General features: G+C 69.5%; 50 protein-coding genes, 2 tRNA genes and 3 pseudogenes (1 of these 55 cut by a window edge). 26 read left to right on the forward strand and 29 right to left on the reverse strand.

The genetic code is table 11. The features are described 5' to 3' along the window. Positions 1-568: 568 nt before the first annotated feature. Genes ACWCQ6_RS17375 through ACWCQ6_RS17390 form a run of 4 tightly spaced genes read right to left on the reverse strand, consistent with a single transcriptional unit; the run spans position 569 to position 3,648 of the window. Positions 569-1,423, reverse strand: coding sequence for a phosphotransferase (locus ACWCQ6_RS17375; protein WP_451090017.1), 855 nt, complete (start codon positions 1,421-1,423; stop codon positions 569-571). Beyond that, entirely contained in the window at positions 1,404-2,312 is a 909-nt protein-coding gene (locus ACWCQ6_RS17380) for an aldo/keto reductase (RefSeq protein ID WP_451090019.1), read from the reverse strand. The genes ACWCQ6_RS17375 and ACWCQ6_RS17380 overlap by 20 nt, the downstream gene beginning before the upstream one ends. Further along, entirely contained in the window at positions 2,309-3,496 is a 1,188-nt protein-coding gene (locus ACWCQ6_RS17385; protein WP_451090021.1) for a JmjC domain-containing protein, read from the reverse strand. Before ACWCQ6_RS17385 ends, ACWCQ6_RS17380 begins: the two co-directional genes overlap by 4 nt. A 14-nt stretch (positions 3,497-3,510) precedes the next feature. Further along, positions 3,511-3,648 carry a hypothetical protein gene (locus ACWCQ6_RS17390; protein ID WP_451090023.1) on the reverse strand — a complete coding sequence of 46 codons (138 nt, stop codon included), beginning with the start codon at positions 3,646-3,648 and terminating at the stop codon, positions 3,511-3,513. Positions 3,649-4,272: 624 nt separating this feature from the next. On the opposite strand from ACWCQ6_RS17390, the gene ACWCQ6_RS17395 reads away from it, so the two are divergent. The 3 genes from ACWCQ6_RS17395 to ACWCQ6_RS17405 all read left to right on the forward strand — a co-directional run bounded on the left by ACWCQ6_RS17395 (position 4,273) and on the right by ACWCQ6_RS17405 (position 8,257). Further along, the gene (locus ACWCQ6_RS17395; protein ID WP_451090025.1) at positions 4,273-5,526 is read left to right on the forward strand and encodes a helix-turn-helix transcriptional regulator; all 1,254 of its coding nucleotides are present in this window, start codon (positions 4,273-4,275) and stop codon (positions 5,524-5,526) included. Between the two features lie 14 nt (positions 5,527-5,540). Next, positions 5,541-5,906: a hypothetical protein gene (locus ACWCQ6_RS17400; protein WP_451090027.1), complete on the forward strand. Its 366-nt coding sequence runs from the start codon at positions 5,541-5,543 to the stop codon at positions 5,904-5,906. A 761-nt stretch (positions 5,907-6,667) separates the two neighbouring features. Then, positions 6,668-8,257 carry an ABC transporter substrate-binding protein gene (locus ACWCQ6_RS17405; protein WP_451090029.1) on the forward strand — a complete coding sequence of 530 codons (1,590 nt, stop codon included), beginning with the start codon at positions 6,668-6,670 and terminating at the stop codon, positions 8,255-8,257. Between the two features lie 37 nt (positions 8,258-8,294). Here ACWCQ6_RS17405 and ACWCQ6_RS17410 read toward each other — a convergent pair whose 3' ends face one another. Beyond that, positions 8,295-9,170 (reverse strand): bifunctional DNA primase/polymerase, encoded by an 876-nt coding sequence (locus tag ACWCQ6_RS17410; RefSeq protein WP_451090031.1) that lies wholly within the window; start codon positions 9,168-9,170, stop codon positions 8,295-8,297. Positions 9,171-9,501: 331 nt separating this feature from the next. On the opposite strand from ACWCQ6_RS17410, the gene ACWCQ6_RS17415 reads away from it, so the two are divergent. The 8 genes and pseudogenes from ACWCQ6_RS17415 to ACWCQ6_RS17450 all read left to right on the forward strand — a co-directional run. Continuing rightward, complete coding sequence (locus ACWCQ6_RS17415) at positions 9,502-9,813, forward strand: hypothetical protein (RefSeq protein ID WP_451090033.1); 312 nt, start codon at positions 9,502-9,504, stop codon at positions 9,811-9,813. A 218-nt stretch (positions 9,814-10,031) separates the two neighbouring features. After that, positions 10,032-11,243: an acyl-CoA dehydrogenase family protein gene (locus ACWCQ6_RS17420; RefSeq protein WP_451090035.1), complete on the forward strand. Its 1,212-nt coding sequence runs from the start codon at positions 10,032-10,034 to the stop codon at positions 11,241-11,243. A gap of 23 nt (positions 11,244-11,266) precedes the next feature. Next, on the forward strand, positions 11,267-12,235 hold the full coding sequence (locus ACWCQ6_RS17425) for a bifunctional MaoC family dehydratase N-terminal/OB-fold nucleic acid binding domain-containing protein (RefSeq protein WP_451090131.1): 969 nt from the start codon (positions 11,267-11,269) through the stop codon (positions 12,233-12,235). 1 nt (position 12,236) lies between these two features. Then, positions 12,237-13,271 (forward strand): acyl-CoA dehydrogenase family protein, encoded by a 1,035-nt coding sequence (locus tag ACWCQ6_RS17430; RefSeq protein ID WP_451090037.1) that lies wholly within the window; start codon positions 12,237-12,239, stop codon positions 13,269-13,271. Between the two features lie 2 nt (positions 13,272-13,273). Continuing rightward, complete coding sequence (locus tag ACWCQ6_RS17435; RefSeq protein WP_451090133.1) at positions 13,274-13,669, forward strand: MaoC family dehydratase; 396 nt, start codon at positions 13,274-13,276, stop codon at positions 13,667-13,669. Next, positions 13,666-14,832, forward strand: coding sequence for a lipid-transfer protein (locus ACWCQ6_RS17440; RefSeq protein ID WP_451090039.1), 1,167 nt, complete (start codon positions 13,666-13,668; stop codon positions 14,830-14,832). The genes ACWCQ6_RS17435 and ACWCQ6_RS17440 overlap by 4 nt, the downstream gene beginning before the upstream one ends. Before the next feature lie 182 nt (positions 14,833-15,014). Continuing rightward, positions 15,015-15,686: a SigE family RNA polymerase sigma factor gene (locus ACWCQ6_RS17445; protein WP_451090041.1), complete on the forward strand. Its 672-nt coding sequence runs from the start codon at positions 15,015-15,017 to the stop codon at positions 15,684-15,686. A 116-nt stretch (positions 15,687-15,802) separates the two neighbouring features. Further along, positions 15,803-15,973, forward strand: a pseudogene (locus tag ACWCQ6_RS17450) (AMP-binding enzyme); the annotation flags it as partial. 98 nt (positions 15,974-16,071) lie between these two features. Here the strand turns inward: ACWCQ6_RS17450 and ACWCQ6_RS17455 are convergent. Together ACWCQ6_RS17455 and ACWCQ6_RS17460 are read right to left on the reverse strand one after the other, a co-directional pair. After that, positions 16,072-19,908: a PAS domain-containing protein gene (locus tag ACWCQ6_RS17455; RefSeq protein ID WP_451090043.1), complete on the reverse strand. Its 3,837-nt coding sequence runs from the start codon at positions 19,906-19,908 to the stop codon at positions 16,072-16,074. Positions 19,909-20,088: 180 nt separating this feature from the next. Next, complete coding sequence (locus ACWCQ6_RS17460) at positions 20,089-20,538, reverse strand: SSI family serine proteinase inhibitor (RefSeq protein WP_451090045.1); 450 nt, start codon at positions 20,536-20,538, stop codon at positions 20,089-20,091. 227 nt (positions 20,539-20,765) lie between these two features. Here ACWCQ6_RS17460 and ACWCQ6_RS17465 point away from each other — a divergent pair. Both ACWCQ6_RS17465 and ACWCQ6_RS17470 read left to right on the forward strand, forming a co-directional pair. Continuing rightward, positions 20,766-20,856, forward strand: a tRNA-Ser gene (locus ACWCQ6_RS17465). A gap of 775 nt (positions 20,857-21,631) precedes the next feature. Further along, positions 21,632-21,704: transfer RNA gene (locus ACWCQ6_RS17470), tRNA-Arg, on the forward strand. A gap of 102 nt (positions 21,705-21,806) precedes the next feature. Here ACWCQ6_RS17470 and ACWCQ6_RS17475 read toward each other — a convergent pair. From ACWCQ6_RS17475 to ACWCQ6_RS17505, 7 genes are all read right to left on the reverse strand, one after another. Then, on the reverse strand, positions 21,807-23,090 hold the full coding sequence (locus tag ACWCQ6_RS17475; protein ID WP_451090047.1) for a site-specific integrase: 1,284 nt from the start codon (positions 23,088-23,090) through the stop codon (positions 21,807-21,809). Further along, positions 23,090-23,272, reverse strand: a complete 183-nt coding sequence (locus tag ACWCQ6_RS17480; RefSeq protein ID WP_381052822.1) for a helix-turn-helix domain-containing protein — start codon at positions 23,270-23,272, stop codon at positions 23,090-23,092. Before ACWCQ6_RS17480 ends, ACWCQ6_RS17475 begins: the two co-directional genes overlap by 1 nt. Continuing rightward, a complete protein-coding gene (locus tag ACWCQ6_RS17485) occupies positions 23,269-24,726 on the reverse strand; it encodes a replication initiator (protein WP_451090050.1) in 1,458 nt (485 codons plus the stop codon). Before ACWCQ6_RS17485 ends, ACWCQ6_RS17480 begins: the two co-directional genes overlap by 4 nt. Before the next feature lie 124 nt (positions 24,727-24,850). After that, the gene (locus tag ACWCQ6_RS17490; RefSeq protein ID WP_451090052.1) at positions 24,851-25,612 is read right to left on the reverse strand and encodes a DUF2637 domain-containing protein; all 762 of its coding nucleotides are present in this window, start codon (positions 25,610-25,612) and stop codon (positions 24,851-24,853) included. Positions 25,613-25,660: 48 nt separating this feature from the next. Beyond that, the gene (locus ACWCQ6_RS17495) at positions 25,661-25,834 is read right to left on the reverse strand and encodes a hypothetical protein (RefSeq protein ID WP_451090054.1); all 174 of its coding nucleotides are present in this window, start codon (positions 25,832-25,834) and stop codon (positions 25,661-25,663) included. Between the two features lie 13 nt (positions 25,835-25,847). Beyond that, positions 25,848-27,260 carry an FtsK/SpoIIIE domain-containing protein gene (locus ACWCQ6_RS17500; RefSeq protein WP_451090056.1) on the reverse strand — a complete coding sequence of 471 codons (1,413 nt, stop codon included), beginning with the start codon at positions 27,258-27,260 and terminating at the stop codon, positions 25,848-25,850. A 162-nt stretch (positions 27,261-27,422) separates the two neighbouring features. After that, the gene (locus ACWCQ6_RS17505; RefSeq protein ID WP_164356621.1) at positions 27,423-27,809 is read right to left on the reverse strand and encodes a hypothetical protein; all 387 of its coding nucleotides are present in this window, start codon (positions 27,807-27,809) and stop codon (positions 27,423-27,425) included. A 159-nt stretch (positions 27,810-27,968) separates the two neighbouring features. On the opposite strand from ACWCQ6_RS17505, the gene ACWCQ6_RS17510 reads away from it, so the two are divergent. Then, positions 27,969-28,412, forward strand: coding sequence for a GntR family transcriptional regulator (locus ACWCQ6_RS17510; protein ID WP_451090058.1), 444 nt, complete (start codon positions 27,969-27,971; stop codon positions 28,410-28,412). A 1,150-nt stretch (positions 28,413-29,562) separates the two neighbouring features. Here the strand turns inward: ACWCQ6_RS17510 and ACWCQ6_RS17515 are convergent. From ACWCQ6_RS17515 to ACWCQ6_RS17540, 6 genes are all read right to left on the reverse strand, one after another. Beyond that, positions 29,563-30,429 carry a GNAT family N-acetyltransferase gene (locus tag ACWCQ6_RS17515; protein WP_451090060.1) on the reverse strand — a complete coding sequence of 289 codons (867 nt, stop codon included), beginning with the start codon at positions 30,427-30,429 and terminating at the stop codon, positions 29,563-29,565. Positions 30,430-30,517: 88 nt separating this feature from the next. Beyond that, positions 30,518-30,682, reverse strand: a complete 165-nt coding sequence (locus tag ACWCQ6_RS17520) for a hypothetical protein (RefSeq protein WP_162952559.1) — start codon at positions 30,680-30,682, stop codon at positions 30,518-30,520. After that, positions 30,679-31,803, reverse strand: a complete 1,125-nt coding sequence (locus ACWCQ6_RS17525) for a radical SAM protein (RefSeq protein WP_451090062.1) — start codon at positions 31,801-31,803, stop codon at positions 30,679-30,681. The genes ACWCQ6_RS17520 and ACWCQ6_RS17525 overlap by 4 nt, the downstream gene beginning before the upstream one ends. Continuing rightward, complete coding sequence (locus tag ACWCQ6_RS17530) at positions 31,788-32,009, reverse strand: hypothetical protein (protein WP_451090064.1); 222 nt, start codon at positions 32,007-32,009, stop codon at positions 31,788-31,790. The genes ACWCQ6_RS17525 and ACWCQ6_RS17530 overlap by 16 nt, the downstream gene beginning before the upstream one ends. Further along, complete coding sequence (locus ACWCQ6_RS17535) at positions 31,997-32,326, reverse strand: hypothetical protein (RefSeq protein WP_451090066.1); 330 nt, start codon at positions 32,324-32,326, stop codon at positions 31,997-31,999. Before ACWCQ6_RS17535 ends, ACWCQ6_RS17530 begins: the two co-directional genes overlap by 13 nt. After that, complete coding sequence (locus tag ACWCQ6_RS17540; RefSeq protein WP_184931167.1) at positions 32,326-32,526, reverse strand: hypothetical protein; 201 nt, start codon at positions 32,524-32,526, stop codon at positions 32,326-32,328. Before ACWCQ6_RS17540 ends, ACWCQ6_RS17535 begins: the two co-directional genes overlap by 1 nt. Before the next feature lie 123 nt (positions 32,527-32,649). Here ACWCQ6_RS17540 and ACWCQ6_RS17545 point away from each other — a divergent pair, with 123 nt between their 5' ends. Beyond that, positions 32,650-33,996, forward strand: coding sequence for a hypothetical protein (locus tag ACWCQ6_RS17545; RefSeq protein WP_451090068.1), 1,347 nt, complete (start codon positions 32,650-32,652; stop codon positions 33,994-33,996). On the opposite strand, the gene ACWCQ6_RS17550 is transcribed toward ACWCQ6_RS17545, so the two are convergent. Then, the gene (locus ACWCQ6_RS17550; protein WP_329199248.1) at positions 33,974-34,507 is read right to left on the reverse strand and encodes an NUDIX hydrolase; all 534 of its coding nucleotides are present in this window, start codon (positions 34,505-34,507) and stop codon (positions 33,974-33,976) included. The two genes, ACWCQ6_RS17545 and ACWCQ6_RS17550, sit on opposite strands and share 23 nt — an antisense overlap. Before the next feature lie 143 nt (positions 34,508-34,650). Between ACWCQ6_RS17550 and ACWCQ6_RS17555 the strand changes: the two are divergent. After that, a pseudogene (locus ACWCQ6_RS17555) lies at positions 34,651-34,866 on the forward strand (IS30 family transposase); the annotation flags it as partial. 91 nt (positions 34,867-34,957) lie between these two features. On the opposite strand, the gene ACWCQ6_RS17560 reads toward ACWCQ6_RS17555, so the two are convergent. Then, a complete protein-coding gene (locus ACWCQ6_RS17560; RefSeq protein ID WP_398538917.1) occupies positions 34,958-35,092 on the reverse strand; it encodes a hypothetical protein in 135 nt (44 codons plus the stop codon). A 44-nt stretch (positions 35,093-35,136) separates the two neighbouring features. Next, positions 35,137-35,432 (reverse strand): annotated as a pseudogene (locus ACWCQ6_RS17565) (NUDIX hydrolase); the annotation flags it as partial. Between the two features lie 375 nt (positions 35,433-35,807). On the opposite strand from ACWCQ6_RS17565, the gene ACWCQ6_RS17570 reads away from it, so the two are divergent. The 7 genes from ACWCQ6_RS17570 to ACWCQ6_RS17600 all read left to right on the forward strand — a co-directional run bounded on the left by ACWCQ6_RS17570 (position 35,808) and on the right by ACWCQ6_RS17600 (position 46,434). Next, positions 35,808-38,219, forward strand: coding sequence for an N-6 DNA methylase (locus ACWCQ6_RS17570; protein WP_451090071.1), 2,412 nt, complete (start codon positions 35,808-35,810; stop codon positions 38,217-38,219). A gap of 301 nt (positions 38,220-38,520) precedes the next feature. Beyond that, positions 38,521-39,435: a restriction endonuclease subunit S gene (locus tag ACWCQ6_RS17575; RefSeq protein ID WP_451090073.1), complete on the forward strand. Its 915-nt coding sequence runs from the start codon at positions 38,521-38,523 to the stop codon at positions 39,433-39,435. Continuing rightward, positions 39,432-42,731 (forward strand): type I restriction endonuclease subunit R, encoded by a 3,300-nt coding sequence (locus ACWCQ6_RS17580; protein ID WP_451090075.1) that lies wholly within the window; start codon positions 39,432-39,434, stop codon positions 42,729-42,731. The genes ACWCQ6_RS17575 and ACWCQ6_RS17580 overlap by 4 nt, the downstream gene beginning before the upstream one ends. Next, positions 42,728-43,438, forward strand: a complete 711-nt coding sequence (locus tag ACWCQ6_RS17585; protein WP_451090076.1) for a M48 family metallopeptidase — start codon at positions 42,728-42,730, stop codon at positions 43,436-43,438. The genes ACWCQ6_RS17580 and ACWCQ6_RS17585 overlap by 4 nt, the downstream gene beginning before the upstream one ends. Before the next feature lie 371 nt (positions 43,439-43,809). After that, the gene (locus ACWCQ6_RS17590) at positions 43,810-44,694 is read left to right on the forward strand and encodes a DUF2797 domain-containing protein (RefSeq protein ID WP_451090078.1); all 885 of its coding nucleotides are present in this window, start codon (positions 43,810-43,812) and stop codon (positions 44,692-44,694) included. 38 nt (positions 44,695-44,732) lie between these two features. Beyond that, the gene (locus tag ACWCQ6_RS17595) at positions 44,733-45,611 is read left to right on the forward strand and encodes an amidohydrolase family protein (protein WP_451090080.1); all 879 of its coding nucleotides are present in this window, start codon (positions 44,733-44,735) and stop codon (positions 45,609-45,611) included. A gap of 82 nt (positions 45,612-45,693) precedes the next feature. Further along, the gene (locus tag ACWCQ6_RS17600) at positions 45,694-46,434 is read left to right on the forward strand and encodes a response regulator transcription factor (protein ID WP_451090082.1); all 741 of its coding nucleotides are present in this window, start codon (positions 45,694-45,696) and stop codon (positions 46,432-46,434) included. 250 nt (positions 46,435-46,684) lie between these two features. On the opposite strand, the gene ACWCQ6_RS17605 is transcribed toward ACWCQ6_RS17600, so the two are convergent. Then, on the reverse strand, positions 46,685-47,554 hold the full coding sequence (locus ACWCQ6_RS17605; protein WP_451090084.1) for an endonuclease/exonuclease/phosphatase family protein: 870 nt from the start codon (positions 47,552-47,554) through the stop codon (positions 46,685-46,687). A 138-nt stretch (positions 47,555-47,692) separates the two neighbouring features. Between ACWCQ6_RS17605 and ACWCQ6_RS17610 the strand changes: the two genes are divergently transcribed. Together ACWCQ6_RS17610 and ACWCQ6_RS17615 are read left to right on the forward strand one after the other, a co-directional pair. Then, a complete protein-coding gene (locus ACWCQ6_RS17610; RefSeq protein ID WP_451090086.1) occupies positions 47,693-49,222 on the forward strand; it encodes an MFS transporter in 1,530 nt (509 codons plus the stop codon). A gap of 100 nt (positions 49,223-49,322) precedes the next feature. Next, a complete protein-coding gene (locus tag ACWCQ6_RS17615) occupies positions 49,323-50,081 on the forward strand; it encodes a TetR/AcrR family transcriptional regulator (protein ID WP_451090088.1) in 759 nt (252 codons plus the stop codon). Between the two features lie 66 nt (positions 50,082-50,147). Here the strand turns inward: ACWCQ6_RS17615 and ACWCQ6_RS17620 are convergent, their stop codons facing one another. From ACWCQ6_RS17620 to ACWCQ6_RS17635, 4 genes are all read right to left on the reverse strand, one after another. Then, positions 50,148-50,618: a PPOX class F420-dependent oxidoreductase gene (locus ACWCQ6_RS17620; RefSeq protein WP_451090090.1), complete on the reverse strand. Its 471-nt coding sequence runs from the start codon at positions 50,616-50,618 to the stop codon at positions 50,148-50,150. A 9-nt stretch (positions 50,619-50,627) separates the two neighbouring features. Continuing rightward, complete coding sequence (locus ACWCQ6_RS17625) at positions 50,628-51,443, reverse strand: YceI family protein (RefSeq protein WP_451090092.1); 816 nt, start codon at positions 51,441-51,443, stop codon at positions 50,628-50,630. Between the two features lie 151 nt (positions 51,444-51,594). Beyond that, positions 51,595-54,117 carry an MFS transporter gene (locus ACWCQ6_RS17630; protein ID WP_451090094.1) on the reverse strand — a complete coding sequence of 841 codons (2,523 nt, stop codon included), beginning with the start codon at positions 54,115-54,117 and terminating at the stop codon, positions 51,595-51,597. A 23-nt stretch (positions 54,118-54,140) separates the two neighbouring features. Further along, on the reverse strand, positions 54,141-54,662 hold the full coding sequence (locus ACWCQ6_RS17635; RefSeq protein WP_451090096.1) for a MarR family winged helix-turn-helix transcriptional regulator: 522 nt from the start codon (positions 54,660-54,662) through the stop codon (positions 54,141-54,143). 511 nt (positions 54,663-55,173) lie between these two features. On the opposite strand from ACWCQ6_RS17635, the gene ACWCQ6_RS17640 reads away from it, so the two are divergent. After that, positions 55,174-55,383, forward strand: a complete 210-nt coding sequence (locus ACWCQ6_RS17640; RefSeq protein WP_451090098.1) for a hypothetical protein — start codon at positions 55,174-55,176, stop codon at positions 55,381-55,383. 39 nt (positions 55,384-55,422) lie between these two features. Here the strand turns inward: ACWCQ6_RS17640 and ACWCQ6_RS17645 are convergent, their stop codons facing one another. After that, positions 55,423-55,624 carry the final stretch of a hypothetical protein gene (locus ACWCQ6_RS17645; RefSeq protein ID WP_451090100.1) on the reverse strand. The gene runs 587 nt beyond the window's last position, so the window shows 202 of its 789 coding nt (coding positions 588-789); the start codon falls outside the window, past its right edge; the stop codon is at positions 55,423-55,425.

Here is a 55,624-nt window from a genome sequence, read left to right on the forward strand (position 1 = left end):
GGGTGGGTGTTGTCGGAGTCATGCGGCCTGGATACCCCAGCGGCCCCCGGAAACGCACCCTTCGCTCGAGCCCCAGGCCGCCGCTGGCTCCATGTCTCCGCCACCGCCCGCGGCGGCCCCCGCCCGCTCGCGCCGCAAAAGCCCGAGAAGCGGGCAGCCAGACCTGTGAAGAACCCTGCCAGCCGCCCCACGGCGAGCACGGCCAGCAGGAGCGGGGTACATGCCAAGTCCGCACCGGTCACCGCGGATTGTCGTTCAACCAGCTGTGGCTGGGGCGACCGGCCTCCACGGCTTTACCCACCTGTTCGGGCCGGGGCCCGCGTCGGGCAAGCTCACGGGGCCACTCGTTCAAATTCCGGGCAGGGGCAAAGCCTGCCCGAGTTGCCGGGCCAGCGTACGGCCCCTTGAACATGCCCGACCCCAACCCGAACAGGACACCGGCCAAAGCCGCTCCGGCCGACCGCGTGGCAACCCGCGCCCACATGATCTAACGGCCGAAGAACGGGCGGCAGTTGGCATGTGAAGACCCCGGCGCGCAGGGCCGGTGCCGGGGTCAGGAGGAGAGTAGTCAGGCCAGGATCTCCGCCGGGGCCGCGACCGGAGGGCGAACCCCGGTCAGCTCTTCCGCACGGGCCAGAAGGAGGGGCGCGAGTTTGGGGTAGAACCCCCGTGCCACGGCCTGGAGCATCTCGGCGAGGGCCGCCAGTTCGCCGATGCGGCCGGCAGGGGTGTCGAGGACGGTCGCGAACTGGCTGCGTACGCGGGCGGCCACGAGGGGCACCCGGAGGCTGTACGCGTGGAGGAGTCCGGGGTCGTAGCCGACAGGTACCCGGCCCCAGCGCTCCCAGTCCAGGATGGTCAGCGGTGTCACGGTGAGGTTTCCCCAGTGGAGGTCTCCGTGTCCGGTGACGCGCTCGACTGTGGTGGGTGCGGGGATGCCGAGGAACTGAGGGAAGGCCCGCGCCATCCACTCGTCCCGCACGGTTTCCCTGGCCCCGTCTGCTTCCGCCAGGCGGTCGAGAGCACGGCGCAGGATTCCCCACCACTGTTCGGGCAGGGCGGGGTTGCGGACCAGGTCCGGGCTCCGGGGCGCCACGACCGGATGCGACACCAGGTCGAGGACCTCGGCTTCGAAGGCGTACTCGCCGTCGATCCAGTCGTGGGTTCCGTGGACAGCCGGGCGGGGTACGTCTCGCGGGAGCGTGAGGTCGGCGCCGACGATCCCTTCCCCGCGCCGCCGACCGGCGTTTTTCACTGGTCGGCGGCTGACGCGCAGCCAGTAGTCCCCCGACCGCCGGCCCAGGGTGAGGCCCGCGAAGCCCCACGTCTGCGGGCCAGTGCAGGTCAGAGCGACCGCTTCGGCTGCCCGTCGGTGCGCGGCCATCATCAGGGCCCGGGTGGCCTCATCCGGTGGCGAGTTCATCGGTCACTCTCCTGAGTTGTTCGCGGGTCAGGGGCGAGGCGAGGGCCTTGGCGGCATCGTCCCAGTGGTCGCGGCTGCTGATGGAAGCCAGTAGGACGTCCAGGGCCGGACAGGAGGCTGCAGCCAGCAGGCCGGCCGCGGCGGGCGACAGCCCGGGGCGGATCAGATCCACCAGTTCGGGTGTCATGGCGTCGAGGAGTTCGCCGCCGTGCAGGGGCGCCGATCCGAAGGTCGTCATCCCGGCGTCCTGCGCCTGGACCAGGGGGCCGCCGCCGTTGAGCGTCTGCGTGATCGGAGTATCCATGATCAAGCTCACGGGCATCTGGACGCCGATCAGGTGGTGTCCCTCGGAGCCCGCCGCTTCCCGGGCGAGAGCCACCAACTCGGTGATCATGAAAGCGCCTTCGCGCAGGCCCGACCAGGTGGCTACGCCGTAGCCACCGATTCGGCGGAGCTCGACGAGCCCTTCCAGGACCGCGAATACCTCCCTCAGGTGCTGGCGCATCAGCACGCGGTTCGCTCCGTGAGCGGCCCGCTCGGGATTGTGGACGAAGACCAGGTCCACGCGGCCGAGCTGGGCCACGGCGTCTTCCACCTGATGGCAGACGAACCGGGGGTCGAGGCTGTGGCCTGCGGCGGCGTCCGCTTCGGTGAGGACGCCGAGCGCCACGGCGGTCCGGGCCTGGCTTCGGGTGAAGAACCCCACCTTGGTGGCCGTACGGGCCGTTCCCGGGTGTTCCCGCAGCACCGGTCCGAGGAGGTGTTGCGCCGTCCCGCCCGCGTAGTTCGGGGCGGTGTCGATCCAGGACGTTCGGGACCGCAGAGCGATGCGGGCCGACTCGCTCACGTTCCGGACCCGGTAGGTCCCCAGGGCCAGGGCCGCCGTCATAGGCCGGTCCCGACGACGGCGACGGCCTGGCCCTCGATGAGTGCCGAGACGAGGGCGGCCACGTCCTTCACTTCGAGCCCGGCGGAGTCGGCGAGGTCGCCCAGTGTGGCGGGCCGACCGAGCAGCAGCTCGCGCAGGGCCGGTGCGGCGGATGCGGCGAAGTCCCAGGCGGTACCGGCTGCGGAGAAGGTGACCGCGCCTTCTCTGCCGCTCTCCACCATGCGGCTCCTCGGTGCGGTCAGCCGTACGGCGATCTCCCGGCAGGCGGGGATCCCGGCCACGTACGGGAGAGAGGGGACCGCGTGCCCGTGGTGCGTGGTGTCGATCGACTCCGCCCACCGCTCCACCAGGCGGGCGTCCGCCAGCTCATCCAGCAGCGCCCGGCGCAGCGCGGCGAGGAATTGGGTCTGATCGGCCGGGGAGGCGAACCGCGGAACGTCCTGGCGCAGCGGGAGAGCCGCGCGGAGCTGGTCCACCACCCAGTGGAGGAGGTCCGCACCTGTGTGTGAGACGAGGCCGAAGGTCAGGTGCAAGGACTCCGTTCCCTGGTCGGCGGTGACCGCGTGCCACCAGCCGCGCGGCAGGTAGAGCACGTCACCGGGCGCGAGGACGATGTCCGCCACGGGGTCGCCCTCGGGCTTCTCCGGCGACTCGACGTCACGGAAGGTCGGGGCCTCACGGGTCGTGCCGTACAGCCGCCAGCGCTTGGAGCCGTGCACCTGGACCACGACCACGTCGTGGTCGTCCCAGTGGAGCCCGAAGCCCTCCCGTTCCGTCCACGACGCGTACGCGTTGACCTGTACGGGGGTGCCGAGGAACCGTTCCAGGCCCTCGGCCGCCATCCCGACGGGCGGGTGGATCTTCTCGACGGAGTCCAGGACCAGCGAGGCGCCGTCTTTGAGCTGGGAGTGCAGTTCGGCCGGCTGGATACGGGACCAGGTCACCGCGCGCCGGGTCGTCGTCGGGACCGCGTAGCGGTGGACGGGGACCATCTCGCCGTCCACCGACAGCCGCAGCCGGGGAGGCTCCAGGCGCTGGGTGGCGATGATCAGGTTCAGGTCGTCCCAGGATAAGAGACCGGCAGTGTCGGCGGCGCCGGGGAAGAGGGCGTAGGAGCGGTTGTACGTCTGGGCGAGGAACGCGTCCCCGCCCAGACGCCCCGCCCACGAAGCAGCACTAAGCATCGTGGGCGGCCCGATCAGTCGTTGCCGTCGGAACGGCCGCCGCTGACGTCGGACTCCTGCTCGGTACGGATGCGAGCGGCGACGATCTTCCGCTTCGCGACGAGCAGGCCGCCCCCGTCGGGGGCCACGGAACCGGTGTTCTCTTCCACCATCGAACTTCCCTCTCTCCTTGGGGAACTCCCGCCGGAAACCCCGGCGGGAAGAATGGGGTTGGGCAAGGCGCCGAGCGGCTACAAGGTGACGTAAATGCCTGCGGCATACAGGCCCAGCGAGCCGACGATCAGAGCCACAGACAGAAGGCCGGCGAACCGGCCGAACCGGTGGAGCACCCACCGCCTTAAGGCGTCCACTACGCGGTCCCCGGCTCGGCAACCGGTGGGCGAAGCACACGGGCCGATACCGATGGACCGACACAGAGCGGGCACTCGCACGGCGGGTACCGCCCGGGGTCGGAGAGGATGACGAACGGGTCGCCCTCCCGCACCTGGGTCGTCCGCGACCACGAGCGGCCGGAGTCGCGGGAGACGCGCAGCGACATGAGGATCCGAGGTTCAGCACCGAGGTCCGGCGCGTGCGTGACCTGCCCGAGTCCCCGCTTCGCCGCATCATTCCGCGTCGCCATGTCCACGTCCCTCCGACGCTCCAAGCCCAAGTCGTCCGCAACAACACCCAGGAAACAGCGCCGAGTCAGGGGTCTCCACGGCATCGATGCGGCAGTCTTGACGCATATCCGTGTACGGGCACCGGAGGGGCCGAAGCCGTGGGAGGGGGTCGTCATGGGACTGGCAGAACGACGCAGGACCCTGGGCTACAGTCAGGAGAAATTGGCCCAGTTACTCGGCGTGGACCGCACAACGGTCGGACGCTGGGAAAGCGGCAGGATCGCTCCTCAGCCGCCCCAGCGACGGGGCTTGGCCACCGCCCTCGAAGTCAGCCTCCAAGAGCTGGACGTCCTCCTGACACCGCCACGAGCCGCAGGCCAGGAGGCCGCCGGGCACCAGTCCAGTGACCCCCCGAGCGCGGGAGACCCCGACGAAATGATCCGCCGCGAATTCCTCCGCATACTGACTGTCAGCGGGGCTTTGACTGCCTTGCCGGTCGAGGAGGCCGAGGCCCTCACCGAGGGCGTCCGTCGGGGAGTGCCGGCCGACTTCGCACGTATGAACAGCCATCTCTGGCAGGTCTACCAACTCGCCCGTTCCAAGGGCTCCGTCTATCCCGTCATCCGGGACCAGCTGACGACACTGAACGAGGCCCTGGCGGGCAACCGTGGGAGCGCACGCCCTCTGCTCAACGCGGCGGCTGACCTGTTCCAGTTGGCCGGCGAGGTGGCGTTCGACGGCAACCGGTATTCCGACGCAGCCGCTTCGTACTCGCTCGCGGCGTCGGTCAGTAAGGACGCCGAGGCGTACGACCTGTGGGCATGCGCGCTTGTTCGGCATGCCTACGTGGACATGTCCGAGCAGCGCTATCGCCAGGCCGTGCAGATGCTCGGCGCGGCCGAGCGCCTGGCCGGCCGGGGGGACAACAACCTCTCGACTCGGCACTGGGTCGCTTCCGTTCAAGCTGAGGCATACGCCGGCCTCGGCGACCTGGACGCGTGCGAGCGCGCTATGGACCAAGCGGAGACCGTCCACGACCTCACCGCGGACAGCGTCAACGGCGGATGGCTCCGGTTCGACGGCGCGCGTCTGGCCGAGGAACGGGGATCGCGCTACGTACAGCTCGGCCGTCTCGACCTGGCGGAGAACGCTTTGAAGGACGCCCTGGACCAGACTGCCCTGGCACCCGGGCAGTCGTACCGGCGACGCGGAGCAGTGCTCACCGACCTGGCCGTCATCGGCGCGAAGCGGCGGGACGCCGAACAGGTCGTGGCGTACGGCAGGGAGGCCATCGGCCTGGCCCGAGCCTCCGCATCCGGGTACGTCGCCCGTAGACTCCAAGCCCTGTGCGACGAGTTCGGTCCCTTGAGCCGCGACCACCGCGTGGCAGAGCTGGGAGTCGAGATCGCCGCTCTGAGCACGCCGTGACGAGAGAGGTAGGCATGTCGCAGACCGAGGGTGCACGACTGTTCCGGGAAGCCTGGATCGCGGGAGTCCACCAGCACTTCCCCGGCGAGCCGAAGGCTGGCTACGTCACACCATGGGACACCACCCCGCAGTGGGAACGCGAGGCAGCGGGCTCCGTTTACGAGCAGGTCCGTCACTTCGTCGAGATCAGCGGCGGCACCACGGCACGGCTTTCCCGCGAGCAAAAGAGCCGCTTCGTCGCGACGTGCTGGACGGCCCAGATGTTCAAGCACTTCGAGGACCCGAAGCCCGGCTACGTGGCCGACTGGCCCGACCTGCCCTCTTGGCAGCAGGAGACCGATGCCGACATCTTCGAGGCCATCGAGAAGTCGCTGAACTGACGACACCGGAACGTTTTTGGGTGGTGTGTCGACAGGTCTGGGGACTGTGTGGTCGAGACGAGCCGGTGGTGGACCAGGTGTGGACCATCTGCCGCCGCGGGAGGCCCCGAGGGAGGGGAACGGGCAGGTCAGGCATACCAAGGGCCTTTCCGGCAGCACTCTCTTGAAAACCGTCGTGGCGCGAGTCACCGTGGGTTCAAATCCCACACCCACCGCAGATGAACGGCCCTCGTCCGGAAGAAGACCGGTCGAGGGCCGTTTTGCTGCGCGCTGCCCGTGGAGGGGTGCCGCTGTGGTACGTGCGGTTCCGGACGGACTGCGGGAGATCGCGGGACCCGTGGAGGTGTGACCGAAGTCCCGTTTATCCAGGGCGCATGCGCTGACCAGGGAGGCAGGAGCGACAGCCGGTGCGGCCGGTCGGTCGGCACGGTTCGATACCAGCCATTTACGCCGGTGGCATCCGCCGGCGGTGACGATTTTTGTCGTAGGAGGTGGCGCCACGTAGCGCTGCCTCCTACTAGATTGTCAAAGCACCACGAGACCGATCATGCTTTGTGCTCCATCGTCCATCAACTGCCGTTTGGCAGTCAGTCACTACGAAGAACCCTGGTGAACACCATGTCCAGGCAAGCTGTCGGACCGCACCACCGCGCACGACCAGGCTGACAGTGCTGGACGGCCGCGACGTTCGCAGTTGATCATGACCTGATCCGGTTGTCCGGGAACCTCGTGTTCCCGGCCGAGAGTATGAGGCACGTTCTGTGAAGGTTCGTACGAGGCGGTCGGCCACCTTGATCTCCGGGGGACTGGCGACGGTGCTGTTGGCGGGTTGCGGCTCCGAAGATCAGATCTGGCCGTTCGAGAGCAAGGACAAGATTGTCGTCGGCATGTCCGACGGCATCCTGGCGACGGATCCGGCCGCGGGGTACGACCCGGGCTCCTGGCTGCTGTTCAACAACGTCTTCCAGTCGCTGCTGAGTTTCCCGCCCGGGAGTTCCATACCGGTGCCGGAGGCCGCCGAGGAGTGCGGTTTCTCGGACGGCAGCAAGACCTACACCTGCACCCTGCGCGACGGGCTGAAGTTCAGCAACGGCAACAGCCTCACCTCGGCGGATGTCAAGTACTCCTTCGACCGGGCGATCAAGATCAACGACCCGGCGGGCCCCGCGCCGCTGCTCTCCAGCATCTCGTCGATCAGCACCCCGGACGACAAGACCGTCGTATTCCGGCTCAAGGTGCCCGACGCGACATTTCCGAGCAAGATCGCATCGGGTGCCGGATCCATCGTGGACCGCCGGGTGTATCCCAAGGACAGTCTGCTCAAGGGTGGCAAAACGGTTGGCTCAGGTCCTTACAAACTGGACTCCATAGACAAGTCGGAGGCCGACTTCTCGGTCTATTCCGGCTATCACGGCACCGCCGAGGTGAAGAACTCCGGCGTGACGATGAAGCTCTTCCAGGGCGATCAGAAGGCCCTCAAGACCGCACTGGAGGAGGGCGATGTCGATATCGCGTACCGCGGTCTCACCGCCAAGACGATAGCCGCCCTGGACACCTCGCCCAGCGCCGAGAAGGACGGCCTCGACGTCGTCCAGGGCAGCAGCGCGGAAGTCCAGCACCTGGTCTTCAACGTTTCCGACCCGGTGGTCGGCAAGCTCGCCGTGCGCAAGGCCATGGCCTATCTCGTCGACCGGTACGCCCTGGTCAGCGAGGTCTACCAGTCCACGGCGACACCGCTCTACTCGATCGTCCCGGTCGGCATCACCGGGCACGGCAACTCCTTCTTCAACACGTACGGGGACAGCCCGCAGCCGCAGAAGGCGAAGGACGTCCTGAGGGAGTCCGGCATCACCGACAAGGTGCGCATCACCCTCTGGTCCACGCCGAGCCGTTACGGCCCCGCCACCGACGACGAACTCCAGACCATCGCCGATCAGTTGAACGAGAGCGGGCTCTTCGACGCCAGCATGAGGTCGGTCCCCTTCAACGAGTACGAGAAGGGCATCGCCGAGGGCAAGTACGGCGTCTATGTGAAGGGATGGATACCGGACTATCCCGACCCCGACAACTTCACCCAGCCGTTCTTCGGCAAGGGCAATGTCCTGTCGAACAATTACGAGAACCACGACATCACGAAGCGGATCATCCCGCAGACCTCGTCCATGACCGACCGCTCGAACACCCGGACTCCGTTCATCAAGCTCCAGGACATCGTGGCGCATCAGCTGCCGCTCCTGCCGCTCTGGCAGGGCAAGCAGTACGCGGTCGCCAAGGACAACGTCCGGGGTCTGCAGAACTGTCTGGACACGTCGACCGTCTTCCGGTTCTGGGAACTCAGCACCGCTGACTGAGGGCCGGCCCTCAGGGACTTGATCCGCCGGACATGCCTCAGGGCTCGTCCGGCGCGGCCGAGGTGAGGCGGGCCGCCGATGCGATCGTGGCCTGGGCCTCGTGTTCGGTGAGCCCGGTGCGGACGGCGGCCCTGGTGAGGGCGTCGGCCAGGGCGTCGCCGCAGCCGTGTTCGTAGGCGCGGCAGGCCGCCCAGAAGAGCCGGGCATTGCGCTCGCCCTCGCGTGCCGCGAGAACGAAGCTGACCAGACCGCGGCCCTGGTCGGGCCGGTCCGCGCCGGGCGGGCGGCGCTCGGGAGGCGTGAGCAGGCGCAGGAGCGCGAGGGGGCAGGGCGCCGGAGGCAGGTCGGCGGTGCCCGGGGCGACCCGGTAGCGGCCGTGCGTGGTGACCGAACCGGGGCCCACCAGGTAGCCGCCGGTGCCCCGGATGTCGATGCCGGGTGCGAGCCGGCTCACGGAGTTCGGTACGGGTACGCCGGGCGGGCCGGTCAGCCAGATGTGCCGCCCGCCGCTGGGGGTGAGGACCACGACGGTCGGCGGGATCGTGAACAGGTGGTGCAGGGCCAGCCGCCGGAGCGAAGCGGCGGAGTCGCTGCCGTCGGCGGTGTCGACGTCCAGATCGATGCCGATGAGATGGTGCGGGGGCCGCCCGCAGGCGATGCCGTAGCCGGTGGCCCAGGGGGCGGCGGCGAAGAGAGCCCGTACGGCGGCCGGGTCGGTGGTGGCGTCGTGGACGCCGTGCCCCGGGAGGCCGCACGCGCCCCGGCAGGTGGACCGGTGGTCGTCGTTCCGGTGCGGAGAGGGCAGCGCGGGAAGCTTGCGGGCGGTCAGCGGGATGACGGGGAGCCCGCGCTCGGCGGCGGAGAGCGCATGGGCGAGGGCCAGGGCGGCGGTCCGCCGGTCGGGGATGGCCATGGTTCTATTTTCGTTCAGGTGTTCGAGAAAGGGAAGGGGGCATGGCACCGGCGGGCCGGCGCCGGAATGCTTCTTCCCTCGGGGGTACGGGCTCGGGCGGCCGGGCGGCCGGGCGGTTCCGGGCGGGGCGCGTACGGGGGGTGAGCTGGGGCGTTCGGGGAGCGCAAAGGTTTATCGGAGTTTCCTCACACCTGCGGGGGAATCGGGTCGTACGGGTGGTTTGCCGGGGATCCGCTGGGCAGCCCTGGATTCGCGACGTCGTGACCAATACCGGGGCGGTCGGCCGGCTGCCCCGGGAGAAGCCGTACTTCCGGTTCCTGGAGGAATTGACATGGCAAGCATCCGTACCGCTCGTGCCCTCGCCGCTGTTGCCGCACTGCCCCTCGCCGCCGCGCTCTTCGGAGGTGTGGCCCAGGCCGACAACGGCTCGTTCGCGAACGACGGATCGAACGCGGCCGTTGCGACGGTCGGCGGCAGCGGCGTCGGCGGTGACAACACCGGCAACTCGTCCACGTCCCAGCAGCAGGCCGTCGGCTCCGGAGCGTCGAACCAGAGCAATTCCGCGCAGGTGAGCGGTTCGGCGTTCACCGTGATCGACCAGCACAGCGACAACGTCGCGGTGAATTTCACCAACCTCTGGTGAGCCGTGGCCGGCCATGGGCCGGTCGGGGGGTCGGGTCAGGGCCGGTCGCAGCAGCGGTCCGCGCGAGGGCATTCGGTGCCCTCGCGCGGACCGTTTCGCTTTGCGGGAAGTGCGGAGTACGGGCCATGGCCGGGTGTCGCCCACCTTGACAGGACTCCGTATCTGACGGACAGTCAGAAATCCTGATCCGTAAGCCCCGTGTCCGGGAGGCAGCCGCCGTGCACCTCGCCCAGACGGAACGTCAGCGACAGCTGCGCGCCGAACTCCGCACGTACTTCCGCGAGGTGGTGCCCGGGAGGGAGGCGGGAACGGCCCCGGGGGACGGGGATCCGGCCGGGCAGCGGCGAGTCCTGCGCCGGATCGGCGCCGACGGCATGCTCGGGCTCGGCTGGCCCGTCGAGTACGGCGGCCAGGGACGCGGTGCCGACGAGCAGTTCATCTTCTTCGACGAGGCGTACCGGGCGGGCGCACCCGTCTCGATGGTCACGCTCAACACTGTCGGCCCGACGCTGATGAAGTACGGGACCGACGAGCAGAAGGCGTACTTCCTGCCCAGGATCCTCAGCGGCGAGATCGTCTTCGCCATCGGATACAGCGAGCCCGAAGCCGGCACGGACCTCGCCTCGATGCGCACCAGGGCGGTGCGGGAGAGCGAGGACGCCCGTGGTCCGGACGGCGCCGGGGGCGGCGGCCACTGGGTGATCGACGGGCAGAAGATCTTCACCAGCAACGCCCAGAACGCGGACTGGATCTGGCTCGCCTGCCGTACGGACCCGGACGCGCCCAAGCACCGGGGCATCTCGATCGTCCTCGTCCCGACCGACGCCCCCGGCTTCTCGTGGACGCCGATCGAGACCGTGGGCGGGCTCACCACGACAGCCACGTACTACGACGGGATCCGGGTGCCCGCCACCAACCTGGTGGGTCCGGAGAACGGCGGCTGGGGGCTGATCACCAACCAGCTCAACCACGAACGGGTGGCGCTCGCGGCAATCGGGATGCAGGCAGAGGACTTCTACGAGGCGGCCCTCGCCCACGCCCGCACCCCCGATCCCGTGACGGGCGGCCGTCCGGCCGACGAGCCGTGGGTGCGTGCCCGGCTGGCCGAGGCGCATGCCCGGCTGGCTGCGACACGCCTGCTCAACTGGCGTCTGGTGGGGGACGTCGGGGCGGGTTCGCCGGCCCCGGGCGAGGCGAGCGGCGTGAAGTTCGCGGGGACCGAGAGCGCCGTCGAGGTGTACCGGATGTGCCAGGAGATCACCGGGGAGGCGGGCATGGTCCGGGGAGGTTCGCCCGGCTGCTTCGGGGACGGCGAGCTGGAGCGGATGAACCGGGCGGCACAGATCAACACCTTCGGGGGCGGGGTCAGCGAGGTGCAGCGGGAGATCGTCGCGACGATGCGGCTCGGCATGAGGAGGGGCAGGCGGTGACGGTCGTGCGGGAGGGGCGGAAAGTGTCCGAGGGGCGGCAGGCGTCCGGGGGACAGCAGGTGCCCGAGGAACCGGACGAGCTGCACGGGCGGCTCAAGGCGTTCGAGGGGCGGGCGGCCGCCACCGCGGGCACCGGCAAGGACCCGGTCAACGAGCCGATGATCAGGCACTGGTGCGAGGCGATGGGAGACACGAACCCGGCGTACTCGGGGCCGGACGCGGTCGCTCCGCCGACGATGCTCCAGGCGTGGACGATGGGCGGCCTGTCGGGGCACACCGACCGCTCCGCGGCGTACGACGAACTCTTCGGCCTGCTCGACGGCGCGGGCTACACCTCGGTGGTCGCCACCGACTGCGAGCAGGAGTACCTGCGGCCGCTGCGGCCCGGGGACCGGATCACGTTCGATGCGGTCATCGAATCGGTCTCGGAGCGCAAGACCACCAAGCTGGGCACGGGCTATTTCGTCACCACCCGCATGGACGTCCGGGCGGACGGGGAACCCGCCGGGACGCACCGCTTCCGGATCCTCAAGTACACCTCGGCGGCGCCGAAGCGGGCGGCGCGCGGCGGCGGCCGGAACCTGCGCCCGAGGCCGGTGATCAACCGGGACAACGCCGGGTTCTGGCAGGGCGTCGCCGAGCACCGGCTGCTGATCCAGCGCTGCGGCGACTGCGCCACGCTGCGCTTCCCCTGGCTGCCCGGCTGCAACGCGTGCGGCTGCCAGGAGTGGGACACGGTCGAGGCGAGCGGCGAGGGCACCGTCTTCAGCCATGTGGTGATGCACCACCCGCCCTTCCCCGCCTTCGGCGCCGACGGCGCGGGCGGGCCGTATGCGGTGGCGCTGATCGAGCTGGCGGAGAGGGTGCGGATGGTCAGCAATGTGGTCGGCATGCCGTACGACAAGGTGCGGGTGGGAATGCCGGTGCGGCTGGAATTCCTGCGTACGGACGAAGAGTTGGAGCTTCCGGTCTTCCGGGGAGGCGAGGGCTGAGATGGATTTCGCACCCACCGAGGAGCAGGCCGCGGCACAGGGGCTCGCGGCGCGGATCTTCGGCGATCTGTCGACGCCCGAACGGCTGGCCGTGGCCGGCACCGGGACGGATGCCGAGCTGTGGAAGGAGCTCTGCGCGGCCGGGCTGACCGCGGCCGTCGAGGAGACCGGGCTGCTCGGCCTGGTGCTCCTGCTGGAGGAGCAGGGGCGCACGACGGCGCAGGTGCCGTTCGCGGCGAGCTGTGTGTACGGGCTGCTGGCCGTCGCCGGGCACGGCACGGTCGAACAGCGGGCGCGACTGCTGCCGCCGCTGAGGGACGGCACCGCCGTCGCCACCGGGGCCTTCCCGGCCCGCGGCGGGATACGGGCCGATGACGCCGGGCGGCTGAGCGGAGGTGTGCCGTACGTGCCGTGGCTGCGGGACGCGGACCTCGTCCTTGTCCCGGACCGGGAGCGGCGGCTGTGGATCGTCCGGACCGCCGGCCCCGGTGTGCTGACCGAGCCGGTGGAGACCACGGCGCCGTGGTCGGCGGCGCGGCTGGTCCTGGACGGGGCGTCCGGGGAGCGGCTCGGCGGCGCCGCGGCGTACGAGGCGGTCCTGGCCGCGGGCCGGACGGCGTTCGCCGGACTCCAGGCCGGGGTGTGCGCCGGCTCGCTGGCCCGCGCCGTCACCCACGCGAACACCCGCGAGCAGTTCGGGCGCCCGCTCTCCACCAAGCAGGGCGTCCTGCTGCGTGCCGCCGACGCCCATATGGACACCGAGGCGATCCGGGTCACCGCGTACGAGGCGGCCTGGCGCCATGACGCGGGGCTGCCGTACGGGTCCCAGGCGCTGACCGCGGCCTGGTGGGCGTCGGAGGCGGGGAAGCGGGTGGTGCACACCGGACAGCATCTGCACGGCGGCACCGGCGCGGACCTCGACCACCCCGTGCACCGCCACTTCCTCTGGGGACGGCAGCTCGACTCCTATCTGGGCTGCGGCGGCGAAGTGCTTCAGGAACTCGGTGAGTCACTGGTGAAGGAGGGCACGGAGTGAAGGTGAAGGCCGGTGACGAACTGGCGCCACTGGAGATCGAGGTGACCCGCACCCTGATCGTGGCGGGCGCGATCGCCTCCCGCGACTACCAGGACGTGCACCACGACGCGGCACTCGCCCGGGAGAAGGGCTCCCCGGACATCTTCATGAACATCCTGACGACCAACGGCCTGGTCGGCAGGTACGTCACCGACCGCCTCGGCCCCTCGGCCGTGCTCCGCAAGGTCGCCATCAGGCTGGGCACGCCCAACTACCCCGGGGACACCATGGTCCTGAGCGGCACGGTCACCGCCGTCGGGGACGACGGGACGGCCGAGGTGGAGATCGTCGGGGCCAACGGCCTCGGCCGGCATGTCACCGGCACGGTGGCCGTGGGCGTCTCGCAGGGGGCGGCATGAGTGTGCGCAGGGCCGATTCGCTCGGTGGCAGGGCGGCGGTCGTGGGGATCGGCGCGACCGAGTTCTCCAAGGACTCCGGGCGCAGCGAACTGAAGCTGGCCGTCGAGGCGGTGCGGGCCGCCCTCGACGACGCCGGGCTGACCCCCGCCGACGTGGACGGCCTGGTCACCTTCACCATGGACACCAGCCCGGAGATCACCGTCGCCCAGGCCGCCGGCATCGGTGAGCTGTCGTTCTTCTCGCGCGTCCATTACGGCGGCGGGGCGGCCTGCGCCACCGTCCAGCAGGCGGCCCTGGCCGTGGCGGCCGGGGTGGCCGACGTCGTGGTCTGCTACCGCGCGTTCAACGAGCGCTCCGGGCGCAGATTCGGCTCCGGCGTGCAGCAGCGGGAGCCCACCGCCGAAGGCACGGCGCTCGGCTGGAACCTGCCCTTCGGACTGCTCACCCCGGCCTCCTGGGTCGCCATGGCCGCCCAGCGCTATCTGCACGCCTACGGGCTGACGCCGGACGCCTTCGGCCATGTCGCGGTCACCGACCGGCGCCATGCCGCCCGGAACCCCGCCGCGTACTTCTACGGGAAGCCGATCACCCTGGCCGACCACGCGGCGTCGCGGTGGATCGTCGAACCCCTGCGGCTGCTGGACTGCTGCCAGGAGACCGACGGCGGACAGGCGATCGTCGTCACGAGCGCCGAGCGGGCCCGGGACCTGCGGCGGCCGCCTGCGGTGATCGTGGCCGCCGCGCAGGGCGCCGGGCGGGCGCAGGAGCAGATGACGAGTTTCTACCGCGACGACCTGACCGGCCTGCCGGAGACGGGGGTGGTCGCCCGGCAGCTCTGGCGCAGCTCCGGTCTCTCCCCCTCCGACATCGACGTGGGGATCCTCTACGACCACTTCACCCCGTTCGTCCTGATGCAGCTGGAGGAGTTCGGCTTCTGCGCGCCCGGCGAGGCGGCCGGCTTCGTCGAGGCGGACGCGCTGCCCCTGAACACTCACGGGGGCCAGCTGGGGGAGGCGTATCTGCATGGGATGAACGGCATCGCGGAGGCGGTCCGGCAGATCCGCGGCTCGTCGGTGAACCAGGTGCCAGGGGCGGCCAGGACCCTGGTCACGGCGGGCACCGGCGTCCCCACCTCGGGCCTGATCCTCGGTACGGACGGCTGAGCGCGCCCGGCCGGGAGCGGCGTCCCCGGCCGGGCGCGAGGTCAGGGGGCGCCCCTGAGCCCCGAGGGCGAGGACTCCACCTACAGGAGGTGGAGCAGCCCCTACCCCTACACCCTGAGGCGGACGCGGTTTCGGGACCTGGGGCCGATCCCCGGAGCTGTGCCCGCTTCTAGCGTGGAGCCATGACCACGCCAGTCTGCACGGGCAGCTCCGGGGGAGCCGCCAGCACCGGACACGCGCCGCACGCGCCGCACCCGGGACAGATGTCGCACACCCTGCACACCACAGGGCACGGATCACCCGGCCAGCACGGAGCGTACGGCGCACGCCCCGCGTACGCCTCGCGGACTCCGTACGCCGCATATACGTCGTTCTCCTCCTTCGTCAGGGCGAGAGGGCCGGTGCTGCTGCGCGCCGCGCGCTCGCTCACCGCCAACCCGAGCGACGCCGAGGACCTGCTGCAGACCGCGCTCACCAAGACCTACGTCGCCTGGGAGCGGATCGAGGACCACCGGGCGCTCGACGGCTATGTCCGCCGGGCCCTGCTGAACACCCGGACCTCGCAGTGGCGCAAGCGCAAGGTCGACGAGTTCGCCTGCGACGAGCTGCCCGAGCAGGAGGCCGTCCCCGGTCCCGACCCGGCCGAGCAGCAGTCGCTGCACGACGCGATGTGGCGTGCCGTGCTGAAGCTGCCGGACCGCCAGCGGGCGATGGTCGTCCTGCGCTACTACGAGGACCTGAGCGAGGCCCAGACGGCCGAGGTGCTCGGGGTCTCCGTCGGCACGGTGAAGAGCGCGGTGTCGCGGGCGCTCGGCAAGCTCAGGGAGGACCCGGAGCTCGCTCCGGTGCGGTGACCACCGGCGGTGCCGCCGTGGCGACCAGGCGTGATTTTGCCGACCGACACCGATTCGTACTCCCGGAACCAGTCACATACCAGCCGGTATGTGAGCAGAATCGGCGCAACCCTGCTGCAGCGGTCGTCGCCGTCCCGGACGAGAAGTGCGGCGAGCGCCCGCCGGCGACCGTGGTCCGCAAGGGCGGCGCGAGCGTCGGCTACGAGGAGCTGAAGGACTTCCTCGCCACGTCCGGCATCGCCAAGTGGCAGCTGCCGGAGCGCTGGACGGTCATTCCGGCCGTTCCGGACCCGCTCCGGTCCGAGGCCGGTGGAGACCACGAGGGCGGTACGGGAGTCGTCCCGTACCGCCCTCGTCGTTGCCGCGTCCCGGTTCGTCCCGTGTCTCAGTTCGTACCGATCTTCGCGAGCAGATCGACGATGCGCGACTGGACCTCTTCGCTCGTGGACCGCTCGGCCAGGAAGAGCACGGTCTCGCCCGAGCTGAGCTTCGGCAGCTCCGACCCGTTCATGTCGGCGGAGGTGTAGACGACCAACGGGGTCCGGTTCAACTGACCGTTCGCACGCAGCCAGTCGACGATCCCGGCCCGGCGGCGGCGCACCTGCATCAGGTCCATCACCACCAGATTGGGCCGCATCCGGGTGGCGAGCGACACCGCCTCGCTGTCGGTGGAAGCCCGCGCCACCTGCATGCCGCGGCGTTCCAGGGTCTCCGTCAGCGCCAGCGCGATCTCCTCGTGCTCCTCGATCAGCAGTACCCGGGGCGGATGCTGCTCGCTGTCGCGCGGGGCGAGCGCCTTGAGGAGCACGGCGGGGTCGGCACCGTACGCCGCCTCCCGCGAGGCCTGCCCGAGCCCGGCCGTCACCAGCACCGGAACCTCGGCCGCCACCGCCGCCTGACGCAGCGACTGCAGGGCCTTGCGGGTGATCGGGCCGGTCAGCGGATCGACGAAGAGCGCGGCCGGGAACGCCGCGATCTGGGCGTCCACCTCCTCGCGCGAGTGCACGATCACCGGCCGGTAGCCGCGGTCGCTCAGCGCCTGCTGGGTGGAGACGTCCGGCGCGGGCCAGACGAGCAGCCGGCGCGGGTTGTCCAGCGGCTCCGGGGGCAGCTCGTCGTCGACCGGCTGCGGCGACGGACGGTTGGCGACCTCGACCGCGCCACCCGGACCGTCCAGCGGCTCCGGCCCCTCGGCGCCCTCGTCGGGCGCCCCTATCGCGTACGCGCGTCCCTCGGCCTCCGGCGCGGAGCGCCGCTGCCCCGACCCCTGGCCCGGGATCTGGGCCGGGGCGGACGGGGACGGCGTGGCCTGAGGGGTGCGCTCGTCCTCCGGCGGCGAGGCGAGCTTGCGGCGCCGCCCGGCACCGCCGAGCGTCTGGTTCTGCTGGTGCGCGAGGTGCTGCGCGAAGGGCACGCCCTGCCCGAGCGTCCGCACGCTGAACGCGCGCCCCTGCGTCGAGTCCGAGGAACCGCCGGGCATCGGCGCCTCCTCCGGCAGCGGCTGCCGACGCGTGTCCGCCACGGGGGAGACGTCCTGCGGGTGGCCTTCCGCGCTCTCCGGGGAGCCCGGGACGGCCGCGGTGCCGGTGGCGTGCGTGGTCGGTCCGGCCGTGGGCCGGTCCGTACCGTCGCCGGGCAGTTCCTCGGCCCGCTCGCCCGGGACGGCGGGCGCCTCGGGCCCACCGGGCTGCTCGGGCGCCTCGGAGTGCCGGGCCCGGCGACGGCCGGTCGGCAGGGGATGTGCCTGGGGCGGTGTGTGGTCCTCGCCCGGCGCGATGCGTACGGCGTCATGGCGGCCCGGCAGCGAGGCGTCCGCCTCGGCCGCCGCGTCGGACGCCGGGGACCGGTCGGCCTCCGCGGGCGGGAGCGCGAAGGCGCTACGGGGCCCTGCGGGCTCGGCCGGGGCGGTCCGCTCCTGCGTGGCCGCCAGCGCCCGCCGGGCCCGCCGCCCGGCCGGCTGGGCCGCCTGCGCGGGTCCGGAGCCGTCTGTGGGCTGCGGGCCCCCCTCGGAGCCGGTGGCGGGAGCCGGCAGGGCCAGCTGGTTCTCGGCGCCCTGACGCGCACGGTGTCCACCCGCGGGCACCGGCACCGGCATCTGTCCCTCCGGCGGAACGCCCTGCGGCGGCACGGTCTGGCCGAGCTGCGGCCTGCCACTGCCGCCCTGCGCGCCCTCGGCCGCCGTCACCACGGCCCCCTCGGACGCCGCTGCGGCCGCGGGCAGCGCCAAGGCCTGCCCGGCGCCCTGTCCCTGCGCCTGCGCGGGGAGCTGGACGCCGGCCTCGGCCGGACTCGGCCGCCCTCGCCTGCGTCCCGAACCGCCCTGAGTGTCCTGCGCCCCCGGCACCGCTCGTTCGTCCTGCGCACCGGGCTCACGGCGCGCCCGCCGCCGACCGGTCGGCGCGCCCGCCGCCGTGTCACCGGACCCGTCAGCCGCCCCGGAGCCGCCCACCGGGCTCTCCAGGAACGCATCCGTGGACGCCCGGCGCGCCCGCCGCCGCCCGCCGCCCGGCTGCTGCCCGGCCGTCTCGGGCCCGGGAGCGGGCTGCGCACCGGACTCCGGCTCCGGCTCGGACGCGGGCGCCGTCACCGTGCCCGAACCCGCGCCCAACGGCACTTCGAGCACATACGCGCTGCTGCTCGTCCCCGGCACCTCGTGCGTCTGGAGCACGCCGCCGTGCGCCCGCACGATCCCGCGCACGATCGGCTCGTGCACCGGGTCTCCCCCGGAGAACGGTCCGCGCACCTCGATCCGTACGACCTCGCCGCGCTGCGCCGCCGCGACGACCACGGTGGAGTCGACATGCCCGCCGCCGGGCGCCACCCGGGCCTTGCCGGTCGAGTCGACCCCGGCGACGTCCGCGACCAGATGGGCGAGCGCGGTCACCAGCCGGGCCGCGTCCACCTCGGCCTCGATCGGCGGCGCGTGCACGGCGAACTGGGCGCGCCCGGGACCGATCAGCTCGACGGCCGCGTCGATACCGGCCGTCACGACCGAGTCCAGCAGCACGTTCGCCTTGACCAGCTTCTCGGAGCCGGCGTCCAGGCGCTGGTAGCCGAGCACGTTGTCGACGAGGGTGGTCATCCGGGCGTAGCCCGCGGCCAGGTGGTGCAGGATCTGGTTCGCCTCGGGCCACAGCTGCCCGGCCGGGTCGGCGGCGAGCGTGGAGAGTTCGCTGCGCAGCTCCTCCAGCGGGCCGCGCAGCGATTCGCCGAGCACGGCGGTGAGCTGGGTGTGCCGGGCGGTCAGCGCCGCCAGGAGGTCGGCCTGCGCCTCCAGCTCGGCCGCGTACCGCTCGGTCCGGTCGGCCAGTTCTGTGCTGTGCCGTTCCGTCAGTTCGGCGAGCTCGGCGGTGTGGCCCTCGGTCAGTTCGGCGACCTCGACCCGGTGCTGCGCACCGAGCTCCTCGTACGGCCTGCGGTCGGTGAACGTCATGACGGCGCCCACCAGCTGGTCGCCGTCCCGGACCGGTGCGGTGGTCAGATCGACCGGTACCTGCGCGCCGCTCTTCGACCACAGCACCTGACCGCGCACCCGGTGCTTGCGCCCGGACCTGAGGGTGTCGGCGAGCGGCGACTCCTCGTACGGGAACGGCTCGCCCGCCGCCCGCGAGTGCAGGATCAGCGGATGCAGCTCCTGGCCGCCCAGATCGCTGGCGCGGAAGCCGAGGATCTGCGCGGCCGCGGGGTTGACCAGAACGACCCGGCCCTCGGTGTCCGTACCGACCACGCCTTCGGCCGCGGCCCGCAGGATCATCTCGGTCTGCCGCTGGGAGCGGGCCAGTTCGGCCTCGGTGTCCACGGTGCCCGACAGATCCCGTACGACGAGCATCAGCAGCTCGTCGCCCGTGTAGCTGCCGCTGTAGGAGCTCTGGAAATCGTTGTACGCAGCCTGCCCGTCCTCCAGGCCGGCGCTGGTGACCTCGACGGGGTACTCGGTGCCGTCGGTCCGCCGCGCGGTCATCCGGGTCGGCTTCGTACGGCCGCGGTTGTCGCCGGCCTCGGGGCGGCGCATCGACCCCGGGATGAGCTTGGAGTCGAACTCGGGCAACAGGTCGAGGAGCCCGCGACCGACGAGCGCGGTGCCCGGCGTCTCGAACATTTCGAGGGCGATGGTGTTGGCGTTGACGACCGTGCCGTTGCAGTTGACGAGCAGCAGCCCGTCGGGGAGTGCATCGAGTATGGCTGCGAGGCGAGCAGCGCCCCGGGATGGCCTGCTGCTCACGACGACGCTTCCTCCCTGATTACCGCACCTTGCCGACAGCGGGCCCCATCTTGCCCTCCGGGCCGCGGCCTGTCACTGGAGGAGTCTAAAGGCAGCGAAGGAACAAGGGGCTGCGGATGAGGGGGAGCTCTCACCAAGGTTCTGTGCATACGGCGTACGACTCCGTCCGGGCCGGCCAGGTCAGCCGACGTTCGGCAGCACCGGCTGCTGGTTGTTCCAGCGGGAGATCTCGCAGCCGTTGGTCCGGCTGAAGACCGTGTCGACGCGCCGTCCCTGCCAGGTCCCGGTGACCCGGGCGGTGGCCGGGCCCCCGAACTGCTGGGTGCACAGCGCGTCCTCGGGCACCGGGGCGAACGGGTCCGCGCCCTCGCCCGCCAGCTCGTCCAGCCGGCCGCAGGCCTGTTCCGCCATCGGGTGACTGCCCCCCGCCGGTCCGCACCGCAATTCGAAGATTCCGTCGGCCGCGGGGGTCTCCGAGCCCGAGACCGTGATCGTCAGCCGGGTGGGGGTGTCGTCCTGCAGCACGGGCCTCGGCAGCGGGAGGGGTCCGGTGGCCGCGGTCGCGGCGGGTGCGGCGGCGGACAGCGCGGCGAGGGACGCGACGGCGGTGAGGGCGAGTCGGCGCAGCATGCGGGCTCCTGTGCTCGTGCACTCGGCGGAGTGGCGGTGGAACGGACGGAAGGACGGGAGGGCGACGCCTCCTCATCACTAACGCTCCGCACGCCGCGACGTTGCGCAACCGCAGACGCTTTGCCCTCGCGCCCGCCTGCCTAGTACCGTAGGCGTCGATTGGTGACGCACCGCTCAACTGTGTCATCATCTGCACGCACCACTCGCGCTCGCGCGGGGTGTGCACTGGAGGCGTCGCCTAGTCCGGTCTATGGCGCCGCACTGCTAATGCGGTTTGGGTCTTAAAGCCCATCGAGGGTTCAAATCCCTCCGCCTCCGCTCTCCGACCAGGGAGTTCAGCCCGTCTCGGCTGAACTCCCTGAGTCGTTTCCAGGGCCGTTTCGGTGACCGGGGCGGGCTGCTCGAAGCTGCCGTTGGCCAGGGCAGCCCGGAGCGGAGCAGCGGGTGTGGACAAGGTTCTTCCCTTCAGGTCGACGCCACTGGAACGCGCCGCCGTCCGGCCGCGCATCTGCGCGCCGCGGCGGAGCCAGGACACCCCGTAGCGCAGTGCATCCAGGTGATCGCGTAAAGCGATGAGCCGGGTGGTTCGGCCAACCCCGTACGGGAGGTTTGCGGAACGCGCCTGCGGACGACTCCCGCCGCACGGTCACCCGTGCCGCCGCCGGTGCGCCGCGTCCGTCGCACACGCCTCCCGGTTCTCACCAGCCCGCCCCGTCATGGCCAAAAGCCCCCGCTGCGTCTCCCGCGCCCACCCCTGCTCAGGGTGAATCGGTCACCATCGGAGTTGACGCTCCCGGCGCCGCGGCGGCGACCGCGTGAACGTCCGTGGAGATGAGGGCCGCTGGCGCGCGTCCCGGGCCTCGCCCGTCGGCGCATCGTCGTTCCCGCCCGCAGGCGCGGGGCTTCGGCCGCATCCGGACCCGAGCCGTCCGGCGGCCGTCCCGCACCGGCGCGGCGACACTCCCACCCAACCGCCGATCATGGTGTTTCCACAGGTCGGGGCGGGTTTGGTTAATGGATTTCGCGCTACGGCGCAGGTCATGTAATGTTGTTCTCGCAACGCCGACCGGGGAGAAAAACCCGGGAAGCACAAGCACTCGTAGCTTAACGGATAGAGCATCTGACTACGGATCAGAAGGTTGCAGGTTCGAATCCTGCCGAGTGCACAACAGGCAAGAGGCCCCCAGGAGAAATCCTGAGGGCCTCTGTCGTATGTCGTGACGGCAGTGATTGACGGCAACCGCGCCGAAGAGCCGATGCCGGATCGATTAGACGGCTACGAGGACACCGGCCGCGCCGTCGTCATCGTCCGGCCCGTTGCCGTCACCCCTCAGCGCGTCCCCGACGCGGTCGAAGGCGGAGCGCTGGGAGTCCAGCCGCACGAAGGTGTAGATGTCCATGGTCACGCGGATCGAGCTATGGCCCAGAACTTCCATGATCATGCGGGCGTCGGCGCCCTGTTCGTGGAGCAGGGACGCGCACGTGTGGCGCAGGTCGTGGAAGCGGACCTTGCGGACGCCGGCACGGGCGGACAGGGCTTCGAAGGACCGGTTCAGGTTGCGGGGCTCTATGGGTGTCCCGTTCTTCGTGGTGAAGACGAGGCCCTTCCCCGTCCCCTTCCAGTTGTGACCCGCAGCCTTCTGGTCGGCGATCTGCTGGGCGCGCTGGGCACGGAACGCGGTCACGCATTCGGCCGGCAGCGCCACGCGCCGGGCCGAGCGCTGAGTCTTCGGTGCGACGATCAGCAACTCGCCGCCCACGCGCTGAAGAGCCTGCCGGACGGTCAGAACCCCCTCGTGGAGATCCACGTCCGACCAGCGCAGGCCCAGCAGCTCGCCCCGCCGGAGGCCGATGCGAACCGCCAGCTCGTACGCGGCCCAGAGCCGGTTCTCCCGGGCCGCCGTCAGGAGCCGACGCCCTTCCGCGGCGGTGAGCGGTTCGATCTCGCGCTTGGTGCCCATGCTCAGCTCTACGTTCCGGGCCACGTTGCGGGGCAGCTCGTCCTCCCGTACGGCGTGCTGGAGAGCGGCACGCAGGATTACCAGCAGGAAGCGGACGGTCCGGTCCGAGGGGAGCTTCTTGCAGCACTTGCCGAGGGCGCAGCAGCGTCGCTTGTGCTCCGGCCGCTTCTTGTCCTTCCCCTGTGCGCAGCACTGGCAGGTGGCTGCCGTCTTCACGAGGAAGGCGCGGATGTCACGGGCGGCGAGCCGGACCAGCTTCTTCTTGCCGAACTCCGGGGTGACGTAGTTCCGGACGAGGGATTCGTAGTTGACGTAGGTCGTCGGGCGGACCTTGGTCCTGGCGACGCTCGCCAGCCAGTACGCCAGGTACTCGGCGATCGTCATCTTGTTGGTGGCCACCGGAAGGCCGCTGAGCGAGTCGGCCTTGAGCTTGGTCAGCTTCTCGTGCGCCTCGTCCCAGCTCTTGCCGTAGACGCTGCGCCGCTTGTAGGTGCCGTCCGTCGTCAGGACGTACGCGCTGCCCTCCCAGCGGCCGTCCTTGCGCTGGTAGATGGTGCCCTCGTTGTTGGCGTTCTTCTTCGGCTTGGCCATCAGGCGGCTTCCTGTTCGGTGCGGAGGGATACGTAGGCGTCCAGCGCGGCTTCGCTGATGCGGCGACAGCGGCCGATCTTGAAAGAGGCGAGTTCGCGGGAGCGGATCAGGTCGTGGACCTTCCAGCGGCTGATGCCGAGGTGCTCGGCGACCTGGTCCACGGTGAGCACGGCGGTCGTCATGCAGGCTCCAGCCCTTCGTGCTTGAGGCGTTGGGCCTGGCTGATGTCGTGGCGGGTCTGGTTGGCGAGGAGTTCTTCGCCGGGGCGGTAGCCGGAGGCGAGGTAGGCCCACGAGGACTCCGTGACGAGCACGGTGTCCGGGCCGGGGGCGGGGCGGTCGGCGCGGACACGGGCAACGTCGGCCTGGGCGAGGCGCCAGGCGCGGCGGACGTCGCGCAGGGCGCCGAGGGTGGTGGAGTAGGCGCGGGACTTGGTGGAGAAGTGGCCGCGGAAGCCGAGCATGTGGGCCCACTTGCAGAGCTTGAGGTCCGCGAACTCGGGCAGGCCGCCGAGGTCCCAGGCGGTGCGGATCATCTGCCGCACGTGCTGGTGGACGGGCAGGTCCCGCAGGGGTTCGGCCTGGCGGGTGCCTTCGCAGTCGGGGCACAACTCCCGGATTCGGCCGCCGACCGTGCCACGGCCGGAGCAGGTCCGGCAGACCAGCGAACGGTCAACCGTTCCGGAGTCCTCGGCACTCTTGGTGGCGTACTTGGCGATGTAGCCCGCCACCGCCTTGTCAGTCAGTTCGCCGTCGCCGAGCGCGGTGATCTCGTCCACCTTGAACCTCTTGCCCCAGCCGATTTCGCGGTCCCCCACGGTGTCGGAGACAACGGTCAGGGTGGTCCGCTTCAGCGCGGGCTTGATCGCGCGGAGGAGGTGGTCTGCGCTGGCCCAGGCCGGCGGGGGGCTGGTGTGGCCGTCAGGGCCGTCGAAGCGGATGACGGCGTGGAAGTGGACCAGGCCGCGCTGCTGGTACTCGGCGACCTTCGCGAAGGAGATCCGCAGGGCCGCGTTCATGTCCTTCTGCGTGATGCCGAAGTTTGCGGCGAGGGTGCGGCGGAGGTTGAGGGCGAAGCGTGCCCAAAGAGCGCTTGCGTGGGCGTTCCAGAGCACGGCGCCGGTGTAGTCGTACGTCTTCGGGCTCAGAGGGGTGCCGAGTTCGGGGGCGCTGTCGGGGTGTCGGGTACCGCAGCGGCAGGGCTGGGGCTTGCCGTCCTTGGTGGTGGTTCGGTTGTGGACGGGGCCGAAGGAGGGGGCGGTGAGGGTCAGGAAGACCCTGGGGTGCGTGCGGATGGTTTCGGGGACGTTCTTGCCGCCGGAGAGTCCGGCGCGGACGAGGTGGTAGGTGTCGGCGGCGTAGAGGCGGGAGCAGGTGGGGCAACGGGAGGCGCGGCGGTTGCCGCAGGTGGTCAGGAGCCGTCCGGTGGGTTCGTCGCTGGTGGAGTACGAGCGGATCGTCTCGCCGGTGGTGTGGTCGCGGGTGGTGGTGTGGCCGACGAGGTTGATCGGTCGGGTGCAGCCGCGCAGGCGGGTGATCTGCTCGCGGGTGCGGTCGAAGTCGCCGCGGTTGGCCAGTTCGATCAGGTCCCGGACAGCGGGGCTGATCACGTGCCGCAGGTCGAGGTCGCGGGGCATCGGCAGGGATCCTTTCCGCTGATGGAGGCCCCGGGCAGCACCGAGTCGGAACCAGGTGCTGCCCGAGGGCATGACGGGTCAGGCCCAGGAGGCCAAGAGGAGATGCCGGAAGGCCGGCGGAGGGTCAGGCCGTCAGTGCCGCGTATGCGGCGGTGGCCAAGGGGAGGCTGACGCCGAGACGGGCCTTGAGTTGCGGCAGAGTGATGGGCTGGCTGGTAGCAGCGCGGTGGGCGTCGGCAATCTCGCGGGCGGCGTCCAGCAGAGCCGGGGCCACCTTGACGGCCGGATGCGGCACAGCGACAGGAGCGGGGGCCGGGGGCGCCGCAGGTTCGGACACGGAAACCGGTTCAGGAGCAGGCTCCGGGATGAGGGCGGCTCCGACATCGGCTGGAGCGTCCTCCGGTACGGACTCCGGGTTCGATGCCGGGTCGGCCACGGGAGCCGGGGTCGGGAGCACAGTCGGTGTGGTGGCGGGGTCCGCGGTGGTGACGGCGTGGAAGTGGCGCAGCAGCGCGGGGCCGACGGCACCCCAGCCGAGGAGGAGCAGCGGGGCCACGGCGTCTACGCAGGCGCGGCCGTAGTGCCCGGCGATGACGGGTTCGGCGATGTTGAGGGCGAGGGTGAAGAAGCCGGAGGTGTGCATCAGCCGGTTCGCGCCCTTGAGGTCTTCGGCGGCCACGCCGCGCAGGGACAGGTACCGCAGGGCGACCAGGAGGCCGAGGACGGACAGGTCCACCATCGGCGCGATCAGGGGCGCGACCGGGTCGGGGACACCCAGGCGCAGGGCCAGGCTCCAGACGTTGCCGAAGGAGAACACGAAGGCCAGCAGGGCGATGACTGCCATGACCACGGTCACGGTGCGCTGAGTGATCCGGTCTTCTGACATGAAGGGATTCACCTCCTTCCAGGGGGAGTTGGGGCCGAGGCCGACGGGTCAGCTTGCGCGGACGAGTTCGGCCCTGCGGGCGACGTTCGGACCGAGGTAGGTCTCCAGGACCTGGCGTTCGTGGGTGTTGGCGATGCGGTAGGCGGCGATGCCTATCCGCGCGGCGCGGTCAAGGTCCCCGGTAGTGATGGCCTCGCGCATGTGTCGGATGTAGATCCGCATGGAGGGGCGCATCTCAGGCCGCCTCCGCCGGGGGCTCGGGGTCCTCCTTGTTGAGGTCCACGCCCGTGCGGTGGATCAGGTCTTCCAGGAGCTTGGCCGGGTGGCGAACGAGGTGGGTGGTCTGTTCGGCGACGCGGGCGGCGTCCCGGTCGGCGACGTAGGGGGTGCGGATGCGAACGAAGCCGGGGCGGCCGTGCTGGGACATGACCGCGACACCGACGTAGGCGGGGTCCTGGAGGTTGACCGGGCTGGCGTCGGGCCACTCGCGGATGTTGTCACCGAGCGCGGCCACGGCGGCGTCGCCGGTCTTCTGCGCGAATGACAGCCCGACCGGGCACACGTCGCGGATGAAGGTGGGGATCGCGTCTCCGGTGGTCTTCTGCGTGGTCAGCAGGGTCAGGAAGCCGACCGAGCGGCCCTTCTTCACCAGGTCCTCCACCAGGCGGGCGTTCTCCGCCGCGAGCGCGGCCAGCTTCTTGGTAGCCGGGTCGGAGCCCTTGTAGTCGCGGAAGTAGGTGTGGGCCTCGTCGATGACGATGACGATGAGCGGCCAGTCCTCCGAGGGACCGACGTGCCACATGTTCTTCACGCCCAACACGCGGCGGATGGACGCGGAGCGGACGCGGCGCAGCTGTACGAGTTCCTTCAGCTTCCTGTTCGCCTCCTCCAGATCGTCCCCGCAGAACTCGAACGCGCGCTGCACGAGGTCGGCGTAGTCGCCCTCGTAGGCGTGGGAGACCTTTCCGTCGAAGAAGACGAACTGGATGGCCGGTGAGGGCGCCCAGTCACACACCAGCCGGTTCACGCATGACGTCTTCCCGAAGCCCGGCAATCCGCCCATGGCCACCCCGGGGACCTCCTTCAGGGGCACGACCACGGGCAAGCCGAACTCGTCCACCCCGAGCGCCCACACCGCGTACTCCTCCGGCGGGCGGCCGTTGGGCACATGAACGCTCGGCGTGATCAGCGGATCCACCCGCACCCCGCGCAGCGTGACCTGTCCGGGCTTGTCACCCGGCAACACGGACACGCGGGCCATGCGCCAGGCGTCCGCCAGATAGGGAGCGGCCTTCTGGAACTCCGCCAGACCCACCTTCGGCAGGCAGGTTGCCCCAGCCATCACCCCGAAGGCGTCCGGGGTGACCTTCAGAGCCGGGACCAGGACGCGGGGCTTGGGTTCCTTGCCGTCCGAGGTCGCGAGCGAGGCCAGGGCGGTCGGCATCTTGTCCGTGACCGACAGCCCGCACATCCGCGCCAGCCGCTTCCAGCCCCAACGGATCCGTATCGCCTGCCGGATGCTGATCCGCTCCATCGGCGACGCCCGCAGGTAGCGGATCACCCAGACCACGGCCAACAGGGTGAGCAGTCCGAGCCCGAGCCACACCGCTGCACGGAGCCAGCCGAAGGCTTCGTTGAGTTCGTTCACCGGTCTTCCTTCGTTCCGTTCGAGAGATCGCGCCGCACCTGGCGCGTGGGGAAGGCAAAGGCAGGGGGCGCAGGGCCCCCAGGACGGCGGCAGCCTCGTCGATGAAGATCATGAGCGGACGGCTACCATCCGGGGTCTCACCCCGGCACGCGGGGAGCGACGTCACGCCGCAGCACCCTCGGGCCCGGTCGTCTCTTGCGGCATAGCAGGGGCGTCGACCAGCTCCAGTGCCGCGCAGCGGTAGGCCACGCCCTCCTGGAGCTGGTCGTTGAAGATCCGCGCCCACGGGCTCGCGAAGAGGTCCACCGGGCGGACGAACCGGCCCGGGTGCAGACCGTTGGGCAGACCGGTCTGCGGAACGGTCACCTTCAGTGCCTCAGCGCGCTCGCCCTCCATCACGAAGAGCGTCAGGGTGCACAGCGGCGCACCGGTCTCGAAGTCCACCGCGCGGATGCCGTTCTCCTGGTCCTTCCACTTCGGCACTGCCGGTGTGCCGGTCATGACGTTCGTGGTGGGGAGCACGTGCACACGGATAACGGTCCTGGCCATGGCGCATAAGCCCTTTCAGTCGGGTTCGTGACCAGTGATCCGGCCACACCCAGAGGTAACCACAACGCCTGGGTGTACTGCAACACCCAGGCGTTAGAGGAGTCCTGCTATCCATGCGTTCCGTAGGTATGACAGAGGCTGCGGCCGTATCCTGCGGGCATGACGCTGCCCCTCGAAGACGACTCCCGCCCGCCCTACGTCCAGGTGGCCGACTATCTGCGGCGCCAGATCCAGAGCGGCGAGCTAGGGCCTGGCGACAAGGTGCCGTCCTCGCGGGAGCTGCAAGAGAAGTTCGGGCTCGCCAGCGCCACAGTGCAGAACGCGTTCCGGCTACTCAAGAGCGAAGGGTTGATCTACAGCGTCCAAGGGCGAGGCAGCTTCATTCGCCGCCCCGCCCTTGAGTCCGACGCGGCCGCGGAGGGGGCAAGGGGAACCTCCCTGGCCGGCGACGCCGCCGGTTCAACCGCCGATGCGCGGTACGTCCGCCTTTCTCAAGAGGTTGCAGACCTTCGACGTGACGTCGCTTCCATGCGTGAAACGCTTGTTGAAGCGCTTGAGCTCATTCAGTGGCTGAAGGATCAAACGCTTGGCGAAGACGCTTAATCTCGCGCGTCACCTGTTGCATGAGCGCGGCGAGGTCGGCCACTTCGGCCGCGAGGAGTGTCACGTTCGCGTCCAGCGCTGATATCTCCGACTCGTTCACTGTTCCCCGTCCATCGCCGCGCCGTTCATTCGGTCCGTCCCGCAGAACCCCTCGATGGCCCGCCCTGGTGAAGCGCGCGTGCACCATCCGGCACCTTCCCCGGAAGCCTGCTGCGATCGGGCATCTCGCCACAACCCCGCGACCCGCCGGGCGGGAGAGGCTGTCAAAATCCCTTGGCGCGTCCCGTCATGTGGGCGGCAGTACCGCAGAGCAGTTCCGCCTCCCGGGAAGCCGTCAGCCACTGTGAGGGTCTCGCAACCGGATCCCGCGTGACCATGCATATATGTGGCGTGGGTCACATTTCTCATTCTCTGTGTACGTAGGCCCCGGAACCGCCGGCACGAGCCGCACGCAATCAGCGAAAGCGGACACCCCATCAGAACGCGCATTCCCGCACCTCTCCAGCGGCCCCGCTCGGCTGCATTCCTGTGGACAACTTCCAGCAGAAACATCAAACGGCCGGGAGCCTGTGGATAGATTCCGGCGATCTCGCGATCAGACCAGGGTGAAACATGACAAAACAGCCCACTTCCTGCCGGCCGAAGCAGCCGAAGGGGCGAGCTGTCCAAAGTTTCTTTACTGGATCAAGGCGGCCCGCTGGCGCGGGCCGCGCGGCGCGGCGGCCTGAGGCCGCCGCTGGCTCCATGTCTCCGCCACCGCCCGCGACGGCCCCACCCGCTCGCGCCGCAAAAGCCCGAGAAGCGGGCAGTCAGACCCGTGAAGAACCCCGACAACTGCCCCACGGCGAGCACTGCCAGAGGGAGCGGGACGCTTGCCAAGTCCGTACCGGCCACCGCGGATTGCCGGTCAACCAGTCGTGACCCGGCGATCGGCCTCCCGCCCATCAGGCGAGGTTGGCGGCAGCGCTCAGGCTGCAACGTGGCCGAGACCGTGACGCACTGGGGAAGCGTGGCCGGGGCCGGTGGGTGGTTGCTGGAGGCACACGTGGCGGGTGCTTGTTCGGCGCACCCACCGTCGTGGCTGACTTTCTGTGGCTGAGGTCGCCAACGGCACGGGTCAGCCGACCAGAGAAGGTGGCGCGGTCCGGAGCTATGCGGACATGGCGTAGGTGAAGCCGAGGGAGGTGAGTCCTTCGGCCTGGCACAGCCGGTCGGAGGGTCCGCCGATCTCGGTCTGGAGGAGTTGGTAGGCGGCGCCGTGGGACTGGCCCCAGTGCATGGCTGCCCGCCACAGGACGCGTCCCAGGCCCTGGCCTCGGGCCTCGGGGAGGACGGCAAAGTACTGGGGCATGAGTTGGGGGCATCCAATGGCGTCGGGCTGGATCTCCATGGGGCCGATCGCGCCCACGATGCGGCCCTCGACGGCGGCGGCGAGAACCGGGCCGCACCGGCCGGCCTGCATTTGGGCGTGGAGGAAGGCCAGGCCATCGCCCGCCATGGCCTCGGCGAACGGGGCGAAGGTCTCCTGCACGGCGGCCGACCAGGCGGTGACGGACCGGACCGGGCCGTCCGGGGCGGGGCAGGGGCGGACGGTGAAGTCCTTCAGCTGGATGCGGGTGCCACGCGGGTGTGCGGTCTCGGGACCGAGAGGGCGTACGACCCGGGCGCCCGCCACGTCGTGCGTGGAGGCGAGCTTCGCGGCCAGCTCGGCGGCCTCATCCACGACGGTGTCGCGAAGCCCGTAGGCGAAGACCTTCACAGTGCCGCGTCCACGCCGACTCAGGGTGGGGATGAGAGTGTGCTCGGGCTGGTGAACCACGTCCTCGCGGAGGACTTTCTCGTCCTTCTCGCCGCCCCAGCGCCGGTCCTTGTCGTAGGGCAGGAAGTCACCCGTGTCGGCCGCTCGCAGGATGTCCTCGAACACGCTGACGGTCAGGGCATCGGGGTGGATGGGACCGAGAGTCGGCACGATCGGCACTGTTAGTTGGGGCTGGAGCCAGTCCCAGCGGAAGAACATGAGCGGCACCCTAGCGATGGGACGGGCAGGGCTCAGGCCCCGACGCGAGTACGCCGGGGCCTGAACAGAGTTGACCGGATCGTGTCGGTCAGTGGGGGTTGTCGTCACCGGCGTCGCAGGAGCACTCCGCGCTCTCCACGATCACGTCGAGGTCCTGGACGGCGGTGATCGACGCGGTCGCGACGGGCGGGGCGGCGCGGCGGGCCGAGGCCGGCGGGCCGGGGAGGATGGTCACCGGTACGGGCGGGGTCATGAGGCGTTCTCCTTGTCTCCGTGCTGGCAGTAGCTGTGCAGCGGCGCCTTGGCCTCCTGGTAGTGCTTGGCCAGGGGGCGGCAGACCCGGCAGGTGCCGGACAGGGCGCAGCCCTCGCACCCACCGGTGCGAAGCATGAGGCGGTCGGCGATGGCGCCGAGCCGAGTGAGGCCGTCGATGCCTTCAGCCAACAGGTCGATCTGATCGTCGCGGCCGACCTTGCAGATCGAGACCTTGGCGTGCGGGTCGGCGTGGAAGAAGGTGTGTCCCGCGTTGCAGCCGGCGAACGGCTTGCGCTGCCGCAGGTGGGCAGCGGACTGGGCGAGCAGCGGCTCACCGCCGCCGTAGATCGTGGGCGTCATGTTCGTGTACGCGTGGTTCTCGACGTTCCACTCCTCGGCGAGGGCGGCCATCTCGCCAGCCTCGGAGGCGTTGTCCTCGGTCACCACGACGTTGATCCGCAGCGGCAGCCCCGCCTCGCGCGCGGCGTCCATGCCGCGCCGGAACGCCTTCCACGCGCCACGGCGCTGGGTGAGTGTGTCGAAGGACTCCTCGCTCGCCCCGTACATGCTGACCACCAGCCGGTACGGCGGGCAGTCGCGGAAGAGCTTCAGGAGGTCCGGCCGCCAGAGCAGTGAGCCGTTCGTGGAGATGGTGAGCATCATCCCGGCCTGCCAGGCGTACCGGTAGGCGCCCTGGAAGTGAGGATCCATGGTGGGCTCGCCGCCGGTAATCTGGAGCCAGAGGACGCCAGCCTCATGCATGATGTCCAGCAGTTGCACCTTGTCCTCCCAGCCGAGGCCGGAGAACGGGCGCTCGCCGAGGTAGCAGTGCTTGCAGCCGAAGTTACAGCCGAGGTTGATCTCCCAGGAGGCCCGGCAGTAGCCGTACGGGGACGGCTCGCGCACCAGCACGGTGCCCTGCGCGGTCTGGCCACCCAGGTCCAGACCCCACACGTCGGAGGCGGTCTGCACCGCCCAGGTGGGAAGCGACTCACCGTCGGCGGCGGCCTGGCGCAGGCCCTCGAAGTGGTCGGCGGAGATTCGGGCGCCGGCCCTTGCTCCCGGCTTGAGGAGAAGGTGTCCGTCGAGGAACGGGGAAGCGATCAGAGCGTGGGCCATCGGTGGCCCTCCTTCCGGATCACGGAGCGGGACAGCACACGGGACTCCTGGCGGTCGGCGTGGCAGTAGATCTCGCCCAGGCCGTTGCAGGTGCCGCAGGTCTTGCCGGACGAGTTGGCGCCGCTGCCACCGCAGTCCCCGCACTGTTCGTTGCGAGGCGAGCGAGGGCGCCGGGGCTTGTGCGGGCTCGCGATCAGCCGGGGCACGAGACCTCCTCCAGGGCGTCCTCCCAGGTGTGCTGTTTGGCGTGGTCGGCGAACAGACAGCAGCCTTCGCCGTCGGGCCCCGGGGCGGTCACCGGGCAGTCCGGCAGTACGACGAGTTCCGCCTTGTCCGTCCCGTGCCAGCGGAGCCACAGCGCAGTCCCGTATGCGCCGGCATCGGTGAGGAGACCGAAGTGCTCACCCCCGTCGTGCGCGGACAGCTGGCACTGCACGGCCCTGTCGATGTACGGGGCGGTCGACTTCTCCCGCGCTTCGCGTGCCAGGTCGAGGGGCACCCGGCGCCAGTGCGCGCACCGCATCACGACACCATCCGGAAGGACGCGACGGCGTTCCGGGCCTGCTGCGAGCACCGGGGGCAGACGCACGGCGGGTAGCGGCCCGGGTTCTCCGGGACCACCGGGTCCTCGCCCACGCGTACCTCCGTGAGAGGCCCCCACGTCTGGCCGGAGTCGCGGGAGACCCGCAAAGTCATCCGTACGTCGTCCTGTCCGTTCGCCATGTCCAGGAGCATCGCGATTCGTGGGACCGGCCAGAAAGGCCAAGCGGATTACCCAACTTGGGTAACATCACCCTCGGTTGACCAAGTGCAGCGATCCGTAGTCCTCATGCCGGAGCGTGCCCGATGCCCGAGCCATCTCGCTCGAAGGAACTCCCGGTCGGCCTGCTCACGGACCCAGTGATGATCGAGGCATGCCAGGCCAGAGACTTCGGCCGCATCTTTCAGCTGGTCAAGGCACGAGCAGGCATCTATCCGTCGATGGTCGCGCGTCGCTGCGACCTGACCCCGAGCCGCGTGGGCGAGGTGATCGCCGGACGGCGGCAGCTGCTGCACATGGACGTGATCGAACGGATCTCAGACGGACTGCGCATCCCCGGGCACATGCTCGGACTTGCTCGACGCTCCTGGGAGACGCCGCCCAGCCTGACGGTCACGCCCCGCGAACCGGCCGAGGTGCCAGCCTCAGCCGTCGAACCGCTTGTCGCTGGACTGCCCGGGGCGGACGTCGACAGCATCCTCGCCCTGGCGGCCGAGCGGGATCTCAGCGCGTCGACGCTGGACGCGTTGCACTCGTCGATCGCGGACTACTGGCGCCGGGACGACGAGCACGGCGGCGAGACCTTACGGCCGGCGGTCGTCGGACAGCTCCGCTACGTCGTCGATCTCCTCAAGGAGCAGCGTCCGGCTCCTCTTCGGGACGGCCTACACAGCATCGCGGCCGAGCTGGCCCGGCTCACCGGGTGGACCTACTTCGATGCCCGCCAGTACAACCAGGCGCGCGCCTACTTCACCGAATCCCTCGGTCTGGCCAAGGCCATCGACGATCGCCAGTTCATGGCCAACGTCCTCGCCTGCATGAGCCTCCAGGCCACCTACCAGGACAAGCCCGGCGACGCCCTCGCACTGGTCACGGCTGCCCAGGACCAGGCCCGAACGGCCGCGGGGACGACACCGCGCGTGCTGGCCATGCTCGCGATGCGCGAAGCCTTCGCCCACGCCACCCTCGGCAACCACGGCGCGACCCACACCGCGATCTCGGAAGCCCACACCCACTTCGGACGGATCGGCACCGGCGATCCGGACCCGGCCTGGGTCGCCTACTTCGACGAACCGAAGCTGATCGTGGACACCGGCATCGCGCACGGCCGCCTGGGCGAAGCCGCCCTCGCCGAACCCCTCATCGCGGACGCCCTCCGCCGAGAACACCAGACGAACCACCGAGGCCGCGCCTTCCACGCCTTCTGGCTCGCCCGCACCCAACTCCAGCGCGGCAAACTCGACGAGGCGTGCCACACGGCCATGGACGCCCTGGCCCCGGCGGCGGCCGTCAGCTCGCAACGAGTCGCCGGCCACCTCCGGGAGTTCTACGAGCAGCTGGAGCCCTTCCGCCGGGAACCGGCCGCGGTGGCGTTCGAGTCCCGGCTCCGGGAAGTGCTGCCCCGCCAGATCAGCGGATTGCCTCGTCCATGAGCACGTAGAGCAGCCCGACCAGGGAGCCACTGCTGACGATCTCGCGACGGTCGATCATGCCCCGGACATCGGCCAGCGGGACCCACTCGATCCGGTCCGACTCGTTCTTCTCGGTCGGCGGGCCCTCGTACGTTGCCCCGTCGGCCCGGAAGACGTGGTGTTGAGAGTCGGTGATGCCGTTCGCCGGCTCGGCGTAGATCAGCGACTTGATCGGGCCGGGGCGCCAGCCGGTCTCCTCCAGCACCTCACGGGCCGCTGCATCAGCCGGCGTCTCGCCTTCTTCGACCAGGCCCATGGGCAGCTCCCATGCCCAGGCGTCGGTGATGAAGCGGTGCCGCCACATCATCAGAACCTCGCGCCGCTCGTTGACCACGGCGGCCACGGCCAGGTGCCGGAGCTTGACGACGTGGTGCTCCCAGCGATTCCCGTCCGGCGTCTCGACGTCGGTGAGCCACAGGTTCACCCAGCTGTTCTCGTAGATCGGACGTTCCCCGTGGATCTTCCACTGCATCGCTGCGGCCCCTCTCGATCGACCTCCAGGGTCTCAGACCGAGCCAGCGGGGGACGTACGTTCAGGCCTTTTCGCGTCAACTTGACGAGATGAAGCTGCACTTGGACCACAGTGCGCGAGGAGTGAGCCGCCTCCAGGGCTTCTACTTCTGCGACCCGGCCAGCCCCTGGCAGCGCGGTTCCAACGAGAACACGAACGGCCTGCTGCGGCAGTACTTCCCCAAGGGCACCGACCTCGCGGTCCACACCCGTGACCATCTGGCCGCCGTCGCCGCCGAACTCAACGGCCGCCCACGCAAAACGCTCGACTGGGAAACCCCAGCCGAGCGCCTCGCTAAGTTCCTGGCCACAGCCAGTTGATCATCTGTGTTGCAACGACCCCTGGAATCCGCCCATCGTCCAGGGGGCCTCTGGCATCAGCGGATGACATCAACGTCCACGGCCGAGCCGATCAGGCGGCGGAATCTTCCTCGGCCTGCTGTCCCTCGTCCGGGTCGATGTCGTCCAGCCCCAGGGCGTCGCTCATCCGATCCGCAGCCGCCCGCAGGGTCGTCTGCATGACGTGGGCGTAGGTGTCGAGGGTCATAGTGATCGTGCTGTGCCCGAGCGTCTCCACGATGACTCGGGCGTGCCGGGGCGCCAGCCCGTTTCCTCCAGGACCTCACGGGCCGCAGCCTCCTCCGGAGTCTCGCCTTCTTCGACCAGGCCCATGGGCAGCTCCCACGCCCACGAGTCTGTGATGAAGCGGTGCCGCCACATCATCAGGACCTCTTGGCGGTCGTGGATCACGGCGGCCACGGCCAGGTGCCGCAGGCGAACAACGTGGTATTCTCACCTGCGCCGTCAGGCTGCTGGACGTCGACCAGACACAGACTCACCCACTTGTTCGGGTAGATCTGACGCTCACCGTGCGTCTTCCACTCCAGTCACCTTGACGAGATGTCCGTCGGGATCGGCCGCTTGCATCGCGACTCCCTGCTCTCACCCGCTCCGTGGTCTCGGCGGACTCCGCACGGTTGCGGGAAGCGTCCCCAGCCGTTCATGTCAGTACGGCTCCCCACCAACACGCTTTCCAACGGTGTTGGTGGGGTCTTGGGCTGCGTGCAGGGGCGTTCACTTGCGGTTCGCCCTGGACAGCACCTCGCGGACCGCAAGGGTGTCGGCGCCGAGCCGCCATGGGCCCAAGGAAGCGGCGGTGTTCTATCGGCTCTCACAGCTAAGGTTGCAGGATACAGCTCCCCCGGAACCGACTCGGTCTCCGGGACGAGGGCTGACGCACGCCAGGAAGGACGAGCTGCCGGATGCCACGCTTGACTTTGCCGCAGCTGGAGCGGCACCTGTTCGCCGCTGCCGATGTGCTGCGGGGCTCCATGGAGGCCTCGGCCTACAAGGAGTACATCTTCGGGATGCTGTTCCTGAAATATGCCTCCGACCAGTTCGAGGCCGAGCGGCGGCAGGTCATCTCCGAGCAGCGGGAACGGGGGCGCTCTCAGGCCGAGGCGGAGCAGCGGGCCGAGGCGCCCTCGTTCTATCGGACGTTCTACGTTCCGCAGCGGGCTCGCTGGGACCAGATCCGCGATCACCTCCATAAGTCGGTCGGCAGCGGCCTGAACAAGGCCCTGGAGGAGTTGGAGCACAGCAACCGATCGCTCGACGGGGTGCTTCAGCACATCGACTTCAACCGCAAGATCGGTCAGTCGTCGATGTCTGACAAGAAGCTGCGCGAGCTGATCATGCACTTCAATAAGGTGCCGCTTCGGCAGCAGGACTTTGAGTTCCCCGACCTCCTCGGCGCCGCGTACGAGTACCTGATCCGGGACTTCGCCGACTCGGCCGGCAAGAAGGGCGGCGAGTTCTACACCCCGCGTGACGTCGTCCGCCTTATGGTGCAGGTTGCCGACCCGCGTCCCGGCATGAGCGTCTACGACCCGTGCACGGGATCTGGCGGCATGCTGATCCTCTCCAAGGAGTACGTTGAGGAGTCGGGCGGCGACAGTCGCAACCTCGCCCTCGCCGGCCAGGAGAAGGACGGCAGTGTCTGGGCCATCTCCAAGATGAACATGCTGCTCCACGGCATCCCCGATGCGGATCTTCGGAACAATGACGACGGGACGCTCGAAGATCCAGCACACGTCACGGGCGGGGAGCTGCAGCGCTTTGACCGGGTGATCACCAACCCGCCGTTCTCAATGAACTACGTGGCTGACGCCATCCCGTTCCCTGAGCGCTTTCGCTACGGCTATACGCCCGAAAAGGGCAAGAAGGCCGACCTCATGTTCGTCCAACACATGCTGGCGGTGACCCGGCCTGGCGGGCTCGTCACGACGGTCATGCCGCACGGTGTGCTGTTCCGCGGCAGTGACGAGGGGAGGATCCGGACCGGCTTCCTGAACGACGACATCCTCGAGGCCGTCATCGGCCTCGGCCCCCAACTTTTCTATGGCACGGGCATCCCGGCCTGCATCCTCGTACTGCGGCCACTCGGCTCGAAGCCAAAGGACCGCACGGGCAAGGTGCTGTTCATCAACGCGGACCGGGACTACCGGGAAGGCCGAGCGCAGAACTACTTGGAGCCTGAGCACATCGAGAAGATCGTCTCGGCTTACCGGGCCTTCGAGGATGTCCCTGGCTTCGCGCGCGTCGTCTCCCGCAGTGAGCTGGCCGAGAACGACGACAACCTAAACATCCGTCGCTACGTCGACACCACGCCGCCTCCCGAGCCGCAGGACGTGCGAGCGCATCTGCACGGCGGCATTCCGAAGACTGAGGTCAGTGCTAAGGCGGACCTATTCGCCGCCCACGGCCTGACGCCAGATCACCTTTTGGCCCCGAAGAACGACGATTACTCGCAGTTTGCCAACGTCGTGACCGAGCGGCGCGACCTGCGCCGCCTGATCGAGGCTGACGCCGGCGTGGTCGCCACGGAGAGCGCTGTGCTCGACTCCATCGGGGTTTGGTGGGATGCGCAGGAAGCGCGCTTCGACAAGCTGGAGTCGCTTGGCGACCTCGTCGATCTGCGCAAGGACCTGATCGAGACGTTCCGAGACGCGCTGGCCTCCACCCGGCTACTGGACCCGTTCGCGATCCGCGGCATCGTGGCGTCCTGGTGGGGCGAGAGCCTGCCAGACCTGAAAGCGCTCGCGACCCACGGCTACCGCGGTCTTATCGAGGCCTGGGTCGCCACTGTGCTCGACGCCCTGGCTGAAGAGAAGGCCAAGGTCAACCCGCTCGACCACAAGGTGGCGCGGGCACTGCTGCCCGCGTACCTCGACCGGCTGGCCACCCTCGAAGCAGAGGTTGCCGAGCTAGACAGCACGATCAAGGCGGCTACGGCGTCCGATGACGAGGAAAACGGCGCCGACGATGAGCCGGTCGAAGAAGCCCTCTCACCGGCAGAAGTCAGGAAGCTGCGGACGAAGCTGACAGCGACGAAGAAACAGCTCAAATCGGATAAGGGTGCTTTCGCCGACCGCCTCGAGGCCGCCGGTGCCGCTCTCGATGACGTCATCGCCCGCCGGATTGTGCTCGAAGCCATGGAACGCGATCTTCTCGCTGAGGCCCAGGCGCGCATTGCCCGGCATCGGCGGGCGGTGGTCTCGGCGTTCGAGACCTGGTGGGACAAATACCAGACACCGCTCGCGACGCTCGAAGCCGAGCGTGACGCAACTGCCACGACGCTCGCCAGGTTGCTGAAGGAGCTCGGGTATGAGTAACGCTGCAGTGCCTGACGGGTGGACCCAAGTCCATGTGCGAGATCTAATCACTAAGAAGTTCACTGGGCCGAGTCCTACGTGTGAAGAGCGCCCAATTGCTAGTGATGATGAGTGGGGACTACTCAAGACCACCGCAGTAACGTGGGACGGTTGGCGAGAAGAAGCCCACAAGGTGCCACCAGCAAGTTACTGGGGAAACGAATCTATCGAGGTTCATGCAGGGGACGTCCTGATCACGAAGGCTGGACCCCGTCATCGTGTCGGTGTAGTTGTTCATGTACGGTCTACGCGGCCCCACATCATGGTGTCTGGGAAGATGGTCGGCCTTCGGCCAAGGACATCAGCCGTGCTACCACAAATACTGGCGGGTCTCCTCTCGACCAAGGCCGTTCAGGAATACCTGAATGCCCGGACGACAGGTATGGCGGAATCTCAGACGAACTTTTCGGATGAAGCATTGTTGTCTGCTGAGCTTGTGCTCCCTACGATGCCGGAGCAAGCGCGGATAGCGCGCATCCTGGATGCGGTCGATGAACAGATCGCTACCTCTAGGCACATCCTTTCGAAACTGAGACTGGAAGCGGAAGGGGTACTCGATCGGCTGGTGAAGGAACTTCCGCCAGCCGACTTCGTCCCGCTTGCGGATCTGTGCACTGCGGATATTTGCTACGGTATTGTCCAGTCTGGAGCATTCGTTCCAGGCGGAGTGCCGGTACTTGCTATTCGCGACCTCGATGGTGACTTTGAGGCGGGTGTTCATCGAACGTCAAGGTCGATTGATGCGCAGTATCGGCGAAGCCGGGTTGCTCCGGGAGATGTCCTGCTCTCGATCAAGGGGACCATTGGCAGAGTGGGTATCGCGCCGGATACCTACAACGGCAATATTAGTCGAGAGATGGCGCGAATTCGGCTATCCGCCCGAACGGATCCGGCGTTTGCGCGCTATTATTTGTTGAGTCGAGAGGCGCAGAGGCGGCTCGATCTCGCAGTGGTCGGCACTACTAGGGCAGAGGTATCGATTCACGTTCTCAAGAGGTTCGCGTTTCCATCGCCTGATATTCGATACCAGCGGCACGTTGCTCGGGTGATGGCAGCGCTTCAGGAGAGGCAAGAATCAGAACGCATTGCGTTGGCCAAGCTCCAGGCCGTGCGGCGTGGCCTCTTCGAGGACCTCCTCTCTGGACGTGTCCGCGTCCCTGCTGAGGCTGCCTCATGAGTAAGGGCCCTGAGTACACCGAGGTCGAGAAGCCACTACTTGACCAGCTGGAGGGCCTCGGCTGGCAGGTTATCGAGGGGTCGAAGTCAGACCCATCAGTCACGGAGCGCGACTCATTCCGCGGCTCGATCCTCGAAGGGAGGCTCCGCGCCGCACTGCTCAAGATCAACCCAGGGCCGGACGGTGCGCCGTGGCTGGACGATGCGCGCCTGGCCGAGGTGGTCTCGTCGCTCACGCGCTCCGAGGTGGGCAAGCTCGTTGAGCTCAACGAGCGGATGACCGAGCGCCTCGTTGAAGGCGTGTCCGTAGCGGGTCTGCCGGACTGGGATCAGGGACGCTCCCAGCGCGTCCAGTTCATCGACTTCGACAACCCCGCGAACAACGACTTTCAGGCGATCAGCCAGTTCCGGATGGATGAGCCCGGAGGCCAGGCCAAGAAGTTCGTCGCTCCCGACGTCGTGCTGTTCGTCAACGGCATCCCCCTGGTGGTCATCGAGTGCAAGAGCCCGTACATCACCGACCCCATGGCCGAGGGCATCACCCAGCTAAGGCGCTACGCCAACCAGCGTCGCCTCGGCCTGCCTGAGGGCAACGAGCAGCTGTTCTGGACCAACCAGTTCGTGGTCTCGACCTACGGCGACAACGCGCGCGTCGCGACCTTCACTGCGGGCCCGGAGCACTTCCTGGAGTGGAAGGACGCCTTCCCGCTCAGCCGTGACGAGCTGGCCTCGCGGCTCGGCAAGCCCGCGGTAGAGCTGACGGGTCAAGAGTTGCTAACTGCCGGGATGCTGGCACCGTCCAACCTGCTCGACGTCGTCCGGCACTTCACCCTCTTCACGGAGGTCAACGGCCGGCGGATCAAAATCGTCGCCCGTTACCAGCAGTACCGCGCCGTTGGCCGGGCGCTCATGCGGCTCCGGACCGGGAAGACACGAACCCAGGACGGCGAAAGTGACCGTCGTGGTGGTCTGATCTGGCACACCCAAGGGTCAGGTAAGTCTCTGACCATGGTGTTCCTGGTGCGGGCGATGCGCTCGGATCCAGTGCTGCGTGCCTTCAAGGTCGTGGTCATCACTGACCGGAGCGATCTCGAAAAGCAGCTCTCCGAGACCGCCAAGCTCTCCGGTGAGGGCGTCGTCCGGGCACGGCGCGCGGCTCAGCTGCGGACCATCCTGGCGGAGAAGGGCCCTGCGCTGGTCTTCGCCATGATCCAGAAGTACCGGGATGCGGATGCCGCAGGCGCCGGTGAGAGCCGCATGGCTGCGGACGAGAAGAACGAAGCACTCGGGGTCCTCAATACCGACGAGACCGTCGTGATCCTCGTCGATGAGGCGCACCGCTCCCAGACCTCGACGCTGCACGCCAACCTCATGGCGGCGCTGCCGAACGCAGCCAAGATCGGCTTCACCGGCACCCCGATCATGCGGGAAGGTAAGAAGCGCACCGACGCCATCTTCGGGTCGTTCATCGACCAGTACACGATCCGCCAGGCCGAACACGACGGCGCCGTCGTCCCCATCCTCTACGAGGGACGCACCGCCAAAGGGGCTGTGGTCGGCGGCAGCGACCTGGACGAACTGTTCGAGGACATGTTCGCCGAGCACACTTACGAGGAGATCGAGAAACTCAAGGCGCGCTATGCCACGACCGGCGCCGTGCTGGAAGCGCCGAAACTCATCGCCGCCAAGGCGAAGTCGATCCTCTGGCACTACGTGTCGACAGTGCTTCCCGGCGGCTTTAAGGCACAGCTGTCAGCTACCAGCCGCCTGGCGACGGTGCGGTACCGCGAGGCGCTCCTTAGTGCAAGGGACGACCTCGTCGCGCAGATTGAGCGCCTGCCGGAGCACCTCGTGCGCGGGGCCGAGGACGGCAGCCTGGATATCGACGGGCTCGATCGGCGCAAGCAGGTCCTAGTCCGTGGCCTGCCGCACCTGGAGCTCATTCGGATTCTGGACTTTGTCCCGGTTATCTCGGGCAGCAACAACGATGACCCGACCTGGCTGCAGTGGACCGACAAGGCCCGCCAGGATGCGGTCATCGCGGAGTTCAAGAAGCCGCTGGGCTTCCCCGGTGAGCAGAGAAGTCCCGTTGCTTTCCTATTGGTACGCACCATGCTGCTAACCGGCTTCGATGCCCCAGTCGAGCAGGCGCTTTACCTCGACCGCTTTATCCAGGACGCCGAACTGCTCCAGGCCATTGCCCGTGTCAACCGGACCAGCCCGGGCAAGGCCGCCGGCCTGCTGGTCGACTATTTCGGCGTTGGCGCCCATCTGCAAAAGGCGCTCCAGGCCTATGCACCCGAGGACGCCGAGGATGCCATCGGGGCGCTGGCCTCGATTGCGGACGAGGTGCCAAAGCTACGCGACCGGCACGCCCGGGTGGTGGCGCTCTTCGCCCAGGCGGGTATCGAGACGTTCGATTTGGATGAGGACATCGAGGCCTGCGTCGACCTGCTCTCAGACGATGCTCTCAGGGCCCGCTTCAGTGTGCTGCTGAAGCAGTTCCTCACCACGCTCGACACCATCCTGCCCCGTCCCGAGGCGCTGCTCTTCGTGGCTGACGCCAAGCGGCTCGGCCTGATCCAGAAGGTCGCCCGGCGACGCTACCGGGACGACGGCCTCGGAGACTTCAGTGCCTCGCTGTACGGCGAGAAGGTGCGTGCCCTGATCGACGAGCACGTCACGGCGCTCGACATCGCGACGAAGATCGCGCCCGTCTCGGTCACCGACCCGGACTTCCTTGCGAAGGTTAAGGGTCTTAGCTCCGACAAGGCGAAAGCCTCCGAGATGGAACACGCCCTGCGGTTCCACATTCGGACGAACTTCGACGAGGATCCCGCTCGCTACACCAAGCTCTCCGAGCGCCTCGACGAGATACTGAAGTCGCTTACCGGCAAATGGGACCAGCTCAGCCTCGCGCTCGAGGTGCTGCTCGGCGACATGACCGACGAGTCCAGCTCGTCGCGCGTCCACCAAGACCCGCTGGTCGCCCGCTTCTACGGCCTTCTGGAGAGCGAGTTCGCCACCAGTGCCACCCTGCCAGACGAGGTGCGGACGGACATCCTGCACCTGGCCGAAGACATCGTCGGTGAGGTGCTGCGGCACGCAGGCATCGTGCGGTTCTGGCAGAACCCGCACGCCCAGGACGAGCTGCGTAAGGACATCGTCCATCAGCTGGACGACCGCGACCTGTTTCCGTTCTCCGAGCAGGCGGCCATTGCTGACCGCCTCATGGAGCTGGCGCGCTCCAACCAGTCTTTGATCAGGGAGCAGCTCCGTACTCGGGGGCGCCCTTGATTACTGTCCTCCAGCTTGACGATCTGCGCGTACCGGTCGAGATCGGCGGCAGCAGCCGTAAGGCTCGGCTCACCATCGAGGTCGACGGATCGCTGCGTCTGAGGGCCGCCGATGATGTGGCGACCGCGGAGCTGCAGCAATTCCTGGCGTCGAAACGCGAGTGGGTCTACCGCAAGCTGGCCGAGAAGGAAGTCCTCCACCTCCAGCACGAGCCCGTCATCAAGGAGCTCGTCGACGGTGAGGGCTTCCTGTACCTGGGTCGCAGCCATCGACTGAAGATCGATGACGCGGACGGCGCTGTCCGCCTGGAGCGCGGCCGACTCGTCCTGCCACGACAGCTGCTCGGCGTGGGAGAGGCAAGCCTGATCGCCTGGTACCAGCGCTGCGGCGAGGCCTGGCTAGGACCCCGCTCTCGGGCATGGGCAGAGCGACTACGAGTCGATGCGGGGCCCATCGAGGTGGCAGACCTCGGCCACAAGTGGGGAAGTGCGACGGCCGGACGCCGCGTGCGTATCCACTGGGCGACGCTCCAGTTGTCCCCACCCCTCGTTGATTACGTGTTGGCGCACGAACTCGCGCATCTGCGCGAGCCTCACCACGGCCCCGCGTTCTGGCAACTGCTCGCCCGCGTCATGCCGGACTACGACGAGCGTAAGCAGGAATTGGCGAGGCGCGGCGCCTGCCTCTGGTTTGGGGGAACGTTGTAGTGGCGCCCTGGCTCAACGCATCGTGAGTTGGGCTGACAGGCGGGAAGGTTGTAACGCAGTCGATCTGCGGGAGCCGACTCTGCTGGAGCTGTGGCGGGTCGGCCGGCGGACCGTCGTGACGACGGCGCGACCGGTTGGAGTTGACGGCAGCACTGACGGCAACGACGGCACACGGACGTACATGATCGCTGGCTTGAGCAATCGGAGCAGTAGGCCGTTGGCGCCCCTCACGGCAAGCTGCCCGATCCTACGGATCAGAAGGTTGCAGGTTCGAATCCTGCCGAGTGCACAACAGGCAAGAGGCCCCCAGGAGAAATCCCGGGGGCCTCTTGCTGTTCCCTCCCTTTGCGTCGGAATCCGGGAGTTCGATCATGGGTGTGGTGTGGCAGTGCACCGGGCTGCGGTGGCCCGACGCGCAGCGGCCGCCCGTGCTGGGCTGGCGGCGCGGCGGGGCCGTGCGGGCGAGTGCGCAGGTGTACGGGACGGAGTTCGGGTTCCGGGCCGAGGGGGAGCGGTGCTGCGTCGGGGCGCGTGGGAACGCGTGTCCGGTGGGGGCCGTGGTGTCGGGGCGGAGCACGGGGGCGCGGTGTCCGGAGTGTGCGCGGCTGGACCGGGCGCATTCGGTGGCCGCCGACACGATCGCCGACGACCCCAGGACGTACCGCGTGTATCTGGCCTGGTTCGGGCCGGGGATGGTGAAGGTCGGGATCACCGCCGAGGAGCGGGAGGCGGCGCGGCTGCGTGAGCAGGGGGCCGTGGTGTTCAGCTGGCTGGGGCGGGGGCCGTTGATGGCGTGCCGGCGGACCGAGGAGCTGCTGCGGTCGGCGCTCGGGGTGCCGGACCGGATTCCGTACGCGCGGAAGCGGGCCGTGCGCGGGGCGCTGCCGGGGGCGGCGGAGCGCGGTGCCGAGGTGGCGGAGCTCTACCGGCGGTCCGTGGCGCTGCAGGGGGCCGGGTGGCCGGAGTCGCTGGAGCGGCTGCCGTTCGAGGCGGTCGACCACGCCCGGCTGTTCGGGCTCGACGGCGCGGTCGAGGTGGCGTGGGCGGTCACCGAGTTGGTGGCCGGGGGTGCGGTCGCCGGGCGGCTGGTGGCGGCGGCCGGGCCGGATCTGCATCTGGCGACGGCGGACGGGGTCGTGGTGCTGGACACCCGGCTGATGACGGGGTGGGAGCTGGTGGCGGCCAACGCGCGGGCCGGGGTGGGGGTGCCGGTGGCCGACATCGGGGGCGGTGGCGTGCAGGGCGGGCTGTTCTGAGATCGTCGGACCTGTCCGGACGTTGAGAGGGGCATGGGATGTGTGGTGACGCCGACGACGTCGTGCGGTTCTGGGAGCGGCTGGGGCTGCCCGGAATCATCGATGTCCATACGCACTTCATGCCGGAGCGGGTGCTGGCCAAGGTCTGGGCGTACTTCGACTCGGCGGGGCCGCTGACCGGGATGGAGTGGCCGATCGAGTACCGCCACGACGAGGACGAACGGCTCGCACTGCTGCGTTCGTTCGGCGTGCTCCGGTTCACCTCGATGCTCTACCCGCACAAGGTGGGGATGGCCGCCTGGCTGAACGGCTGGGCGGCCGATTTCGCGCGCCGGGTGCCCGACTGTCTGCACACCGCGACCTTCTTCCCGGAGGAGGGCGTGGCGGGGTATGTGCGCGAGGCCGTCGAGGCGGGGGCGCGGGTCTTCAAGTCGCACCTCCAGGTCGGCGCGTACGACGCCAACGACCCGCTCCTCGAGCCGGTCTGGGGGCTGCTTGCGGAGGCCGGGATTCCGGTGGTGATGCACTGCGGCTCCGGGCCGGCGCCCGGCAAGTACACCGGCCCCGAGCCGGTCGGCCGGCTGCTCGCCCGGCATCCTCGGCTGCCGTTGATCGTGGCGCACATGGGGATGCCGGAGTACGCGGAGTTCCTGGGGCTGGCGGAGACGTACCCCCGGGTGCGGCTCGACACGACGATGGCGTTCACGGATTTCACGGAGGACTTCACGCCGTTCCCGCCGGCCGAGCGGGGGCGGCTCGCCGCGCTGGGGGACCGGATCCTGCTGGGCACCGACTTCCCGAACATCCCGTATCCGTACGCGCACCAACTGCACGCGCTGGAAAGGCTGGAGCTGGGGGACGACTGGCTGCGGGCGGTCTGCCACGGCAACGCGAGCGCGTTGTTCGGCGTGGACTGACGGCCCGTCGGGGCGCCACTTTCTCAGGGAATTCACAGATTCGGGTAAGGCCCCTTTCAGGGGAGCCTCACAGGGTTGGGGCATGACGACGACGACCTCGCCCCAGGGGCGTACCGAACTGCTGAGGGCGGACCGCACTCCTGTCCGCGTGCTGGTGGTGGACGACGAGGCCCCGCTCGCCGAGCTGCTGTCCATGGCCCTGCGTTACGAGGGCTGGGAGGTGCGCAGCGCCGGGGACGCTGCCGGGGCTGTACGGATGGCGCGCGACTTCCGGCCCGATGTGGTGATCCTCGACGTGATGCTGCCCGACACGGACGGGTTCGCCGTGCTCGGAGGGCTGCGGCGGGAGCTCTCCGAGGTCCCCGTCCTCTTCCTGACCGCGCGCGACGCGGTGGAGGACCGGATCGCCGGACTCACGGCGGGCGGCGACGACTATGTGACCAAGCCGTTCGGCCTGGAGGAGGTCGTGGCGCGGCTGCGCGGGCTGATCCGTCGGTCCGGCGCGGCGGCGGTGCGCAGCGAGTCGACGCTCGTCGTCGGCGATCTGTTCCTCGACGAGGACAGCCATGAGGTGAGCCGGGGCGGGACGTCCATCCATCTCACCGCGACCGAGTTCGAGCTCCTGCGCTTCCTGATGCGCAACCCGCGGCGGGTGCTGAGCAAGGCGCAGATCCTCGACCGGGTCTGGAACTACGACTTCGGCGGGCAGGCGAACGTCGTCGAGCTGTACATCTCGTATCTGCGCAAGAAGATCGACGCGGGACGGTCGCGGATGATCCACACCCGGCGGGGGGCGGGATACCTCATCAAGCCCGCTGAGTAAGGGCTGTCCCGTAATCCCTGGTGTATCAGCGTGCGGCGTCAGATGCGGTGCATCGCAAGGCGGAGGGATGCTCGCATACTGGATGTATTCGGGCGTTCCGACAATGCGGCGAGGTGCCGTGGCTGTCGTCGCACGCCCGCCAGGGATTACGGGACAGCCCATAGCCACCCGCGCCGGTGGCGGGGGCCGTGGACACCGCGGACCCGGCTGGTGGCTGGGACCGACCGGCAGTTGCCGGCCGGTCCGAGGCTCAGCGCCGTAGCAGCAGGTCGGCGACGACCGGGCGGTGGTCCGAGGCGAGTGTCTCGGCCACCGCCGCGCCGCGTACCCGCACGGAATCCCTCGACACCGCCACGTAGTCGATCCGCTGCACCGGATCCTGCGCCGGGAAGGTGGGCCCGCCCGGCTCGGCGTCCGTCAGCTCCTGCCACAGCGGGGCGAGTTCGGGAGCGGCCGGCGCCGCGTTGAAGTCGCCGAGCAGGATCTGCCGCACCGGCCCGCGGCCCGACCCCGGCTCCGCGTCCTCGGCCATGATCCGGCGGGTGTCGGCGACCTGGGCGCTGCGTACGGACGGGTCGGCGCGGTAGTCCAGATGCGTCACATAGACGTGCACCGGCAGCCCCTTCACCCGCACGACCACCTCGCCGAAGCCGGGGGCCGGGGCCGGAACGGGGTTGGGGACCTGGGTGGAGAGCCGGGTGATCTCGTGGTTCTCCGCGCTCACGATGCGGTACCTGGACAGCACCGCGACGCCGAACTCCCGTCGCGGCGCACCCGGCGTCTCCGGGGCGAGGCTGTAGACCGGGGCGAACGACACCTGCATGTCCAGCCGTTGCGCCAGCTCGCTCGCCAGGTCGCGCCACTGGCTGCGGGTGCCCCAGTGGACATCGACCTCCTGGAGCCCGATCACATCGGCGTCCAGCGAGCGGAGCTCGGCGGTCTGCCGGTCGAGATCGAAGACATTGTCCATGCCGGCGCCCGCATGGATGTTGTACGTGGCCACGCGCAGCGGCACCGCTCGCCCCTGCCCCTCCCCGGCGGCCGCTGCGGGAGGCGCGAACGCGATCCCCAACAGCCCTGCGGCGACGAGCACTTCCACCGTACGACGACGCAGTGACATACCACTCCAGTCCTTGTCGGATCAGCGGCGAGCACGGTACCGCGCGGAAAGCGGAAATGTGTTGTACGCCGTACAGGATCTGCTTTACGGTGTACAGCGCCTGTTGCTCGTACACCGTATAAGGGATCAGGAGTCCGTATGACGGCGACCGCCGCCGAGCAGAACCACCTCTCGTCGCCGAGCCATCCGCAACGCTGGCTGATCCTCGGCGTCATCTGTCTCGCCCAGCTCACCGTGCTGCTCGACAACACCGTCCTCAATGTCGCGATCCCCTCCCTCACCCGGGAGCTGGACGCCTCCACCGCCGATGTGCAGTGGATGATCAACGCCTACTCGCTGGTCCAGTCGGGCCTGCTGCTCACGGCCGGCAGCTCCGCAGACCGCTACGGCCGCAAGAAGATGCTGCTCGCCGGGCTCGCCCTGTTCGGCATCGGCTCGCTGGTGGCCGGACTGGCCCAGACGTCCCTGCAGCTGATCGCCGCCCGCGCGGGCATGGGCATCGGCGGTGCGCTGCTGATGACCACGACCCTGGCCGTCGTCGTGCAGATCTTCGACGAGACCGAGCGGGTCAAGGCGATCGGCATCTGGTCGACCGTCAGCTCGCTCGGCTTCGCCGTCGGGCCGCTGATCGGCGGAGTGATGCTCGACCACTTCTGGTGGGGCGCGATCTTCCTCATCAACATCCCGGTCGCGGTGCTCGGACTGGTTGCCGTGGCCCGCCTCGTCCCGGAGTCCAAGAACCCCAGCGGCGAGCGCCCCGACCTGCTCGGCGCACTGCTCTCCACCATCGGCATGGCATCCGTCGTGTACGCGATCATCTCCGGCCCGGAGCACGGCTGGGCCTCGGGCAGGGTGCTGCTCCCCGCCTTCGTCGGGGTCGCCGTCCTCACCGGATTCGTGCTGTGGGAGCTGCACATCCCGTACCCGATGCTGGACATGCACTTCTTCCGGAACCAGAAGTTCGTCGGGGCGGTCGCGGGCGCGATCCTGGTCGCCTTCGGGATGGGCGGCTCGCTCTTCCTGCTCACCCAGCAGCTCCAGTTCGTCCTCGGCTACGAGCCGCTGGAGGCCGGTCTGCGTACCGCTCCGCTGGCGCTGAGCGTCGTCGCGCTCAACCTCACCGGACTGGGCGCCAGGCTGGTGCCCAAGCTGGGCACACCGGTCACCATCGCGGCCGGGATGAGCCTGCTGGCCGCGGGGCTCGCCGCGATCGCGCTGCTCGGCGGCGACGGCTACGGCGGCATGCTGCTCGGCCTGGTCGTGATGGGCGCGGGCATCGCGCTCGCCATGCCCGCCATGGCCAACGCGATCATGAGCGCCATCCCGCCGGAGAAGGCGGGCGTGGGCGCCGGGGTCAACGGCACGCTCGCCGAATTCGGAAACGGCCTGGGGGTCGCCGTCCTCGGCGCGGTGCTGGGCTCGCGGTTCGCGTCGCTCGTTCCGGCGGCTGTCGGGGCCGCGTCACTGCCCGCCGCACTCGCCTCGGCCACCGACGCCGGCGAGCGGGCACGGATCACGGACGCCTTCGCCTCCGGACTGGAGACCAGCCAGCTCTTCGGGGCGGTCGCAGTGCTGGTCGGCGGCCTGCTCGCCGCCGTGCTGCTGCGCCGCGCGGAGCGGGCGGAATCCGTCCGGGCGGACTCCTCGGGGACCGCGGCGGCGGCATAGCATCGGGGACGGGGCGCACCGGAGCGTACGAATCCGTTCCGTGTGCGATCCACGCGTACGTGGCCGGTCCGCCCCGCCGGCAAGACGAGGAGAGTGCGCCATGGTGTCCGCGGCCGACCGTGTGAAGAACCCTGCCAGGACCAGCGTGTGGCTGGACCAGCGGACACCGTCGCGCACCCGCAAACCGGACCAGGCGGCGGGCCTCGACCGGGAGAGGATAACCGCGACCTCGGTCCGGCTGCTGGACGCCGAGGGGCTTGCCAAGTTCTCCATGCGCAGGCTCGCCGCCGAGCTCGACGTCACCGCGATGTCCCTGTACTGGTACGTGGACACCAAGGACGATCTGCTGGAGCTGGCCCTGGACTCGGTCTACAGCGAGTTCACGCCCCCGCGGGAGGACGCCCACTGGCACGACCGGCTGCGCGGGCTGGCCACCGAGTACCGGGAGCTGCTGGTCCGGCACGTCTGGGTGTCGACGCTCGCCGGGCACTTCCTCAACATCGGCCCGCACGCGATGCTGATGTCGTACGCCGTCCAGGACGTGATCCGGGCGACCGGCCTGCCGCTGCGGCACCAGACCGGCGCGCTCTCCGCGGTCTTCCAGTTCGTGTACGGATTCGGCACGATCGAGGGCCATTTCGCGCAGCGCAGCGCGGCTGCGGGACTCAGCCAGGAGGAGTACTACCAGCAGGCGCTGGGCACGATCCGCGCCCAGCCGCAGCTCCGGCAGATCGTGGAGTCCTCGCAGGAAGTGATGGACGCCCGCGGCGGCGACACGGTCGAGGAGATGCGCGAACGGGACTTCACCTTCGCCCTGGACCTGCTGATCGCGGGCATCGAGGCGATGCGGGACCGCTGAGGGGCGGAGACGAGGGCGGGAGGACGGCTGAGATCCCGCCCGCCCCTTCTCCGTACCCGTGCGTGGTCAGCCGTCGGACGTCGGCGGGGCCGGGAAGCCGCCGGTGGCCACCGGCCCCCACCGCTCCGGAGTGATCCGGATGATCGACTTCCCCTGCTTCACCATCGCCGCCCGGTATCCGTCCCAGTCCGGGTGCTCGCCCGAGATGTTCCGGAAGTACTCGACGAGCGGTTCGACCGAGTCCGGTGAGTCGATCACCTCGGCCGAGCCGTCGATCTGGACCCACGGGCCGTTCCACTCGTCCGACAGCACGATCACACTGACCCGCTGGTCCCGCTTCGCGTTGCGGGCCTTGGCCCGCTCGGGGTAGGTCGAGATGACGATCCGGCCCGCGTCGTCGACCCCGCAGGTCAGCGGGGAGCCCTGGGGACGGCCGTCGGACCGGGTGGTCAGCAGGATCGCCCGGTGCCTGGGCCGTACGAAGGCCAGCAACTCGTCGAGTTCCACGGTTGTGTTCGTCGCGATATCGGGTGCCATGTCCGCAGACTACGACGGCATGGACTCACCCTGCACGGCCTGGACGTCGATCTCCACCCGCAACGTCGTACCGATCGCCGCGATGCCCGCCTGCACCACCTGGTTGTAGTTCATGGCGAAGTCCTCGCGGCGCAGCTCCGCCGTCGCGTTGAACGCCGCGCGCACCCCGCCCCACGGATCCGGGCCCGTCCCGAGGTAGCTCAGGTTGAGGTCGATCGGGCGCACGACACCGTGCAGCGACAGATCGCCGTGGACCAGCCAGCGGTCGGGTCCCGTCGGGGTCAGCGCGTTGGAGCGGTATGTGATCTCCGGGAACCGGTCCGAGTCCAGGAAGTCGGGCGAACGCAGGTGCTTGTCGCGCATGCTGTTGCCGGTTTCGATGCTTGCCGCGCTGATGACGGCGTCGACCCGGGACTGCTGGACGTCCTGCGCGATCTCGATCCGGCCGCTGAACTCGGTGAACCGGCCGTGCACGCTGGAGATCCCCAGGTGCTGCGCGACCGTGGCCACCGAGGAGTGCGCCGGGTCGAGCGACCAGGCCCCCGGCGGCGGCAGCTCCGCACCGCCCTGGCGGGCCAGCACCACCGTGCCGGCCTCGACCCGCCCGCTCGCCGTGACGAGGGCGGTGGAGGCGGCGGGGGCGTACCCGACCGCCGTGACGATCACCGTGTACGCGCCGGCCGCCAGGGGCGTGTCGGTCCGCACCGACCCGTCCTCGTCGGCGGCGGCCCGCAGCACCTGCGTGCCGGTCATGTCGGTGACCGTCACGACCGCGTGCTGGACCGCCCAGCCGTCCCGCGTCCGTACCTGTGCGCGAAGTCCCATCCCGTTCTCTCTCCTAGCTCCATGACTCAATGAGTCGGGCCCCGGGGCGGGGACGACAGGCCGTCCCCTGCCTGCCGTCCCCGCCGCCGGGGCCCATTTCCACCGGCAGGGGCGGCGTCTCCGCTGGAAGCGCCGCCCTGCCGGGGGTCTGTTACTCGCCGGGGTGGGCGAGCTCGATGTCGTGACCGTCGGCCCCGCGGCCGGCCACGGTCAGCGCGCTTGCCACCGGCGGGTAGCCGGTCGCGATGACCGAGTACTCGCCCGCGTCCAGGTCGGCGAAGGCGTACGCCCCGTCCTCCCCGGTCGTCGAGGTGGCGACCACATTGCCCGCCGCGTCAACCAGTGTGACCCGCGCGTCCGGCAGCGGTCGCCGCGAGGTACCTGCCCGCACGGTGCCCTGGACCAGCGCACCGGGCCGGAGCGTTGCCTCGACCCGGGTGACACCCTGGCCGCCGATCTCCACCGGCAGCGCCAGCGGACGGTACCCGGCGGCGTTCACCGCGACGGTCACCGAACCGGGCACCAGCTCGCCGAAGGTGAACTCACCGGTCTCGCCGGACCTGCCGGTGGCCAGCACATCGCCGCGCACATCGGTCACGACGACCATGGCGCCCGGCACCGGCGCGGCGGACTCCGCGGCCCGCACGACGCCGGCCAGTCCGCTCGTACCGGAGAGCAGGATGTCGTACGAGAGCGGCTCCTCACCGACGACCACCGTGGACGCCTGCGGCTGGAAGCCGTCGGCGGAGGCGATCAGGACGTAGGAGCCGGAGCCCGGCGCGTCCAGTCCGTAGCTGCCGTCGGCCTGGGCGACGGAGCGCCCCAGCTGCCGGCCGGCCAGCGAGATCAGCGTGACGGCGGCACGGGCGACGGGTGCGCCCTCGGCACCGCGCACCACACCGTGCACGGACGTGCCGTGCAGGGTGGTGACCGGAGCCCCCGGGGTGTCGACCGAAGCGGCCGTGGCCGTCGCCTCGGAGACCGCCTCGACGACGGTGGCGGCCGGAGCACTGACCGCCTCGACGGCAGTGGCGGCCGGAGTGCCGACCGCCTCGACTGCGGGGGTCTCGGACGTGGCCGGGACCTCGCTCGAAGCGTTGGTCCTCAGGGCGACCTCCTTGATGAAGACCGTGATCAGGAAGGCGATCAGCGCGGCCGGAGCGGCGTACAGGAAGACATCGCCGACACCGTGCCCGTAGGCGCTCTCCATGACCGTACGGAACGGCGCGGGCAGCTTGTCCAGGTCCGGGATGCCCCCGCCGCCGGTGCCGCCGTGACCCATCGCCGCGCCCTCGGGGCCGAGCTCCGCGAGGCCGTCCTGGACGTAGTGGGTGACGCGGTTCGCCATGACGGCGCCCAGCGCCGAGACGCCGATCGCACCGCCGAGGGAACGGAAGAAGGTGACGACGGAGCTGGCCGCGCCGAGGTCGGACGGGGCGACCTGGTTCTGCGTGGCGAGCACCAGGTTCTGCATCATCATGCCGATGCCGAGACCCATGACGGCCATGAAGACCGCGATGTGCCAGTACTCCGTGTCGTACCGGATGGTGCCCAGCAGGCCGAGCCCGGCGGTGACCAGGAAGCCACCGGTGACCAGCCAGGCCTTCCAGCGGCCGGTCCTGGAGATGATCTGGCCGGAGACGGTCGAGGAGATGAACAGGCCCGCGATCATCGGGATCGTCATGACGCCCGACATCGTCGGCGACTTGCCGCGGGCCAGCTGGAAGTACTGGCTGAAGAAGACGGTGCCCGCGAACATCGCGATACCGACGAACAGCGAGGCCAGCGAGGCCAGCGTGATGGTGCGGTTGCGGAAGAGGCGCAGCGGGATGATCGGCTCGCTGGCCTTGGCCTCGACGGCGACGAAGATCGCGCCGAGCACGACGGAACCGGCGACCATCACGGCGGACTGCCAGGACAGCCAGTCGTACTTGTCGCCCGCGAAGGTGACCCAGAGGAGCAGCAGCGACACGGCGGCGCTGATGAAGAACGCGCCCCACCAGTCGACCTTGACCTGACGCTTCACGACCGGGAGCCTCAGCGTCTTCTGGAGCACGATCAGCGCGATGACGGCGAACGGCACACCGACGTAGAAGCACCAGCGCCAGCCCATCCAGCTGGTGTCGGTGATGACACCGCCGAGCAGCGGACCACCGACGGTGGCGACGGCGAACACCGCACCGATGTATCCGCTGTAGCGACCGCGCTCACGCGGGGCGATCATCGCCGCCATCACGATCTGCGCGAGGGCGGAGAGACCGCCGACGCCGATGCCCTGGATGACACGGCAGGCGATCAGCATGCCGCTGCTGGTCGACATACCGGCGACGACCGAACCGGCGACGTAGATGACGAGGGCTATCTGGACCAGCAGCTTCTTGCTGAACAGGTCGGAGAGCTTGCCCCACAGAGGGGTGGTGGCGGTCATCGCCAGCAGCGAGGCCGTGACGACCCAGGTGTAGGCGCTCTGGCCGCCGCCGAGGTCGGAGATGATCTCGGGCAGTGCGTTCGAGACGACCGTCGACGACAGGATCGCCACGAACATGCCGAGCATCAGCCCGGCCAGTGCCTCCATGATCTGCCGGTGTGTCATCGGCGCGCCGGACGAGGAATCGGACGATCCCCCGTGCTTGGCGTGGCCGCCCCGCACACCGGTCGGTGTGGTCGTAGCCATTTAAGTCCTTGTCTTTGCTTCTGTTACACGGGTGTACGGGTGTGCGAGTCGTTGTCGCCGTCGGCAGGCCGGGAACGGCAGTCGTCGCTGTGCTTTCCGGGACCGCACCCGCTGGGCCCGCGACAGGCGAAACTGTCGCGCAGCCGGGCCAACAGCGTGTTCAGCTGTCCGACCTCGTCGTCCGACCAGTCGGAGAGGTTGTGGGCGAACGTCTCGGTGGTCCGCCGGTTCAGGTCGCCGAGTACGTCACGTCCGCCGGGGGTCAGCCGCAGGATGCGGGACCGCTTGTCCGCCGGATCCGGGGACCGTTCGATCCAGCCACGCTCGGCCACATGGGCGACATGACGGCTGGTCACCGACATGTCGACGTCCAGCAGCTCGGCCAGTCGGCTGATCCGCATCTCGCCGTGCTGCCTGAGCAGGGACAGCACGGCGGCGGAGCCGGCCGGGCACTCGGCGGGCAGGGTTCGGGCGAGACCTCGTTTGACGGCCCCGATGGCACTGAGCTGCCGGGCCAGTTCTTCGTACTGACTCCGTGCGGCCACGGCCCCCCCCAGACATCTCACCGGCACATCTTGTTGCTTAGGGCAACCATAGAAGCCGTTAGTTGCTGCAGGCAAACGAAAAGGGGCTTGCAGGAGTAAAGGAAAGCAAAAGGGTGCGTACGGCCCGGGTCAAAGGCCCAGCCCGGGGTACGGGTACGGATGGTGCGGGTGTGTGTCGTGCCACAGTCGGGCCCGGTGGGGCTCCGCTCCGGCGCGGCGGCTGAGTGAGCAAGCGAGCACGTCGCGTGCGCGGAAGGCGGATCCGGAGCCGAGACGGGCAACAAGTTCCGGACGGAACCGGTGAGTTGGGCCACCCTCCCCTTGCCGCACCTCGCAACTGGCCTGTGCGCGCAGCTGATTTCGGCCCGGCATGCCCCTGCGGCCCGACGGCCCGGCCCCCGCTCCACCGCCGCGCACCGGCGCCTTCCCCGCCCCGCCACCGGCCCTGGCCTCGGCCCTTTCCCGACCCGGGGGTTGGGACGCAGGGCCGAGTTCGCTAGGGTCCTGGCCCATGGCACACAACCCCCACGCCCCGCAGGGCCCCGAGGGCAACCACGACCCGGCCGGCAGCACCCAGATGTTCCGCGCCTTCGTCGACGAGGGCGAGCCGCAGCGCCGGCAGCAGCCGGCCGCCTCGTCCGGACCGAGGGTCGGGGTGATCGCCGCCGTCGTCGCGGTGATCGTCGTCCTCGCGGCGGTCGCCTGGCTCGCGCTCGGCTGACCGGCGCCGCCGGTCCCCGCACACAGCCCCGTCCATCTGTCACTTCAATACGGCGGTGACGTCCCGGGTCTCCACATGCATACCCAGGGGCACCCGCCAGGCGTCCACACAGACGGTGTACGTCCCCGTCCGCGCCGCTCCCGCGTCGATCGGCGCGGGCAGTGGCCCGGTCGACTCGATGGTCGCCCAGTCGACCCCCAGTGAACCGATCACATGCGTGGCGAAGGTGACGGTTCCCGCG

This window comes from Streptomyces sp. NPDC001880 (assembly GCF_053594575.1).

What these genes read in the sequence shown, in the direction of transcription:
- ACWCQ6_RS17375 (WP_451090017.1), bottom strand. Translation starts at nt 1,423, where the DNA reads ATGAACTCGCCACCGGATGAGGCCACCCGGGCCCTGATGATGGCCGCG.
- ACWCQ6_RS17380 (WP_451090019.1), bottom strand. Translation starts at nt 2,312, where the DNA reads ATGACGGCGGCCCTGGCCCTGGGGACCTACCGGGTCCGGAACGTGAGC.
- ACWCQ6_RS17385 (WP_451090021.1), bottom strand. Translation starts at nt 3,496, where the DNA reads ATGCTTAGTGCTGCTTCGTGGGCGGGGCGTCTGGGCGGGGACGCGTTC.
- ACWCQ6_RS17390 (WP_451090023.1), bottom strand. Translation starts at nt 3,648, where the DNA reads ATGGTGGAAGAGAACACCGGTTCCGTGGCCCCCGACGGGGGCGGCCTG.
- ACWCQ6_RS17395 (WP_451090025.1), top strand. Translation starts at nt 4,273, where the DNA reads ATGGGACTGGCAGAACGACGCAGGACCCTGGGCTACAGTCAGGAGAAA.
- ACWCQ6_RS17400 (WP_451090027.1), top strand. Translation starts at nt 5,541, where the DNA reads ATGTCGCAGACCGAGGGTGCACGACTGTTCCGGGAAGCCTGGATCGCG.
- ACWCQ6_RS17410 (WP_451090031.1), bottom strand. Translation starts at nt 9,170, where the DNA reads ATGGCCATCCCCGACCGGCGGACCGCCGCCCTGGCCCTCGCCCATGCG.
- ACWCQ6_RS17415 (WP_451090033.1), top strand. Translation starts at nt 9,502, where the DNA reads ATGGCAAGCATCCGTACCGCTCGTGCCCTCGCCGCTGTTGCCGCACTG.
- ACWCQ6_RS17430 (WP_451090037.1), top strand. Translation starts at nt 12,237, where the DNA reads ATGGATTTCGCACCCACCGAGGAGCAGGCCGCGGCACAGGGGCTCGCG.
- ACWCQ6_RS17440 (WP_451090039.1), top strand. Translation starts at nt 13,666, where the DNA reads ATGAGTGTGCGCAGGGCCGATTCGCTCGGTGGCAGGGCGGCGGTCGTG.
- ACWCQ6_RS17445 (WP_451090041.1), top strand. Translation starts at nt 15,015, where the DNA reads ATGACCACGCCAGTCTGCACGGGCAGCTCCGGGGGAGCCGCCAGCACC.
- ACWCQ6_RS17460 (WP_451090045.1), bottom strand. Translation starts at nt 20,538, where the DNA reads ATGCTGCGCCGACTCGCCCTCACCGCCGTCGCGTCCCTCGCCGCGCTG.
- ACWCQ6_RS17475 (WP_451090047.1), bottom strand. Translation starts at nt 23,090, where the DNA reads ATGGCCAAGCCGAAGAAGAACGCCAACAACGAGGGCACCATCTACCAG.
- ACWCQ6_RS17480 (WP_381052822.1), bottom strand. Translation starts at nt 23,272, where the DNA reads ATGACGACCGCCGTGCTCACCGTGGACCAGGTCGCCGAGCACCTCGGC.
- ACWCQ6_RS17485 (WP_451090050.1), bottom strand. Translation starts at nt 24,726, where the DNA reads ATGCCCCGCGACCTCGACCTGCGGCACGTGATCAGCCCCGCTGTCCGG.
- ACWCQ6_RS17490 (WP_451090052.1), bottom strand. Translation starts at nt 25,612, where the DNA reads ATGTCAGAAGACCGGATCACTCAGCGCACCGTGACCGTGGTCATGGCA.
- ACWCQ6_RS17495 (WP_451090054.1), bottom strand. Translation starts at nt 25,834, where the DNA reads ATGCGGATCTACATCCGACACATGCGCGAGGCCATCACTACCGGGGAC.
- ACWCQ6_RS17505 (WP_164356621.1), bottom strand. Translation starts at nt 27,809, where the DNA reads ATGGCCAGGACCGTTATCCGTGTGCACGTGCTCCCCACCACGAACGTC.
- ACWCQ6_RS17510 (WP_451090058.1), top strand. Translation starts at nt 27,969, where the DNA reads ATGACGCTGCCCCTCGAAGACGACTCCCGCCCGCCCTACGTCCAGGTG.
- ACWCQ6_RS17515 (WP_451090060.1), bottom strand. Translation starts at nt 30,429, where the DNA reads ATGTTCTTCCGCTGGGACTGGCTCCAGCCCCAACTAACAGTGCCGATC.
- ACWCQ6_RS17520 (WP_162952559.1), bottom strand. Translation starts at nt 30,682, where the DNA reads ATGACCCCGCCCGTACCGGTGACCATCCTCCCCGGCCCGCCGGCCTCG.
- ACWCQ6_RS17525 (WP_451090062.1), bottom strand. Translation starts at nt 31,803, where the DNA reads ATGGCCCACGCTCTGATCGCTTCCCCGTTCCTCGACGGACACCTTCTC.
- ACWCQ6_RS17535 (WP_451090066.1), bottom strand. Translation starts at nt 32,326, where the DNA reads ATGCGGTGCGCGCACTGGCGCCGGGTGCCCCTCGACCTGGCACGCGAA.
- ACWCQ6_RS17540 (WP_184931167.1), bottom strand. Translation starts at nt 32,526, where the DNA reads ATGGCGAACGGACAGGACGACGTACGGATGACTTTGCGGGTCTCCCGC.
- ACWCQ6_RS17545 (WP_451090068.1), top strand. Translation starts at nt 32,650, where the DNA reads ATGCCCGAGCCATCTCGCTCGAAGGAACTCCCGGTCGGCCTGCTCACG.
- ACWCQ6_RS17550 (WP_329199248.1), bottom strand. Translation starts at nt 34,507, where the DNA reads ATGCAGTGGAAGATCCACGGGGAACGTCCGATCTACGAGAACAGCTGG.
- ACWCQ6_RS17560 (WP_398538917.1), bottom strand. Translation starts at nt 35,092, where the DNA reads ATGACCCTCGACACCTACGCCCACGTCATGCAGACGACCCTGCGGGCG.
- ACWCQ6_RS17570 (WP_451090071.1), top strand. Translation starts at nt 35,808, where the DNA reads ATGCCACGCTTGACTTTGCCGCAGCTGGAGCGGCACCTGTTCGCCGCT.
- ACWCQ6_RS17575 (WP_451090073.1), top strand. Translation starts at nt 38,521, where the DNA reads ATGGTGTCTGGGAAGATGGTCGGCCTTCGGCCAAGGACATCAGCCGTG.
- ACWCQ6_RS17580 (WP_451090075.1), top strand. Translation starts at nt 39,432, where the DNA reads ATGAGTAAGGGCCCTGAGTACACCGAGGTCGAGAAGCCACTACTTGAC.
- ACWCQ6_RS17590 (WP_451090078.1), top strand. Translation starts at nt 43,810, where the DNA reads ATGGGTGTGGTGTGGCAGTGCACCGGGCTGCGGTGGCCCGACGCGCAG.
- ACWCQ6_RS17595 (WP_451090080.1), top strand. Translation starts at nt 44,733, where the DNA reads ATGTGTGGTGACGCCGACGACGTCGTGCGGTTCTGGGAGCGGCTGGGG.
- ACWCQ6_RS17600 (WP_451090082.1), top strand. Translation starts at nt 45,694, where the DNA reads ATGACGACGACGACCTCGCCCCAGGGGCGTACCGAACTGCTGAGGGCG.
- ACWCQ6_RS17605 (WP_451090084.1), bottom strand. Translation starts at nt 47,554, where the DNA reads ATGTCACTGCGTCGTCGTACGGTGGAAGTGCTCGTCGCCGCAGGGCTG.
- ACWCQ6_RS17610 (WP_451090086.1), top strand. Translation starts at nt 47,693, where the DNA reads ATGACGGCGACCGCCGCCGAGCAGAACCACCTCTCGTCGCCGAGCCAT.
- ACWCQ6_RS17615 (WP_451090088.1), top strand. Translation starts at nt 49,323, where the DNA reads ATGGTGTCCGCGGCCGACCGTGTGAAGAACCCTGCCAGGACCAGCGTG.
- ACWCQ6_RS17620 (WP_451090090.1), bottom strand. Translation starts at nt 50,618, where the DNA reads ATGGCACCCGATATCGCGACGAACACAACCGTGGAACTCGACGAGTTG.
- ACWCQ6_RS17625 (WP_451090092.1), bottom strand. Translation starts at nt 51,443, where the DNA reads ATGGGACTTCGCGCACAGGTACGGACGCGGGACGGCTGGGCGGTCCAG.
- ACWCQ6_RS17630 (WP_451090094.1), bottom strand. Translation starts at nt 54,117, where the DNA reads ATGGCTACGACCACACCGACCGGTGTGCGGGGCGGCCACGCCAAGCAC.
- ACWCQ6_RS17640 (WP_451090098.1), top strand. Translation starts at nt 55,174, where the DNA reads ATGGCACACAACCCCCACGCCCCGCAGGGCCCCGAGGGCAACCACGAC.